Genomic DNA, 53,500 nt, shown 5'->3' with positions numbered 1-53,500 from the left:
GATCCAGGCTTACACGGCGGCCCACGCCGGCTCTCGACACCTACGCTGCCAGATTTCCATCAGATAAGGCTCGTAGGCGCCATCCATGGCGCCTGCGGTCCTGCAAGCCCACACCGCCCCGCCTCTGACAGATTCCCGCGGCTGTTGGTAACGGCGCCTGGTGTTCCGTGCGGCTGTTGGTAGGTGTCGACCTTGGTCGACACATCTGTCGGATATCGAATGGATTCATTCAGTTGGCCGGCGGCCAGTAGATCCACGCCATGCGTGGACTGTCAGACATCGAAATCAATCTGGGGTCGGAGCCCGTTGCGCAGCAACGGGATCCGACCCCTGCCTTCCCGGCAGATCGCGGAAATCTGTCGAAGGCGGGGTGGGTCCGGTTGAGGGGGCGTGAGCCGCATGGATGCGGCGACCGAGCTTACATGGACGTACTTGCAGCGTCCCCCTCAACCGGGCCCACCCCGCCATCCCACGGAATGCCAGCCTTTGACGTTGACGTTGACGTGGCTCCCAGCAGGTGCAGGGCTGCAGGCCCTGCAAAAGAAACCCCCCTCATTTGCTGCGGCGCAGAATGCATGGGCGGGCGCTCCCTGTTCTACTTCAATCGATCTAAATCCGCCGGGGTGCGGATTTGTACCGATGGAAACGGGGAGTTCGGCCGCAGCGGCCGGCACCCGCTGCCGCCCTGCCGCCAAGGAGTCCTGTCCGTGACCAGGTTGTCCCGCCGTCGTTCCCCCCTGCGCCTGCCGGCGCTCTCCCCGCGGCCGCTGGCCCGCGCCGCCTGCCTGCTGGCCCTGGCCATCACGCCCTGGCTGCAGGCCGCACCTGCCGCACTCGAACGCGAGGTCAACACCTTCATCGGCAGCAAGGATGACGGCAACACCTTCCCCGGCGCGTCGGCACCGTTCGGCCTGATCCAGGTCAGCCCGATCGGCAGCCACTATTCCGGCTGGCGCTACGACGACGAAAAGATCCGCGGCTTCGGCCATTCCTTCCTGTCCGGCGCCGGCTGCTGGGAACAGGGCGGCCAGGTCTCCATCCTGCCGGTGACCGGTAGCATCGGCCCGGGCGGCGATTTCGATACCGCCAACCCCAAGCAGTTCGACCACAAGGCCTACGCCGCCAACTACACCCACGACGGTGAAGTTGGCCAGGCCGGCTATTACAAGGTGCGCCTGACCAGCTACGGCGGCATCGACGCCGAAGCCACCGCGCGCACCCGCGCCGCGGCCGAGCGCTATACCTTCAGCCAGCGCAGCGGCGATGGCCATGTGCTGGTGAACGTGGGCCAGGCCAACGAGCGCCATTCGGTGATCGGCAGCGTGGTCGACGTGGTGGGCGACCGGGTGGTGGAAGGCAAGCTGGTCACCAAGAGCTTCTGCGGCGGCCACCAGTACACCACCTGGTTCCGCGTTGAATTCGATCGCCCGTTCAAAGCGCACGGCACCTGGGGCGAGGCCGGTGGCCTGCCCAATGCACGGCACAGCATGGAAGGCGAGCAGAAGCCGAACGGCGCCTGGTTGACCTTCGATCTGGCCAAGGGCCAGTCGGTTACCGCGGTCAGTGCGATCTCGCACGTGGATGCCGAGGGCGCACGTACCAACCTGCGCGCCGAGGGCATGCAGGGCGGTGCACTGATCGGCTTCGACCGCATGCGCGCGCTTTCGCAGCAGGACTGGCGCGAGCAGCTGGCGCGGGTGCGCGTGCAGGGCGGCACGGGCGATGACCGCACCGTGTTCTACAGCGCGCTGTACCACGCACTGCTGCAGCCGCTCACCGGCAGCGATGCCGATGGCCGCTACCGTGGCTACGACGATGGCATCCACCGCGCCGATGGCTGGACCTACTACGAGTATTTCTCGCTGTGGGATACCTACCGCGCGCAGAACCAGTGGCTGGCCCTGACCCGTCCGGACGTGGCGCGTGACATCGGCCGCACCCTGCTGGCCATCGACGAGCAGGGCGGCTGGCTGCCGCGCTGGGGCTATGCCAACTTCGAAACCAACATCATGACCGGCGATCCGGTCACCCCGTTCATGGTCGACCTGTGGCGCTTCGGTGCGCTGAAGGGGCGTGAATCGCAGGCCTGGGATGCGCTGCGCCGCAATGCCTTCGGTACGCCGCCGCTGAACTCGCGGATGGCCGGCCGCTCCGGCAACCCGACCTACCTGGACAAGGGCTACGTGGTCTATGACCGCGCGTTCCCGTCCAAGGGCATGGACGTGGACCCGCACCATGGTGGCTCGGCCACGCTGGAATACGCACTGGCCGACTGCGCGCTTTCGCAGATGGCCGACGGCCTGGGCCATGCGCAGGATTCGGCGACGCTGCGCGAGCGCGGCCGCAACTGGCGCAAGGTGTGGGACCCGCAGGTGCGTGACGCCGAAACCGGCTTCACCGGCTTCCCGCGCCCGCGCACCGAAGACGGCCAGTGGTATACCCCGGCCGACGGCCATTACAGCCCGCGTTCGCACCATGGCTTCCATGAAGGCACCGCGTGGCAGTACCAGTGGCTGGCGCAGCAGGACGTGCCGGGCCTGGTGGAAGCAATGGATGGCCGCGAGCAGGCCGGCCGCCGCCTGGATGCCTTCTTCGCGATGGATGCGCTGCAGGCCGATCCGCTGACGGCCGCGCGCAAGGAATGGGTGGTGGGGCCGTACAGCTACTACAACCAGTTCCGTTACAACCCCAACAACGAACCGGACCTGCACGCGCCGTGGCTGTACACGCTGATCGGCCAGCCGTGGAAGACCGCCAACGTGCTGCGCGCGGCGCAGCAGCTGTTCACCAACGCACCCAACGGCGTCACCGGCAATGACGACCTGGGCACGATGTCTGCCTGGTACCTGTTCAGTGCCATCGGCGTGTATCCCGCGGTGCCGGGCAGCGGCCAGTTCCTGCTGCACACGCCGCGCTTTGCCAAGGTGGAAGTGGACATGGGCAATGGCCGCACGCTGCGCATCGACGCGCCGGGCGCCGATGGCCGCCGCCTGCAGTACGTGCAGGGCGTGCAGCTGGATGGCCGCGCGCATGCCCCGGTGTGGCTGGACTGGAACCAGCTGCAGCAGGGCCCGCGCCTGCAGTTCGCACTGGATGCACAGGCCCCGACCGAAGGCTGGGGTACCGCAGTGAAGGACCTGCCGGTCTCATGGTGCGCTGCACCAGGCAGCGTGCTGCGCTGAGCCATCGTCGTGCCGTTCGCGGCCAACCAGCGAACGGCACGGCACGAATGGCCTCCGATCCATTAGGCTTGACCCTCCCGAGGAGCCCGGTACAGCGATGAACGACAACGACGGCACTTCCAGCAAGCGTTCCGGCAAGGCGGTGACGGTGACCGACATCGCCCGTGCGATCGGCGTGTCGCGTGCCACCGTGTCGCTGGTGCTGCGTGGCAGTCCGCTGGTCAATGTCGATACCCGGGCCAAGGTGGAAGCCGAGCTGCGCCGCCAGCGCTACGTCTACAACCGTGCGGCGGCCAACCTGCGCCGGCGCACCTCCACCAGCATCGCGCTGGTCATCAACGATCTGTCCAACCCGTTCTTCGCTGAATTTGCCTCGGGCGTGGACGAGGCATTGGGCGGGCGAGGGTATGTCACCCTGCTGGGCAGCACCGGCGAATCGCCGCAGCGCCAGCAGGCGGTGCTGTCCACGCTGATGGAACACACCCCGGCGGGACTGATCCTGTCGCCGGCCGAAGGCAGCGATGCCGCACTGCTGCGGCAGGCGCTGGGTGCCAACGCCAACGTGCTGCTGTTCAACCGCGAACTGGAAGGGGCCGACTGGGACTTCCTGACCCTGGACAACCAGCACGGCGCCTATCTGGCCACCCGCCACCTAATCGAGCGCGGCCACCAACAGATCGCCTTCTTCGGCGGCCATGCCGATTCCAGTTCCTGCCACCAGCGCCGCGCCGGCTTCCAGCAGGCCCTGGCCGAGGCGGGCCTGGCGCTGCCGCCGGGCTGGATGATCGAATCGGCGCCCAATCGCCTGGAAGCGGCCGCGCGTACCGATGAACTGTTCGCCGACGGCCATCGTCCCAGTGCCGCGGTCTGCTACAACGACACGGTCGCGCTGGGCCTGATGCTGGGCCTGAACTCCCGCGGCATCCGCCCCGGCGGTGATTTCGCAGTGACCGGTTTCGATGATATTTCCGAGGCCTCGGTGGCGGTGCCGCCGTTGACCACCCTGACCGCCGACCCGCGCGAGCGTGGCCGTCAGGCCGCCGCGCTGCTGCTGCAACGCCTGGATGATCCCGATGCACCGCCGCGGCGCACCGTCGCCCCGGTGCAGCTGCGCGTGCGCGAGAGCAGTGCCGCGCGGCCGAACTGATTTTCCACGACCTTTTCCCTTCCACGTACCAACGACCTACACGCGCATCGAGGCGCGAACCGCATGCCGATTTCCGCAACGCCCCGTCCATCGGGATCCAACAGCAGCCAGGCGCCGGTGATGAATGCCCGTGCGGCCCTGTGGGTGGCCACCACCATCTTCTTCATGTGGGGCTTCCTGACCAGCCTCAACGATGTGCTGATCCCGCACCTGAAGGCCGTGTTCGAGCTGAACTACACCCGCGCCATGCTGGTGCAGTTCACCTTCTTCGGCGCGTACTTCCTGATGTCGGTGCCGGCCGGTCGGCTGGTGGCACGGTTGGGCTACAAGAAGGGCATCATCGCCGGCCTGCTGATTGCCGGTGTGGGCGCGCTGGGCTTCTGGCCGTCGGCCGCGCTGCGCACCTATGACGCCTTCCTGGCCTCGCTGTTCGTGCTGGCCACCGGCATTACCGTGCTGCAGGTGGCGGCCAACCCGTACGTGGCGCTGCTGGGCCCGGAAAAAACCGCCTCCAGCCGCCTGACCCTGGCGCAGGCGCTGAACTCGCTGGGCACCACGCTGGCGCCGCTGTTCGGCGGCTTCCTGATCCTGAGCACTGCGGTGAAGAGCGGTGACGAAATCAAGGCGATGCCGGTGGCCGAGCAGCTGGCCTACCGGACTGCCGAAGCGCAGTCGGTGCAGGGCCCGTACGTGGGCCTGGCCATCGCGCTGGTGCTGCTGGCCGTGTTCGTCTACCTGTTCCGCCTGCCCAGCCTGACCGAAACCACCGAGCAGGCCGACAGCAGCCACCACACCCTGCTGGATGCGTTGAAGCAGCCGCACGTGCTGTTTGGCGTGCTGGCCATCTTCTTCTACGTGGGCGCCGAAGTGTCCATCGGCAGCCTGATGGTGAACTACCTGGCGCTGCCCGAAATCGGCGGCATGAGCGAACAGCAGGCCACCCATTACGTGTCTGCCTACTGGGGCTGCGCCATGGTCGGCCGCTTCGCCGGCGCCTGGCTGCTGGCCAAGTTCTCGCCGCGCCGCCTGCTGGCCGGCTTCGCGCTGGCCAACGTGGTGCTGCTGGCGGTCACCCTGGGCTCGGGCGGCAAGGTGGCGCTGTACGGCATCGTGGCTACCGGCCTGTTCAATTCCATCATGTTCCCGACCATCTTCTCGCTGGCCATCGAACGCCTGGGCCCGCTGACCAACAAGGCCTCCAGCCTGCTGATCATGGCCATCGTCGGTGGCGCGATCATTCCGCTGCTGCAGGGCATGCTGGCCGATCGCATCGGCCTGCACCTGAGCTTCGTGCTGCCGGTGGTCTGCTACGTCTACATCATCTTCTACGGTCTGGTGGGCTCGCGCCCGCCGGCCGTCGGCCCGCAGGGAGGCTGAGTCGGAAATGGGTGCCATTGTCTGCTTCGGCGAAATTTTGATCGATCTACTAGCGCAGCCGCCGGCCTCGGCCGACACCCCGCGCGCCTTCCTGCAGTACGCCGGCGGTGCGCCGGCCAACGTGGCCGTGGCCGCTGCCCGGCTGGGCGCGCAGACCCAGTTCGTGGGCATGCTGGGCCGGGACATGTTTGGTGACTTCCTGGCCGACAGCCTGGCCGAGCACCGCGTGGGCACCGACTACATCGTGCGCACCGATGCGGCCAAGACCGCGCTGGCGTTCGTGGCGCTGGACGCCCACGGCGAGCGCAGCTTCAGCTTCTACCGGCCGCCGGCGGCCGACCTGCTGTTCCGTGACAGCGATTTCCAGGGCGCCTGCTTCGACAGCGCCGCCTGTTTCCATGTGTGTTCCAACAGCCTGACCGAAGCGGACATTGCCGCGGCAACCTTCGCCGGCATGGAGCGTGCGCGCGCCGCCGGTGCAGTAGTCAGCCTTGACCTGAACCTGCGCCCGGCGCTGTGGCCGGCCGACACCGATCCCACGCCACGCCTGTGGCAGGCGCTGGAGCGTGCCGACCTGGTGAAGCTCTCGCGCGAAGAGCTGGACTACCTGGCCGCGCCGCACGGCGCCGACGGTGACCAGGTCGTGCTGCAGCGCCTGCTGGCCGCACAGGCACGCTGGGTGATCGTGACCGACGGTGCCGCCACGCTGCGCTGGTACACCCGCGAGCAGCAGGGCCAGGTCACCAGTTTCCGCGTGGCCACGGTGGATACCACCGCCGCCGGCGATGCCTTCGTGGGCGGTGTGCTGGTGGGCCTGCTGGAGCGCGGCGGTGCCGGCGCCGGCTTCGCCGCGTTCTGCCAGGACGCGCAGGCGATCACCGAAACGCTGCGCTTCGGCGCGGCTGTCGGTGCGCTGGCGGTCACCCGCAAGGGCGCCTTCGCGGCCATGCCCTCGCTCGATGAAGTGCAGCAGCTGCTGCAGACCCAGGAACTTTCCGCATGACCCAGACCGCCTCCCGCTTCGTTCCGCAGTTCCGCTCGGCCGAGTTCCTGCGCGCGCACATCGCCGACACGATGGCGTTCTACCACCCGCGCTGCATCGACCCCAACGGCGGCTTCTTCCACTACTTCCAGGACGATGGCACGGTCTATGACGCCGGCCACCGTCACCTGGTCAGCAGCACCCGCTTCGTCTTCAACTACGCCATGGCCTACCGCGAATTCGGTAATGCCGAGTACCGCGAGGCCGTTGAACATGGCGTGCGCTACCTGCGCGAGGTGCACCGCAACCCGTCCACCGGCGGCTACGCCTGGACGCTGCGCGATGGCCAGGTCGAAGACGATATGAACCACTGCTATGGCGTGGCATTCGTGCTGCTGGCCTACAGCTGCGCGCTGAAGGCCGGCATCGAACAGGCCCGCGCGTGGATGGACGAAACCTGGCAGCTGCTGGAAGCACGCTTCTGGGAAGCCGAGCACGGCCTGTACAAGGATGAAGCCGATGGCCAGTGGAACTTCACCGGCTACCGCGGGCAGAACGCCAACATGCACATGTGCGAGGCAATGCTGGCCGCGTTCGAGGCCAGTGGCGAGCAGCGCTATGTGCAGCGCGCACTGCAGCTGGCCGACAACATGACCCGGCGCCAGGCCGCCAAGGCCGGTGGGCTGGTGTGGGAACACTACGACACGAACTGGGAGATCGACTGGAACTACAACCTGGACGATCCCAAGCACCTGTTCCGCCCGTGGGGGTTCCAGCCCGGCCACCAGACCGAATGGGCCAAGCTGCTGCTGATCCTGGACCGCCACGTGCAGGCCGATTGGCTGGTGCCCACAGCCCAGCACCTGTTCGATGTGGCGGTCGAGCGCAGCTGGGATGAAGCGCGTGGCGGCCTGTACTACGGTTTCGCGCCGGAATCGCGGCGCCAGCCGGGCATGGACGGTGCCCCGATCGGCGGCGACAGCTTCGTCTGCGACGACGACAAGTACTTCTGGGTGCAGGCCGAAACCCTGGCTACGGCCGCACTGATGGCCCAGCGCACCGGCGATGACCGCTACTGGCAGTGGTACGACCGGCTGTGGGCGTATTCGTGGGAGCACTTCGTCGACCACCAGTACGGCGCGTGGTTCCGCATCCTGGATGCCGACAATCGCAAGTACAGCAATGAAAAGAGCCCGGCCGGCAAGGTGGATTACCACACCATGGGCGCGTGCTACGAAGTGCTGAACGTCGTTCGTTGAACATCGCCCGAATGCAGTAGTGCCAGGCCCTGCCTGGCAGAAAAACAGGAGCAGCACGTGCACCGTCTTCCTCTCGCTGTCCGTCTGCTCCTGCTGCTGTTCACGCTTGGCAGCTTCCCCGCGCTGGCCGCGCCTCTGCCGGCGCAATGGGAATTCCGCATGCTGCCCGGTGATGCGCAGGGCGCCGCGCACCCCGGCCTGCAGCAGTGGCGCACGGCGCGCGTACCCGGCAGCGTGCACACCGACCTGCTGGCCCATGGCCTGATCCGCGACCCCTACGTGGGCGCGCCGGAGGCCGAGCTGCAATGGATCGGCTTGGCCGCCTGGGAATACCGCGCGCGCTTCGATGTAGACGCGGCGACCCTGGCCAAGGCGCATGCCGAACTGCGTTTCGACGGCCTGGACGCCTATGCCGAGGTGCGCTTGAACGGCAAGCCGCTGCTGCGTGCCGACAATGCGCACCGCAGATGGCGCGCGCGCGTGGAAGGGCGGCTGCGGCCCAGCGGCAATGAACTGCAGATCGTATTCCGTTCGCCCATCCGCACCCTGCTGCCGGGCGTGCAGGCGATGCCGCACAAGATTGCCGGCAACTATCCTTCGCCCTACGGTGATGAGCCCAAGGACGCGATGGTCGGCAACTTCGCACGCAAGCCGGCCTACCATTTCGGCTGGGACTGGGGCCCGCGTTACGTGACCGCCGGTGTCTGGCGTGGTGTCGACCTGCAGGCCTGGGACACGCACCGCCTGACCGATCTGGCCGTGCGTACCGATGCCTTGGACGCGCAGCAGGCGCGGCTGGCCGTGCTGCTGCAGGTAGAGCAGGGTAGTGCCGCCGGCTCGGCCAGGGTGGACGTGGAAGTGCGTGATCCCGACGGCCGCGTTGTGGCCACGGTGCAGCGCCCGGTGCTGTTGCAGCCCGGCCAGAACAGCGTGGAGATTCCGGTTGAGCTGGCTGATCCGCGGCGCTGGTGGCCGGTGGGGCAGGGTGCGCAGGACCGCTACACGGTGCGCGCGCAGCTGGGCGCTGGCGGCGACCCTACACTCCAGCGCGAGCAGCGCATCGGCCTGCGCACGGTGGAACTGCGCCGCGAGAAGGACGAGAAGGGCGGGCAGGGTTTCGCCTTCGTCATCAATGGCGTGGAGACTTTCGCCAAGGGCGCCAACGTCATTCCGTTCGATGCGTTCCCGGCGCGGGTGGATGTGGCGCGCCTGCGCCAGGTGCTGACCGCCGCGCGCGATGCCAACATGAACATGCTGCGCAACTGGGGCGGTGGGTACTACGAGGACGACGCGTTCTTTGACATCGCCGACGAGCTGGGTCTGCTGGTCTGGCAGGACTTCATGTTCGGCGGTGGCATGCAGCCCGGTTACGATCCGGCGTTCCGCGCCAGCGTGGTGGCCGAAGCGCGCGACAACGTGCGGCGCCTGCGCCACCACCCCAGCATCGTGCTGTGGTGTGGCAACAACGAAGAAGAGACCGCGTGGAAGGACTGGGGCCATGGCCGCGACCTGAAGGCTGCCGACCCGGCGTTTGCCGCGCGGGTCTGGCAGGGCTATGTCGATCTGTTCGGCAACGACCTGCGCCAGGTGGTGGGCGAGGAAGGGCTGGGTGTGCCGTACTGGTCCAGTTCGCCCAGCAATGATCTGGACGAAAAAGCCAACGATTCCACCCGCGGCGACAAGCACTACTGGCAGGTCTGGGGCAATCCGGCGCTGCCGGTGCAGGCGTACCTGCAGGAGACGCCGCGCTTCATGTCCGAGTACGGCCTGCAGGCCTGGCCGTCGCTGGCAACGGTGGACCAGATCGCCACGCGCGCCGAACAGCGCATCGACAGCCCGGTGATCCGCGCCCACCAGAAGTTCATGGCCGGCGAGGGCAACAGCCGCCTGCTGCAGTACATCGAGCGGGGCTACGGCACGCCGAAGGACTTCGCGGACTTCGTCTACCTGAGCCAGGTGATGCAGGCCGATGGCATTGCATTGGCGGCGCTGCATCATCGCGCTTCACGGCCGTACACCATGGGCTCGCTGTACTGGCAGCTCAACGATGTCTGGCCGGGTGCATCGTGGTCCAGCGTGGATTACTTCGGGCGCTGGAAGGCACTGCATTTCGCTGCGCGTCGCTTCTTCGCGCCGGTCACCCTGGCGGCCCTGCGTGACGAAGGCAGCACCCGCGTGCGCCTGATCAACGATGGCGCTGCAGTGGACGCGCGTTGGCGGCTGCGGGTGATGGATGTGGACGGGAAAGTGCTGCGCCGTCGCGAGGCGGCGGTGACTCTGGCTGCCGCCGGGGTCACCTCGGTGGGCGACTTCGGTGATGCCGAACTACTGGCCGGCGCCGCCCCGTCGCGCACCGTGGCGGTGTTCGAACTGCTGCAGGATGGCAAGGTCGGTGCGCGGCAGGTGGTGGGCTTCGTTGAAGCCAAGGACCAGGCACTGCCGCCGCAGGCGTTGCGGGCCACGCTGGAGATCGAGGGCGATCACTATCGACTGCGACTGCAGAGCAAGGCGTATGTGCGCGCCGCCTGGATCGACTTCGGTGCGCTGGATGTGCAGGTGGAAGACAACCTGCTGGATCTGTTGCCGGGCGAGACGCGCGACATCGCCGTGCGCGGCCCGGTGGATCTGCCTGCGTTGCGTGGCGCCTTGCAGGTGAAAACCCTCAACGACCGTTGAGAGCGGAACACCCCCGCACTGGTAGGTGCCAACCTTACACCCCGCTTTGGTAGGTGCCAACCTTGGTTGGCACATCAAGAGCATGCCAACCAAGGTTGGCATCTACCGATCACCGTTGGGCAGACGAATCTCGCTTTGGTAGGTGCCAACCTTGGTTGGCACATCAAGAGCATGCCAACCAAGGTTGGCATCTACCGATCACCGTTGGGCAGACGAATCCCGCTCTGGTAGGTGCCAACCTTGGTTGGCACATCAAGAGCATGCCAACCAAGGTTGGCATCTACCCTCTGCAGTTACAGCTGGATCTGCTGGAAATTCTCGACCCGCTCGTGGCCGTTGGCGGCCTGGCCGGTACGCGGCAGCGGGTAATCGTCCAGGCGATCGATCAGGCGGGTCTGCAGCCCGGCCTCGCGCGCGGCGTCCAGCTCTTCCACCACATCGGACAGGAACAGGATCTCGCCGGCCGGCACGCCAATGGACTGCACGATGCGGCGGTAGCTGTCGGCCTCACGCTTGCCGCCCACTTCGGTATCGAACCAGCCCGACACCAGCGGGCTGAGGTCGCCAGCATCGCTGAAGCCGAAGAACAGCTTCTGCGCTGGCACCGAGCCGGACGAATACACGTACAGCGGCAGGCCGGAGGCGTGCCAGCCCTTCAGCACCGGCGCCACTTCGGGGTAGAAGTGCGCGGTGTAATCGCCGCGGCGGTAGCCGGTATCCCAGATCACGCCCTGCAGCGCCTTCAGGGCGGTGTGCTTGCGGTCCTGGTCGATCCAGCCCTGCAGCGTTTCCACCACCAGGCTGTCCTGGCAGGCGCCGCCGATCTCGGTGGCCACCGCATCCAGCCAGCGGCGGATCTCCGGTTGCTGGCCGTGCTCGGCCACGAACGCCGGCAGGGCCTGGCGGGCGTAGGGGAACAGCACGTTCTTGACGAACGAAATGCTGCTGGTGGTGCCTTCGATGTCGGTCAGGATGACGCGGGGCTGCATGGATCAGGACGCCTGGGTAGGAATGTAACGCGGGAACTTCTGCGCGATGTCGGTGCCGGTGAAATGACCGACCCAGCCATCCGGCTCGGTGAAGAAACGGATCGCCACGAAGCTGGGCTCGTCGCCCATGTCGAACCAGTGCGTGGTGCCATCGGGCACCGCGATCAGGTCGTCCTTCACGCATTCGATCTCGTACACCTTGTCGCCCACGTGCAGGGTGAACAGGCCGGAGCCGGCGACGAAGAAGCGCACCTCGTCTTCCTTGTGGAAGTGCTCGTCGAGGAATTTCTTGCGCAGTTCGGTGCGGTTCGGGTTGTCCGGGGCGATCGAGGCCACGTCCACGCTCTTGAAGCCGCGCTCGGCCACCAGGCGGTCGATGTCGGCGCGGTAGGCGGCGAACACCTCATCCTGGCTGGCGCCGGGGGCAACCGGCGCGGCGGCCTGCCAGCGCTCGAAGGTAACGCCGATCTTCTGCAGTTCGGCAGCGATGACCGCGCCGTCCTGGGTATCCAGCAGCGGCGAGTCGGGGCGGGTGTCGTCGTAGATGCGCAGTCGGCTCATGGCGGCAGCTTGAACATTCCGGGGGAAAGACAGGGTAGCAGGGTGCAGGCGATGGCCAGATGGCCAATGGGCATGTGCCTGTGCGCGATGGTTCAGCCGCGCAGCTTGCGCAGTTCCAGTTCGCAGTGCAGCAGGAACTCGAAGGCTTCCATGTGGCGGCGGGCTTCGGCCATGTCGCGGCCCCAGGCGTACAGGCCGTGGCCGTCGATCAGGTAGCCCCACAGCGGCTGGCGGTCCAGCAGGTCATCGACCTGGGCCGAGAGCACGTTCATGTCCTGGGTGTTGGCGAACACCGGGATGTCGATGGCCATTTCGTGGGTGCTGTTGCCGGCGAAGGCCTTCAGCAGTTCGTAGCCTTCCACCCGGATATGGCCCTGCGGGGCGTACAGGCGCGAGGCGATGGTCTGCACCGGGGAGTGGGTGTGCAGCACGCAGCCCACCTCGGGAAAGCGGCGGTACAGCTGGGTGTGCAGCAGGGTTTCGGCGGACGGGCGCAGCGGGCGGCCGACGGCCTGGCCGTCGAAATCCACCACCATGATGTCGTCCTCGATCAGGCGGCCCTTGTCCTTGCCCGAGACGGTGATCGCGGCGTGGCGGTCGTCCAGGCGGTGGGAGAAGTTGCTGCTGGTGGCCGGGGTCCAGCCGGCCTGGGCCAGTTCGCGGACGTTGTCGATCAGCAGCTGGGCCAGTTCGCTCAGGCGCGCGGTGTCGTAGGGGAAGGTGGGGGCGTTCATGCGGGTGATTTTACTGGATTCGGCCAACGGCTGAGCCCCTCGTGGCTGGGGCGCCGTTCTGATTCCCTGGGTTGGCCGGGCGGGGTGGGCTGGCGGGACACGCCGTAAATCCATCCATGGAGGCTCGTAGGCGCCATCCATGGCGCCTGCGGTCCCGCCAGCCCACCCCACCCGGCCACGGACAGGTTCCGTGCGCGCCAGCCACGGAGTGAAGAAGGAAGAGCGGAAAGCGGGTCGCGGCGCTGCGCTTGCTCGCAGCCGAGCATGGCTCGGCTCTACAGGGGCGTCGTTTGCCGGACAGAGTTCATCCACGCATGGCGTGGATCTACCACCGACCGGCAGCGTAGAGTCGAGCTCGCTCGACTGCAGATATGCGAGGTCGGGCTGGCGGGACACGCCGTAAATCCATCCCTGGCGCCTGCGGTCCCGCCAGCCCACCCCACCCGGCCACGGACAGGTTCCGTGCGCGCCAGCCACGGAGTGAAGAAGGAAGAGCGGAAAGCGGGTCGCGGCGCTGCGCTTGCTCGCAGCCGAGCATGGCTCGGCTCTACAGGGGCATCGTTTGCCGGACAGAGTCCATCCACGCGTGGCGTGGATCGACCACCGAAGCATCTCCCAGACGGCGTTCATCCACGCATGCCGTGAATCATCCGGACGCACCGGGAGACTGTCAGGGGCGGGGCGGGTTGGGTTCGCGGGGGTATCCGCGCCATGGATGGCGCGGCTAAGCCTCTAGGGACGGATTCACGGCGTCCCCCGCGAACCCAACCCGCCCCGCCAAGCCATTACACCCGCTCTTGCCGTTGCTCTGGCTTCAAGCGCGGGTGCAGGGCCGCAGGCCCTGCAAGCAAAACAAAACCTCACTTACCCCGCAGGCGGCTGTGCTTGAAGCCGTAGCCGAAATAGATCACGAAGCCGACGACGGTCCACACGCCCATCAGCATCCAGTTGTGCAGCGTCATCGCCGACAGCAGTGCCAGGCAGCTGATCACGCCCAGGCTGCAGACCAGCCAGGCCGCCGGAATGCGGAACGGGCGCGGCAGGTCCGGCTGGGTGCGGCGCAGGATCAGCACGCCGGCACACACCGCGGCGAAGGCGATCAGCGTACCCATCGAGGTCAGCTCGCCCAGGATATCCAGCGGGAACAGCGCCGCCAGCAGGGCGATGCCGATGCCGGTGATGACCGTATTGATGTGCGGGGTGCGGTACTTCGGGTGGATCTTGGTGAACACCGGCGGCAGCAGGCCGTCGCGGCCCATGATCATGAAGATGCGCGGCTGGCCGATCACCATCACCAGCACCACCGAGGCCAGGCCGATCAGGGCGCCCACTTCCACCACCCAGCGCAGCCAGCCCAGCTGCGGATGCGCAGCCACGGCGGTCACCACCGGTTCGTCGGTGCCCAGCAGCTGGAACGGCACCAAGCCGGTCATGACCGCGGCCATGGTGATGTACAGCACGGTGCAGATCACCAGCGACAGCATCATGCCGATCGGCATGTCGCGCTGCGGGCGGTGCGATTCCTGCGCGGCCACCGACACGGCCTCGAAGCCGATGTAGGCGAAGAACACCATGGCCGCGCCGCGCAGCACGCCTTCCATGCCGTACTTGCCCGGGCCTTCGTTGGCCGGAATGAACGGGGTCCAGTTGCTGGTGTCCACGTACTTCCAGCCGACCACGATCACCAGCACGATCAGGCCGGTCTTGAGGATGACCATGGCCATGTTCATCGCCGAGGACTTGCTGATGCCCACGTAGCACAGCCAGGTGAGCAGCAGCACCAGGATGGCGGCGGGAATGTTGGCGATCGCACCGGTCGGGCGCAGCTGCGCATCCAGTGGGGCGCTGACCAGCGCGGCCGGTAGATGGATGTCGAACTGGCTGAGGAAGCTGAGGAAGTAGCCGGTCCAGCTGACCGCCACCGCCGAGGCCGACACGCCGTATTCCAGCACCAGCATCCAGCCGATGAACCAGGCCGACAGTTCGCCGAAGGTGGCGTAGGTGTAGGTGTAGGCGCTGCCGGACACCGGCACCATCGCGGCAAACTCGGCATAGGCCAGGGCGCAGAACGCGCAGCAGATCGCGGCCAGCACGAACGACAGCATGATGGCCGGGCCGGCGTGGTTGGCCGCGGCCTGACCGGTGATGACGAAGATGCCGCCGCCGATCACCGCGCCGATGCCCAGCGCGGTCAGGCCCCAGGGACCCAGGTGGCGGCGCAGGCTCAGCCCGTTGGCGTCTTCATGGGCGGCATGCGGATGCTTGGTGGCCCACAGTTGCTTGAACATGTGTGTCGGTCTTGTCGAAGCGCCGTTCGAGGCGGCGCGGGGGAAAACGGACGGGCCGGCGCAGGGCCGGCCCGTAGGGGGATCAGGGCGACTTGGCCAGCTTGCTGTTGCGCATGCCGTAACCCAGGTAGATCAGCATGCCCAGCACGGTCCAACCCACGAACAGGTGCCAATGCACCACGAACGCCTGCCAGAACAGGAACAGGCAGGTGGCCGCACCCAGCGGGCAGATGATCCACACCGCCGGCACGCGGAACGGGCGATGCAGTTCCGGGCGGCTGTAGCGCAGCACCAGCACGCCGATGCAGACGGTGGCGAAGGCCAGCAGGGTGCCCATCGACACCAGTTCGCCCAGCACGTTCAGCGGCACCAGGCCGGCCAGCGCGGCGGCGATGACGCCGACCACGATCGTGGCCCAGTAGGGCGTGCGGAAGCGGGCATGCACCTTGCCGAAGAACTTCGGCAGCAGGCCGTCGCGCGAGATCGTGTAGGCGATGCGGGTCTGGCCCATCATCATCACCAGCACCACCGAGGACAGGCCGGCGATGGCGCCGATCTCGACGAAGGTCTTCAGCCAGGCCAGGGTCGGGTAGGGCTCCAGCGCGGTAGCCACCGGCTTGTCGGTGCCCAGCAGGTGGTAGGGCATCATGCCGGTCAGCACCGCACAGACGATGATGTAGACCACGGTGCACACGGCCAGCGAACCGAGCAGGCCGATCGGCATGTTGCGCTGCGGGTCCTTGGTTTCGCCGGCGGCGGTGGAGACCGCATCGAAGCCGATGTAGGCGAAGAACACGATGGTGGCCGCGCGGAAGATGCCACTCCAGCCGAACTCACCCGGCACGCCGGTGTTTTCCGGAATGAACGGCTGCCAGTTGGCCGGGTCGACATGGGCCGCGCCGATGCCGATGAACAGGCAGATGACAGTGACCTTGATCGCCACGATGATCGCGTTGACGAACGCGGACTGGGTCACGCCCACGTACAGCAGGCCCGACACGGCCGCCACGATCAGCACCGCCGGCAGGTTGAACAGCTTGCCCGACGATACGAATTCGCTGCCGGTCCAGGCGATGGGCGCGGCGCTGAGCAGGTCCGGGAACGGCATGTGCAGGGTGGTGGTGATGAAGCTGATCAGGTAGGCCGACCAGCCCACCGCCACCGACGCCGAGGCGAACAGGTATTCCAGCACCAGGCACCAGCCGATGAACCAGGCCATGCCTTCGCCCAGGGTGGCGTAGGAGTAGGAATAGGCGCTGCCGGACACCGGCATCATCGCGGCGAATTCGGCGTAGCACAGGCCCGCCAGGGCACAGGCGAAGCCGGCCAGCACGAACGACAGCATCACCGCCGGGCCGGTGTGGTTGGCCGCGGCCTGGCCGGTGAGCACGAAGATACCTGCGCCGATCACCGCACCTACGCCCAGCAGGATGAGGTGTTTAGCCGTGAGGGTCCGTTTCAACGTGGCTTCGCCGTCCAGGCTGCCTTCGATGGGTTCGCCAGCATCGACGTGCCCGGCCGGTTGTACCGGCTTGACCCTCAACAGAGCTTTCAGCATGCAGAACTTTCCTGATGATCGGATTGGGAGGGCTGCCGATACGTTGCCGGCGGCCTGGAATGGTGAAGGCCGTGCGAACGGCCCGCTGTACCTTAGCCAAAGCTGAAGCCACCGCACAAGCGCAATCGCAACAATGAACGGCGATAATGGCCGATGTTTTCCAGATCGCCCCGCATTCATGAACGAATCCGTCGAATCCCTTGCCGTGCTTGATGATCGGCTGCGCAGCCTGCTGCAGGACTATGCCGGCCGGGAGCCGTCCCACGGCGAGCTGGCTGCCGAATTCGGCACATTGCTGGACGATCCGGAAGATCCGTTCCGTCGCGAGCGCCTGGCTGGGCATTTCACCGCCAGCTGCTGGCTGGTCAGCGCCGATGGCCAGCGCGTGCTGCTGACCCACCACCGCAAGCTGCAGCGCTGGCTGCAGCTGGGCGGGCATGCCGATGGCGACCGCGACCTCGCCCACGTGGCGCTGAAGGAAGGTGAGGAGGAGTCGGGCCTGACCGGCCTGGTGCTGGAAGACCCGGCCATCTTCGACCTGGACAAGCACTGGATTCCCGAACGCAAGGACGTGCCGGGGCATTGGCATTACGACGTGCGTTTCGTGATCCGCGCGCTCGGTGGTGAAGCGTTCGTGCTGAGCGAGGAATCCCTGGCGCTGGCGTGGCGGCCGGTTGCCGAGGTCGCGGCAGATCCGCAGTCGGACGATTCAATGCAGCGCATGGCGCGCCGGTGGTTGGCGCGTTGATGCATTCCGCCGGGCATGGCCCGGCGCTACCGGTATATCCACGCCACGCGTGGATGGCGCGGTGCCAGGGTCAATACAAAATGCGCGTCCGCAACGTGCCCGCAATCGCGGCCAGCTCGTCGCGCACGGCGCTGGCCTGCTCTTCGCTGGCGGTGATGTCGATCACCACGTAACCCACCTTCGGGTCGGTACGCAGGAACTGGCCGTCGATGTTCACGTTGTGGCGCGAGAAGATCTCGTTCACCTTGGACAGCACGCCGGGCACGTTCTGGTGGATGTGCAGCAGGCGCAGGCTGTCGGCATGCTCGGGCAGGGTCACTTCCGGGAAGTTGACCGCCGACAGGGTGCTGCCGTTGTCGCTGTAGCGCACCAGCTTGGCCGCCACTTCCACGCCGATGTTGTCCTGCGCTTCCAGCGTGCTGCCGCCCACGTGCGGGGTCAGGATCACGTTGTCGTGGCGGGTGAGCGGCGATTCGAAGATATCGCCGTTGCCCTTTGGCTCGACCGGGAACACGTCCAGCGCTGCGCCACCAATGTGGCCGCTGGCCAGGGCGGCATCCAGCGCATCGATATCGACCACGGTGCCGCGTGCGGCGTTGATCACGTGTGCGCCCTTGCGCATCTTGGCCAGCTCGGTGCTGCCGATCATCCACTGCGTGGACGCGGTTTCCGGCACGTGCAGGGTGATGATGTCGGCGCGCGCCAGCAGGTCGTCCAGGCTGGCTGCGGCGCGGGCATTGCCCAGCGCCAGCTTGGTTTCCACGTCGTGGAAGATCACCTGCATGCCCAGCGATTCGGCCAGCACGCCCACCTGGGTGCCGATATGGCCGTAGCCGATGATGCCCAGGGTCTTGCCGCGCACCTCGTGGCTGCCGCTGGCCGACTTCGACCAGCCGCCGCGATGGCATTCGGCGTTCTTCTGCGGAATACCACGGGTCAGCATGATCGCCTCGGCAATCACCAGTTCGGCCACGCTGCGGGTATTGGAATAGGGGGCGTTGAACACCGGAATGCCGGCCAGCTCGGCCGCATCCAGGTCAACCTGGTTGGTGCCGATGCAGAAGCAGCCCACCGCGATCAGGCGCTTGGCCTCGGCCAGCACCTCGGCACTGAGCTGGCTGCGCGAACGGATGCCGACGATGTGCGCCTCGGCGATGCGCGCCTTCAGTTCGTCTTCGGGCAGGGCCTTGCTGTGGGCCTCGATCTGGCTGTAGCCGGCGGCGGTGAACACCTCCACGGCGGTCTGGCTGACCCCCTCCAGCAACAGCACGCGGATATCCTGCTTGGGGAACGAGGTCTTCTTCGGCGACATGGGACGGCACGGCCAGTGGGACAGGGGCCGCTCACTATGCCAGATCACCGCCGCCATGGTGCAGTGCGGAATTGGTTGCATTCGAACCTATTGCCGCGTGCCGACGGGACTGGACGCCCGCCCGCGCCGCTGGCACGCTTGCCCGTTCTTCACGCACCGCGCTGGACCGTCATGACCGATTCCCGCATCGCCTCGCTGCAGCAGGCCTGTCCCGGCCTGAAGCTGAAGACCGAGCCCGCCGACCTGGAACACTACGGCCGCGACTGGACCCGGCGCTGGACCCCGGCACCGCTGGTCATCGCGCTGCCGGCCACGGTGGAAGAGGTGCAGGCGGTGATGCGCTGGTGCGCGGCCGAAGGCGTGGCCGTGGTGCCCTCCGGTGGCCGCACGGGGCTGTCTGGCGGCGCGGTGGCGGCCAACGGCGAGCTGGTGCTCAGCCTGGAGCGCATGAACAAGGCGCTGGCCTACGATGCCGTGGACCGTACCCTGGTGGTGCAGGCCGGCATGCCGCTGGAAGCGCTGCACAACGCCGCGCTGGAACACGGCCTGATCTACCCGGTGGATTTTGCCGCGCGCGGTTCCTGCTCGATCGGCGGCAACATCGCCACCAATGCCGGTGGCATCCGCGTGATCCGTTATGGCAACACCCGCGAGTGGATCGCTGGCCTGAAGGTGGTGACCGCCAGCGGCGAGCTGCTGGAGCTCAACAAGGGGCTTATCAAGAACTCCAGCGGTTACGACTTCCGCCAGCTGCTGATCGGTTCGGAAGGCACGCTGGGCGTGATCGTGGAGGCCACCGTGAAGCTGACCGACCCGCCGCCGGCCAGCAACGTGATGCTGCTGGCGGTGCCCAGCTTCGACGTGTTGATGCAGGTGTTCGCCGCGTTCCGCGCGCGCCTGCAGCTGCAGGCCTTCGAATTCTTCACCGACCGGGCGTTGGAACACGTGCTGGCGCATGGGGCGCAGGCACCGTTCGACGAAGTACACCCGTACTACGTGGTGACCGAGTTCGCGGCCAACGACGAGGCGCAGGAAGCCGCGGCGATGGCGGCCTTCGAAGACTGCATGGGCAATGGCTGGGTCAGCGACGGCGTGATCAGTGCCAGCGATGCCCAGGCGGCCCAGCTGTGGCGCCTGCGCGAGGGCATCACCGAAGCGCTGGCCCGCTACAAGCCGTACAAGAACGATGTGTCGGTGCGCATTTCGGCCATGCCGGCGTTCCTGGCCGAAACCCAGGGGCTGATCGGCCAGGCCTACCCGCATTTTGACGTGGTCTGGTTCGGCCATATCGGCGATGGCAACCTGCATATCAACGTGCTCAAGCCCGATGACACCAGCGATGCCGATTTCGTAACGCAGTGCGAGCACGTGACCAAGCTGCTGGCGCAGGTGCTGGCGCGCTTCGATGGCAGCATTTCCGCCGAGCACGGCATTGGCCTGGTCAAGAAGGGTTACCTGGACAGCACCCGTGGCCCGGCCGAGATCGCGTTGATGAAGGCGGTCAAGCGCGCCTTCGATCCGGAAGCACGGCTGAATCCCGGCAAGCTGTTCGACGTCTGAGTCGCACATCTTCTTCACGATGCCGTTACGCTTCACCCATTCCCACTGCGAACCGCACACCATGATCCGATCCGCGCTGATGCTTGCCCTGCTGTCCCTGCCGCTGGTCGGCTTCGCTTCCAGCTTCGCCGGCACCTCGGCCGGTTCGGCCACCGGCGCCTCGTCCGGTTCGTCCGGCAGCAGCTCCGGTGATGACAAGGTGGTGCTGGCCGCGCGCGATGATGCGGCGGCCTTCGTGGCCACCGATGGTCAGATCCGTGGTGCGCGCCTGCAGGCGGCGCTGGCGCACCTGCGCGAACAGGATGCCGGCGCGCAGCAGCAGAGCGATCTGGAACTGGCGCGGGCACTGCTGGCCCGTTGATGCGGGCGCAATGAGCTCGGCCAGCAGCGTCGCCGGGCATGGCCCGGCGCTACCGTGGCGCGCTGCGGTGGCGGTCGGGATTGCCATGATGGCGTGGTTGGTGGCGCCGGCCGCACATGCCGCCGACCGCCTGCAACTTGACCCGGCCGGACTGACCGCCGCGCAACAGCACACCGCGCAGCAGACCCTGGACGATGTGCAGGCCTTGCTGCCTGCCGGCCTGCTGCAGGCACTGCCAGAGCAGGTGCGGGTGGGCTGGCGTACCGATCTGCCGTCGAACGTGCATGGCCGTGCATTTGCCGGCGGCATCGCGCTGCGTCGCGCGCTGCTGGATGACGGTGCGCCGGGCGCACGCCGTGCGCGGCGCAGCGCGCTGGTGCACGAATTGGTGCACGTGGCCGATCGCGCAGACGGGCAATGGTCACGCAGCGCACGTTGGCGTGACCTGGCCGGCTGGCAGCGGCGGCCCTGGCACCTGGGGCGGGGTGACAACGCGTTCACTGATCGCAGCCCGGATGCCTACGAGCGCCGCAGCGCGGCCGAGTACCTGGCGGTGAACGCCGAATACTTCGTGCTGGATGCAGATTTCGGCTGCCGCCGCCCGGCGCTGGCGCAGTGGTATCGCGCCCACTTTGGTGCGCCGCCGTCGCTGCCCGAGCCGCAGTGCCCGGTGCAGCTGCCACTGCTGCAGGCCGACGATGAAGAGGGTGCAGCCTCGCTGCTGCGCCTGGACCCGGCGCGGGTGTACGCGGTGGACTATCTGTTTGCCGAGGGCAGTGCGCAGCCGATGAGCCGCTGGGGCCACAGCATGCTGCGCCTGGTGATCTGTCGCCCGGGCCGCGCGCCTGGCCCCGATTGCCGTCTGGATCTGGCCTACCACCGCGTGCTGTCGTTCCGCGCGTTCGTGGGGGATGTGCAGATTTCCAACTGGCGCGGCCTGACCGGCGGCTACCCCTCGCGCCTGTTCGTGCTGCCGCTGCAGCAGGTGGTGGACGAGTACACCAAGGTGGAGCTGCGCGGCCTGCAGTCACTGCCGCTGCAGCTGGACCGCGGCGAGATCGCCAGTCTGCTGGAACGGACCGCGCAGGTGCACTGGAGCTACGACGGCCGCTATTTCTTCGTCAGCAACAACTGCGCGGTGGAAACGGCCAAGCTGCTGCAGGCCGGCGTGCCACGCCTGGGCCAGGCGGGCCTGGCACAGCTGACGCCGCGCGGCCTGCGCAAGCGCCTGGTGCGCTTGCAGGCGCTGGATGAAGCGGTACTGGCCGACCGCGCATCGGCACAGGCGCAGGGCTACTACTTCGCATCGGCGCGCGACCATTACCAGCAGCTGTTCGCCGTGGCGGCCACGCAGCTCGATCTGCCGGCGGACACGGTGTCGGGCTGGTTGAAGCTTGCACCGGAACAGCGTGGGCCCTGGCTGCAGCGTGGCGATATGCGCGCCACCGCCGCCCTGCTGTTGCTGGAACAGGCGGCGCAGCGCCGGGCCGAGCTGCGCGCGCGCGACGTGCTGAAGCGGCGGTTGCTGGCGGAACCTGACAGCGCGGCCACTGCGGATCTGCGCAGCCTGCTGCAGCAGAGCGGGCAGTGGCTGCGTCCAGGTGCGCTGCTACCGGGGCAGGGCTACGGGCTGCCGCTGGACGACGAACAGGCCGCACTGGCCAGCGAGGTCGCGCAGGCCAGTGCGCAGTCGGTGCCGGCCTGGCAGGCGCTGCGCCTGCAGTTGCGCGCGCAGCTGCCGCCGAAGCAACGCCAGCAGATGGATGCGATCGATGCCAACCTGGCCGTGTTGTCTACCCGCCTGCGCGAGCAGGCCGCAGCGGCGGGTGACCCTGCCTGAACCGTGTGTCAGTGCATGGGGGCGGGTTTCAGTGCCCGTTTACCGCGCGATGGTAGGGTCAGTGCTCCTGTAGTTGCGACAAGGAGCCACGCCATGCGTGCAGTTTCCGCCTTGATGGCCGTCTCCCTCTCCGCCGTGCTGGCCGCCTGCCAGCCGGCGCGGCCCACCTCCAGTGCATCCCCGGAAGCGCCCGCATCGGGCACGACGGCAGGCAGCGAGCCTGTTTTCCGCGCGACCGGCAATGAGCCGGGCTGGCTGGCCGTTGTCGGCGGACCGGCGCCGGGTCTGCAGGTTGAAGTGGATTACGGCCAGCGCCGTTTCCACGTGCCGGCGCCTACCGAAGGTGCCGATGGCTGGGTGGGCAAGGCTGCCGATGGCACCGATATCAAGCTCAGTTTCCAGCGCACACCCTGCCAGGACGACATGAGTGGGCAGGATTTCGACGCCACCGCCATGCTGACCGTGGGCACCCGCCAGTATCACGGCTGCGGCCGCTTCGCCGCGCCCGCCCCGTAGCGTCGAGCTTGCTCGACGGCTTTCTCCGCTTCGTAGAGTCGAGCTTGCTCGACTGCTTCTGCCGCAAGAGCAGTCGAGCAAGCTCGACTCTACAAAAAGCTGTCCCGCACGGGCATGCCCGCGCCCATTCCTGGTAGGTGCCAACCTTGGTTGGCACGCTTGGAGCAGTCGAGCAAGCTCGACTCTACGAACAGCGGTAGCGCCGGGCCATGCCCGGCGCAGGGCGCTCAGTCGGCGCGGCCGGCGAATTCGCCGGTGGTGGTGTTCACCAGCACGCGCTCGCCGTTGCTGATGTATTCCGGCACCATGATTTCCAGGCCGGTATTCAACTTGGCCGGCTTCGGGCGCTTGGTGGCGGTGCCGCCCTTCAGTTCCGGCGGGGTTTCCACCACTTCCAGGGTCACGTTCTGCGGCAGCTGGATCGCCACCGGCAGTTCGTCGATCACCTGCACGTAGATGCCGTTCAGGCCGTCGGTGATGTAGCCGGCGTCGTCGCCGATCACATCGGCGTCCAGGGTGTACGGGGTGTAATCCTCGTCATCCAGGAACACGAAGGCATCGCCATCCTTGTACGAATAGGTGGACTGGCGACGCAGCAGTTCCACTTCGACCAGGTTGTCATCGGCATCGAAGCTGGCATCGAGCTTGTTGCCGCCCGGCACGCTGTACATGATGAAACGGAAGCGCACGTTGCCGCCGCGGCCCTGCGGCGAGCTGCGTTCGATGTCGCGGATCTGGTACACGCCGTTGTTGTACTCGACGACGTTGCCCTTCTTGATGTCGTTGGCTTTCATGGTGTTCTAGGTCGGTTGGGGGAGGGCGCCATCCCGGCGCCCGGGGGAATCACTTCGGAGCGAGGCGGGTAGCGCCGTCCAGGCGGATGGTCTCGCCATTGAGGTAGGTGTTGCCGATGATGTGGCCGACCAGACTGGCGAAGTCTTCCGGCTTGCCCAGGCGCGAGGGGAACGGGATCGAGGCGGCCAGCGACTGCTGCACGGCCTCGGGCATGCCGTCCACCATGGGCGTCCAGAACACGCCGGGGGCGATGGTGTTCACCCGGATACCGAAGCGCGACAGTTCGCGGGCCATCGGCAGGGTCATGGCGACCACGCCGCCCTTGCTGGCCGAGTAGGCGGCCTGGCCGATCTGGCCTTCGTAGGCGGCCACGCTGGCAGTGTTGATGATCAGGCCGCGTTCGCCGTCATCGCCGGCCGGGTTGTGCTGCATGCGGTTGGCGGCGGCCTTGGCCACGTTGAAGCTGCCCACCAGGTTGACCATGACCGTGCCTTGGAAGTTGGCCAGCGGCATCGGTGCCTCCTTGCCCAGCACGCGGCCGGCACCGAGGATGCCGGCGCAGTTCATGGCCAGGTTCAGCCCGCCCAGGAAGTCGTGTGCCTGGTCGATGGCGGTGGCCACGGCCGCTTCATCGCTGACATTGACGTTGAAGTAGCGGGCCTTGTCGGCGCCCAGCGCGGCGACCGCGGTGGCACCCTTGTCGTCGTTCAGATCGAACAGGGCGACCTTGCCACCGTGGGCGACCAGGTGTTCGGCCACGGCCAAGCCCAAGCCGGAAACGCCGCCAGTGATCACGGCACGTACGGAAGACAGCTGCATTGCACGGTCCTGCAGGTTCAAGAACCGCCGATTCTAACGGAAGGTGCGGCGCACGCTGTTGTGCGGTGCTGCAAAGGCGGGTGGGATAGGTGGTTTACGTAGAGTCGAGCTTGCTCGACTGTTCCAGTAGTGCCAACCAAGGTTGGCACCTACCAGGCGGGAAATCGTGCCAACCAAGGTTGGCACCTACCAGGCGGGGAATCGTGCCAACCAAGGTTGGCACCTACCGGGCGGGGAATCGTGCCAACCAAAGTTGGCACCTACCGGGCCAGGTGGCGCTCGAACTCGCCTGGCTCCAGGCCGTGGGCGAACAGGAAGCCCTGGCCCACGGTCACGCCCAGGTCGAGCAGGCACTGCCGCTGGGCCTCGTTTTCCACGCCTTCGGCCACCACGCCCAGGCCCAGGCTGCGGGCGATCGCGCAGACCGCCTCGCACACCGCCACGTCCGAGCGGTTGCGTGGAATGCCTTCCACGAACAGCTGGCTGAGCTTGAGACCATGGATCGGCAGCCGGCGCAGGTAGTTCAGTGCGCTGTAGCCTTCGCCGAAATCGTCGATGGTCAGCATCACCCCCATCTCGCGCAGGCGGGCGAAGGTGCGCAGGGTATCGGGCGCGTCCTCGATCAGCACCCGCTCGGTGAACTCCAGCTCCAGCGCGGTACCGGGCAGTTCGTATTCGTCCAGCAGGCTGCGCACGTTGCGCGCCAGGTCGTCACCGGTGAACTGGCGGTAGGACACGTTCACCGCCACCCGCAACACGCCCAGACCGTCGTCGCGCCACTGCCGCACCTGGCGGCAGGCCTCGCGCAGGGCCCAGTGGCCGATGCGCACGATGTCGCCGGTGTGTTCGGCATGGCGGATGAACAGGTCCGGGCGCATTTCCCCCAGCTGGCTGTTCTGCCAGCGCATCAGCGCCTCGCAGCCGATGGTGGCGCCGGTGCGCAGGTTCACCTGGGGCTGGTAGACCAGGCGGAACTCATCGCCGTCCAGCGCCTTGTGCAGGCGGCTTTCGATCTGCAGACGGTCGTTCTGGCGCTCGGCCAGTTCCTGCGAAAACACCTGCCAGCCGTTGCGGGTGCGGCGCTTGCACTCGTACATGGCGGTGTCGGCATTCTGGATGAGCTGCTGCGGCCGGTCGCCATCCTGCGGGGCGCAGGCAATGCCGATGCTGGCCGTCACCGGGAACTCGTCGCTGCCCAGCTGGAAGGGCGGCACGAAGGCGGTGATGATGCGCTCGGCCAGCTGTTCGGCCTGGTCGGGCTGGTCGCGCAGATCGCAGATGACCAGGAATTCGTCGCCACCAAACCGGGCCAGCAGTCCCTCGGTGCCGATCGCACGGGCGATGCGCTGGGTGGCTTCGATCAGCAGCTCGTCGCCGGCGTTGTGGCCCAGCAGGTCGTTGACCACCTTGAAGCGGTCCAGGTCGATGTACAGCACCGCCACCCGGTCGTGGCCGGGGCTGGCCATGCGCACCTCCAGGTCGCTCAGCACCGCATCGCGGTTCATGATGCCGGTCAGCGGATCGGTGCGTGCCTGCACGCGCAGGGTTTCCTCGGCCTGCTTGCGCTCGGTGATGTCCTGCAGGGTGCCGGCGATGCGCGCGGCATCGACATCGCCGGTAGAGACTTCGCCGATCATGCGGATCCAGAACGAATGGCCATCGCGGCGCTGCCCCTGCAGCTCCAGGCCGAAGCTGCTGCGGTGCTCGATGGTGTCGGCCAGCGCCTGCTGCAGGGCCGCACGGTCATCGCTGCGCAGGCAGTCCAGCAGGTCGGGCATGTCCTGCACGTCGTTGGGCTGGCCGACGATGTGGCGGGCCTCGTCGGTCAGGTACAGGCGCTGCAGGCCGCGGTCCCATTCCCAGCCGCCGATATGGGCCAGCGACTGCGCGCGCGAGAACAGCAGGCTGTTGCGCTTCAGTTCGGTAATGTCGCTGAACATCGCATACACATGCCCGGCCTCGTCGCAGCCACTGCTGAACACCGGCACGTTGGTACACGACAGCCACAGCATGCGCCCGCGCGGGCGGTGGTACAGGCCGATCACGGTGCTGCGGATCACCCGCCCGGCCTGGAAGCAGCGGTTGGTCGGCCACATGGCGGTCGGCAGCGGCTGGCCGTGTTCGTCAACCACGATCCACGCTTCGGGGTCCAGCAGCGAATGCAGGCCGGTGCCGTCGCCGGCCAGGCCCAGGATGCGGTGCGCGGCCGGGTTGGCCGACAGGGCGTTGAGGTTGCGATCAAACAGGATCACGCCCTTGTCGATCGATTCCATCAGCAGCCGGTAGCGCGATTCGGCGCGCCAGCGGCCACTGAGGTCGCGCGCCACCGCCACGATGCAGCGCTCGCCGCGGTCGCTGAAGCCGGCCGAGTGCACTTCCACCGGGAAGCGGCTGCCGTCGCCGCGCATGTTGGTCACTTCGATGACGTAGGTGTCGCCGCGGTTCAATGCTTCCCAGACCGGCTCCAGGTGGTCGCTGGGCAGGTCCGGGTTCAGCAGTTCGATGGGCTGGCCGACGATGGCGTCGCGCGGGCGGTCATAGGCCTGGATGCCGGCCCGGTTCACATCCAGCACCACGCCCTCGGCACTGAGGATGCTGACCGGGTCGGGCACCGCGTCGAACAGGGCGGTATAGCGCGATTGATGGTCCTGGGCGCGCTGGCGCTCGTCCAGCAGGGCCTGGCGGGCCTGTTTCAGCAGTGCGGCCTGCGCGGGCGGCGGGGTGGCGGCCAGCGCGCTGTCCAGTGCGGCCAGGGCGACGTCGGTTGCGGCGGAAGGTTCGCCGAGGGCCGGACGGTCGCGCGGGCCGCGGGCGGTCATGTGGCCGCCAATGCCTGGCCGGTGCGGCTGGCGGTGGTGCGGCCCAACAGCCCGGCCAGCCAGCGGCCGGTGGCGGCCAGGGCATCCAGATCCACCCCGCTTTCCAGGCCCAGGCCGCGCAGCAGGTAGACCACGTCTTCGCTGGCCACGTTGCCGCTGGCACCCTTGGCATAGGGGCAGCCGCCGGCGCCGGACACCGCGCTGTCGACCACGCGCACGCCTTCTTCCAGGCAGGTGGCGATGTTGGCGATGGCCTGGCCATAGGTGTCGTGGAAGTGCACGGCCAGCGCGGACATGGGAATTTCGGCGGCTACCGCCTGCAGCATGGCGCGGGCCTTGTGCGGGGTGCCGACGCCGATGGTGTCGCCCAGCGAGATTTCGTAACAGCCCATGCGATGCAGTGCGCGGGCCACCCACACCACGTCGGCCAGCGGCACTTCGCCCTGGTAGGGGCAGCCGAGCACGGTGGACACGTAGCCGCGCACGCGCACGCCGTCGACCAGGGCGCGGCGCAGGATCGGCTGGAAGCGGGCCAGCGATTCGTCGATGCCGGCATTGGTGTTCTTGCGGTTGAAGGTTTCCGATGCGGCGGTGAACACCGCCACTTCCTGTGCGCCCGCCGCCACGGCGCGGTCATAGCCCTGCTCGTTGGGCACCAGTACCGGATAGGCCACGCCGGGGCGGCGGCTGATGCCGGTGAAGACCTCGGTCGCATCGGCCAGCTGTGGTACCCAGCGAGGGCTGACGAAGCTGGTGGCCTCGATGCTGCGCAGGCCGGTGGCCGACAGGCGATCGATCAGGGCGATCTTGTCGGCGGTGGACACGGTCTGCTGTTCGTTCTGCAGCCCGTCGCGCGGGCCGACTTCGACGATGCGTACGAAATCGTTCATGCGCGTGCCCCGGCAGCGCCCAGCGCAGGGCAGGTGTCATCGGCAGCAGCGGGGCAGGGCAGCGGGAATCGGATCACGTCGGGTCCTGGGGAAACGGGGCGGCCGGTTGTTCCGGCTGCCAGAGGGGATACGCAGGCCGCCCATATGACCGGCCACGCGGTGTGGGTAGCGTGCAGGAAACAGCTCAGGCTTCGGTGACCCAGTGTGGCGCACGTTTGTCCAGGAAGGCGCCCAAGCCCTCCTGGCCTTCGGCCGACACCCGCAGGCGGGCGATCAGGCTGGCATTGTCATGGTCCAGGCGGTCGCGGTCGCGGCTCTCGCAGACCTGGCGGACCAGCTGCTTGGCCGACGCGGCGGCGATCGGGCCGGCCTTGTCCAGCAGGGCCAACTGGCGCTGCAGGGCGTCGTCCAGGCGGTCCGGTTCCACCAGTTGGTGGACCAGGCCGATGCGCAGGGCGGTGTCGGCGTCGAAGTGCTCGCCGGTGGCGAACCAGCGCCGCGCCTGGCGGGCGCCGATGGCCTGGATCACGTAGGGCGAAATGACCGCCGGCAGCAGCCCCAGCCGGCTTTCGGTCAGGCCGAAGCGGGCGCTGGTGCTGGCCAGAGCGATATCGCAGCAGGCCACCAGGCCCACGCCGCCACCGAAGGCGGCGCCATGCACCCGCGCCAAGGTCGGCTTGGGCAGCTCGTCCAAGGTGCGCATCAGCCGTGCCAGGGCCAGCGCGTCGTCGCGGTTTTCCGCTTCGCTGGCCGCGGCCATGCCGCGCATCCACTGCAGGTCGGCGCCGGCCGAGAACGAGGCGCCATGGCCGGCCAGCACCACCACCCGTACCCCGTCATCGCGGCCCGCTTCCTCCAGCGCCGTGGTCAGCTGGGCGATCAGCCCGGCGTCGAAGGCGTTGTGCAGGGTCGGCCGGTTCAGCCAGAGGGTCAGGGTGGCGCCGGTGCGCTCGATCTGCAAAGCATCGTTCATGGGAATCCAGGGTCACTTCATACCTGTATGGATCATAGCGGGCCATTGGTCATGGGCCATGACGCGACGCGGGAATGTTAGAATCGAGAACCATTTACATCCAGCAGAGAACGCGCTAGATGACGCTGTCCGAACTGCCCCTGCACACCCCGGCCGTGGTCGATTCCGTGCAGGACCTGCACGCCAACGATGCCATTGCCCGCCGCCTGCGCGAGCTGGGCTTCGTCAAGGGCGAAGAGGTGCGTCTGGTGGCCAAGGGCCCGGTGGGGGGCGAGCCGCTGCTGGTGCAGGTCGGCTTCACCCGTTTCGCCCTGCGTATCTCTGAAGCCAAGCGCGTCGTGATCGATGCCGCCCGCCAGGAAAGCCGTGCATGACCAGCAACGCCTCCGCCACCCCGCTGCGCATCGCGCTGGTCGGTAATCCCAACAGCGGCAAGACCGCGCTGTTCAACCAGCTGACCGGCAGCCGGCAGAAGGTGGCCAACTACACCGGCGTCACCGTCGAGAGGAAGGAAGGTCGCCTGCGCGCGCCGTCGGGGCGCGAGTTTGCCGTGCTCGACCTGCCCGGTGCGTACAGCCTGCAGCCGGCCAGTCTGGATGAAGCGATCACCCGCGACCTGTGCCGGGGTTTCTACCCGGGCGAGGCCGCGCCGGACGTGCTGCTGTGCGTGATCGACGCCACCAACCTGCGCCTGCACCTGCGCTTCGCGCTGGAACTGCGCGAGCTGGGCAAGCCGATGGTGATCGCGCTGAACATGGTCGATGCCGCGCAGCGCCGTGGCATCCAGATCGATGTGGCCGCGCTGGAGCGCGAGATCGGCGTGCCGGTGGTGGAAACCGTAGCCGTGCGCAAGCAGGGCGCGCGTGCGCTGGTCGAGCGGCTGGATGCGATGGTGCCGCACCTGGATGCGCCGCTGGTTGGCGTTGAGGGCGGCATCGATTACCACGGCAAGGTGCGCGACATCCTGTCGGCGGCCGTGCGCATGCCCGCACGCACCGCGAAGATCGATGACACCCTGGACCGCTGGCTGCTGCACCCGGTGTTCGGCCTGGCCACCCTGGTGGTGGTGATGTTCCTGATCTTCCAGGCAGTGTTCGCCTGGGCGACCCCGCTGATGGACGGCATCGAAGCCGGCTTCGCCTGGCTGGGCGAGCTGGCTGCCGGCGCGCTGCCGGCCGGGCCGCTGACCAGCCTGCTGACCGACGGCATCATTGCCGGTGTGGGCGGGGTGGTGGTGTTCCTGCCGCAGATCCTGATCCTGTTCGCCTTCATCCTGGCCCTGGAAGAGTCCGGCTACCTGCCGCGCGCAGCGTTCCTGCTGGACCGCATGATGGCCGCCGCCGGCCTGTCGGGGCGCTCGTTCATCCCGCTGCTGTCCAGCTTCGCCTGCGCCGTGCCCGGCATCATGGCCACCCGCAGCATCCAGGACCCGCGTGATCGCCTGGCCACCATCCTGGTGGCGCCGCTGATGACCTGCTCGGCGCGTCTGCCGGTGTACGCGCTGCTGATCGGCGCCTTCATCCCCGAGGGCAAGGTCGGCATCTTCAACCAGCAGGGCCTGGTGCTGTTCGGCCTGTACGTGGCCGGCATCCTCAGCGCGCTGGTGATGTCGTGGGTGATGAAGAAGTGGCGCCGCGACAAGAGCGAGCACCCGTTGCTGCTGGAACTGCCGTCCTACCGCATTCCGCACCCGCGCGACCTGGCCGTGGGCCTGTACGAACGCGGCATGATCTTCCTCAAGCGCGTGGGCGGCATCATCCTGGCGCTGACCGTGCTGCTGTGGTTCCTGCTGTCCTTCCCCGGCGCGCCGGAAGGGGCGACGATGCCGGCCATCGACTACAGCTTCGCCGGGCAGATCGGCCATGCGATGACGGCGATCTTCTCGCCGCTGGGCTTCAACTGGCAGATCTGCATCGCGCTGATCCCGGGCATGGCCGCGCGCGAAGTGGCGGTGTCTTCGCTGGCCACCGTGTATGCGCTGTCGGCCGCCGATGACGATGCCGCGGCGCAGGCACTGACCCCGCTGCTGAGCGATGGGTGGTCGCTGGCCACCGGTCTGTCGCTGCTGGTGTGGTTCATCTATGCGCCCATGTGCATTTCCACCCTGGCCACCATCAAGCGCGAAACCAATTCGTGGAAGCAGATGGGCTTTGCCACCGTGTACCTGTTCGCTGCGGCCTACGTGGCGGCGCTGATCACCTATCAGGTGACCGTGGCGCTGGGGGGCGGCTGATGACCGCCGGGCTGCTGATCCAGTACCTCATCATCGCCCTGGCCGTGCTGGTCAGTGCGTGGGTGGTGCTGAAGAAGCAGTTCCCGGGCGCGGCGCGCAGGCTGCGCGGCAGTGTGGCGCTGGCGCTGCTGAAGCCGGGCCGGCCGGGCTGGATGCAGGCGCTGGGGCGGAAGATCGCGCCGCCGGCCAGCGGCGGCGGTGGTGCCTGCGGCGGCTGCGACAGCTGCGGGCCGACCAAGCGGTAGAGTCGAGCTTGCTCGACTGCTGTAGACCGGCGGGTGCGAACCGCCCGGCCTGGTGGGTGCGAACCTTGGTTCGCAAGCATTTCGAAATGCATCCACGCATGGCGTGGATCTACTGGACGGGTCGGGGCGCTGCCGCTAGCCTTCCTGCATGAACCAGACCCCCTTGCGATTGCTCATCCATGGCGCTTCCGGGCGCATGGGCCAGGCCTTGTTGCGCCTGGCTGCCGAACACCCCGACACCCTGCAGATCGTTGCCGCCGTGACCGGCCGGGCGCCGGCCCAGCGGGTGGTGGACGGCGTGCCGTTCTTCGCCGCCAGTGAGCTTGCCGGCGCGCCAGCCTTCGATGTCGCCATCGATTTCAGCCTTCCAGAAGGCTTCGACGCCATGCTGGCGCTGTGTGTGCAGCGCGGCGCTGGGCTGGTGTCGGGCACCACCGGCGTTTCCAGCGCGCAGCGGCAGGCGCTTGACGCTGCGGCCACGCAGATTCCGCTGGTCTGGGCCTCCAACTTCAGCCTGGGTGTAGCGGTGCTGGACGAGCTGGTGGAGCGGGCCGGGCAGGCGCTGGCCGGCTGGGACTGCGACATCGTCGAATCCCACCACACGCAGAAGAAGGACGCGCCCTCGGGCACGGCGCTGACCCTGGGCGCGGCCGCGCAGCGGGGCGGGGCGCAGCCGCATTACGCCAGCCTGCGTGCCGGTGACATCGTCGGCGAGCACCTGGTGCAGTTCACCGGCTTGGGTGAGCGCATCGAACTGGTGCACCGGGCCACCAACCGCGACATCTTCGCCCGCGGCGCGCTGTTCGCCGCCCGCCAGCTGCAGGGCCGCGCGCCGGGCAGCTACCGCGTGCGCGACCTGCTGGACGCCCCGCGGGCCTGAACCGCGCGGGGTCGGATCCCTTTCCAGTGGAAAGGGCTCTGACCCCGTCTCCGGCCCACATACGCCGCCGGATTGAAATGAATACGCAATCGCCTGTTCATAAAGCGATATAAGCGCTGGCGCCAGCGGCCCGGCGGCGCTACAATTCGCACTCGCCGAATCACGAAAGCCGGACCGGTCCCAGACCGTACGTCCGCGCTTTTTTGCAACCGGATTTCCGTGAAGCGCAGGCGTGACTTCGGCCCCCCTTCGGTAGCCAAAGTGAGAATTCCGTGACCCAAGCCGCAATCCTCGTCCTCGAAGACGGCACCGTATTCGAGGGCGAATCCGTAGGCGCGCCCGGCCTGTCCGTCGGTGAGGTGGTGTTCAACACCGCCATGACCGGCTATCAGGAAGTGCTGACCGATCCGTCCTACGCCCGGCAGATGGTCACGTTGACCTATCCGCATATCGGTAACACCGGCATGACCGACCAGGACAATGAAGCGTCCAAGGTGTGGTCGGCCGGCCTGATCGTGCGCGACGTGCCGCGCCGTCCCAGCAACTGGCGCAGCCAGGTGTCGCTGCAGGACTGGCTGATCCAGCGCGGCGTGGTCGCCATCGCCGGCATCGACACCCGCAAGCTGACCCGCATCCTGCGCGAGAAGGGCGCACAGAACGGTGCGCTGATGGCCGGTGACATCGACGTGGAAAAGGCACTGGAAGCCGCCCGCAAGTTCCCGGGCCTGAAGGGCATGGACCTGGCCAAGGTGGTCACCACCGAAAAGACCTACACCTGGACCGAAGGCCAGCTGGACCTGGACGCCAACGCGTTCGTCAGCGTGCCGGCCCGGTTCAAGGTCGTGGCCTACGACTTCGGCGTGAAGACCAACATCCTGCGCATGCTGGCCGAGCGCGGCTGCGAAGTGACCGTGGTGCCGGCGCAGACCCCGGCGGCCGACGTGCTGGCGCTGAAGCCGGACGGCGTGTTCCTGTCCAACGGCCCGGGTGACCCGGAACCGTGCGACTACGCCATCGAAGCGATCAAGACCTTCATCGACGTGAAGATCCCGACCTTCGGCATCTGCCTGGGCCACCAGCTGCTGGGTCTGGCCTCGGGTGCCAAGACCATGAAGATGGGCCACGGCCACCACGGCGCCAACCACCCGGTGCAGGACCTGGACAACGGCCGGGTGATGATCACCTCGCAGAACCACGGTTTCGCCATCGATGAAGCGACCCTGCCGGCCACCCTGCGGGTGACCCATCGTTCGCTGTTCGACGGCACCAACCAGGGCGTGGCCCGCACCGACGTGCCGGCGTTCTCGTTCCAGGGCCATCCGGAAGCCTCGCCGGGCCCGACCGACGTGGGCCCGCTGTTCGACCGTTTCGTGGCCCTGATGGAAGAGGCCAAGGCCTGATGCGCAACGCCGCACTGCTGCCGCTGCTGTGCGTTGCCGGTATCGCTTCGGCGGCGCCGGCGACTGACGCCGCCGTGGCGGATGTGCTGCGGACGTTGGGCAAGGAATCGATGTGGGTTTCCGCGGTGGAGGCGATGGTGGCGGAAGTGCCATCGCTGAATGGTTTGCCGCAGAGCGATCGCCAGTGCGCGCACAGCGCCATGCAGGCGGTCGTGCTCGGCAACGCCAGGCAATCGGTGATCAACCATCTTGGCGATGATGGCGACAGTGTCGTAGCCGAATGGGCGCGTTTCCTGGAAACGCCGTCTGGAAAAGGCTATCTGGCCCTTGAAGGCGTGTTGACCGAGACAGACGTTGAACCCGTCGACGTGAACAGCGAAACGTACCAGACCGATTTCGAGGCCTTCATGGCCAGTGCGGCGTACAGACGCCTGCTGGCCAGTTTTGGCCGAATGGCCATGCCCGGTGACCTGCCGGAGCAACTGGCCCGAGGACTGCAGGACCAGTGCCGGATTGCGCTGAACCCCGAAGAAATTTCCTGATCGACAGCGTGCGATCACTCCCCCTTGTCACGCTGTACTGACTTAGAGAAGAAAATGCCCAAGCGCACTGACCTCAAGACCATTCTCATCATCGGTGCTGGCCCGATCGTCATCGGCCAGGCCTGTGAGTTCGACTATTCCGGCGCCCAGGCCTGCAAAGCCCTGCGTGACGAGGGTTACCGCGTGGTGCTGGTCAACAGCAACCCGGCCACCATCATGACCGACCCGGAGATGGCCGACGCCGTCTACATCGAGCCGATCAACTGGCAGACGGTCGAGAAGATCATCGCCAAGGAAAAGCCCGATGCGCTGCTGCCGACCATGGGTGGCCAGACCGCGCTGAACTGCGCGCTGGACCTGGCCGACAACGGCGTGCTGGAGAAGTACAACGTCGAACTGATCGGTGCCAAGCGCGAAGCGATCCGCATGGCCGAAGACCGCGAGCTGTTCCGCGTGGCCATGGGTGAGATCGGCCTGGAGTGCCCGACCGCAGCCGTCGCCCACACCCTGGACGAAGCGCTGGAGATCCAGACCCGCGTCGGCTACCCGACCATCATCCGCCCCAGCTTCACCCTGGGCGGCAGCGGCGGCGGCATCGCCTACAACCGCGAAGAACTGGTCGATATCGTCAGCCGTGGCCTGGAACTGTCGCCGACCACCGAAGTGCTGGTGGAAGAATCGGTGCTGGGCTGGAAGGAATTCGAAATGGAAGTGGTCCGCGATACCGCGGACAACTGCATCATCGTCTGCTCGATCGAAAACCTGGACCCGATGGGCGTGCACACCGGTGACTCGATCACCGTGGCCCCGGCACAGACCCTGACCGACAAGGAATACCAGCGCCTGCGCGATGCCTCCATCGCCGTGCTGCGCAAGATCGGCGTGGACACCGGTGGCTCGAACGTGCAGTTCGGCATCAACCCGAAGACCGGCCGCGTGGTCGTGATCGAAATGAACCCGCGCGTGTCGCGTTCCTCGGCGCTGGCCTCGAAGGCAACCGGCTTCCCGATCGCCAAGGTCGCCGCCAAGCTGGCCGTGGGTTACACCCTGGACGAACTGAAGAACGAAATCACCGGCGGCCTGACCCCGGCCTCGTTCGAGCCGTCCATCGACTACGTGGTCACCAAGATTCCGCGCTTCGCTTTCGAGAAGTTCCCGGCGGCCGATGCGCGCCTGACCACCCAGATGAAGTCGGTCGGTGAAGTGATGGCCATGGGCCGCACCTTCCAGGAATCGGTGCAGAAGGCCCTGCGTGGGCTGGAAACCGGCAAGGTCGGCTTCGACCCGACCGGGCTGGACCTGACCAGCGAAGATGACCTGCAGACCCTGCGCCGCGAGCTGAAGGCGCCGGGCCCGGAGCGTCTGTTCTACGTGGCCGATGCGTTCCGCGCCGGCATGAGCGTGGAAGACATCTACGCGCTGTCCTTCATCGACCATTGGTTCCTGGACCAGATCGAAGAGATCATCGCCGCCGAAGGCGAAGTGGCTGCCGGTGGCATCGACGCGCTGGACGCCGCGCGCCTGCGCAAGCTCAAGCGTGCCGGTTTCTCCGATGCGCGCCTGGCCCAGCTGACCGGTACCAACGAAGCGGCCATCCGCGCGCTGCGTCGCGCGCACAAGGTGCGCCCGGTCTACAAGCGCGTGGACTCCTGTGCCGGTGAATTCTCCACCGGCACCGCCTACCTGTACTCGACCTACGAGGACGAGTGCGAGGCCGCGCCGACCAACCGCGACAAGATCATGATCCTGGGCGGTGGCCCGAACCGCATCGGCCAGGGCATCGAGTTCGACTACTGCTGCGTGCACGCGGCACTGGCGCTGCGCGAGGATGGCTATGAAACCATCATGGTCAACTGCAACCCGGAAACCGTGTCGACCGACTACGACACCTCCGACCGCCTGTACTTCGAACCGCTGACCTTGGAAGACGTGCTGGAAATCGTCGAGCTGGAACAGCCCAAGGGCGTGATCGTGCAGTACGGCGGCCAGACCCCGCTGAAGCTGGCGCGCGCGCTGGAAGCCAACGGCGTGCCGGTGATCGGCACCAGCCCGGACTCGATCGACCTGGCCGAAGACCGCGAGCGCTTCCAGCAGCTGGTGGACAAGCTGGGCCTGAAGCAGCCGCCGAACCGCATCGCCCGCAACGACCAGGAAGCCCTGCTGCTGGCCCGCGAGATCGGCTACCCGCTGGTGGTGCGCCCGAGCTACGTGCTGGGCGGCCGCGCGATGGAAATCGTCTACGGCGAATCCGACCTGGCCCGCTACGTGCGCGACGCGGTGAAGGTGTCCAACGATTCGCCGGTGCTGCTGGACCGCTTCCTGGACAACGCCGTGGAATGCGACGTGGACATCATTGCCGACAAGGATGGCAACGTCCTGATCGGCGGCGTGATGGAGCACATCGAAGAAGCCGGCGTGCACTCCGGTGACTCGTCCTGCTCGCTGCCGCCGTACTCGCTGTCGGCCAAGACCCAGGCCGAGCTGCGCCGCCAGGTGGTGGAGCTGGCCAAGGCCCTGAACGTGGTCGGCCTGATGAACACCCAGTTCGCGATCCAGACCAGCGAAGACGGTGATGACACCATCTACCTGCTGGAAGTGAACCCGCGCGCCTCGCGTACCGTGCCGTTCGTGTCCAAGGCCACCGGCATGGCGCTGGCCAAGATCGCCGCGCGCTGCATGGCCGGCAAGACCCTGCAGGAGCAGGGCGCCACCAAGGAGATCGTGCCGGACTACTACTCGGTGAAGGAAGCGATCTTCCCGTTCGCCAAGTTCCAAGGCGTCGATCCCATCCTGGGGCCGGAAATGCGCTCCACCGGTGAAGTGATGGGCGTGGGCCGCACCTTCAACGCCGCCTTCGCGCGTGCGCAGGAGGCGGGCAGCATCAAGGCCCCGCCGATCGGCAAGGCCTTCGTTTCGGTGCGTGACCCGGACAAGAAGCGCGTGCTGCCGGTGGCCAAGGCCCTGCTGGCGCGTGGCTACAGCCTGGTGGCCACCCGTGGCACCGCCGCGTGGCTGCAGCAGCACGGCATGGACTGCGAAATCATCAACAAGGTGGTGGAAGGTCGTCCGCACATCGTCGATTCGATCAAAAACGGCGAGATCGTCTACATCGTCAACACGACCGAAGGCCGTGCGGCGATCAACGACTCGTTCTCGATCCGTCGCGAGGCGCTGCAGCACCGCGTCACCTACTCGACCACCATTGCCGGCGCCAAGGCGCTGGTGGATTCACTGGAATTCCGTGGCACCGGCCCCGTCTGGTCGCTGCAGGAACTGCACAAGGAGTTGAATGCATGAGAGCCCCCATCACCATGAAGGGCGCGCAGAAGCTGCGCGACGAACTGGACCACCTGAAGTCGGTCAAGCGCCCGAAGGTCATCGCTGCGATTGCCGAGGCGCGTGAGCACGGCGACCTGAAGGAAAACGCCGAGTACCACGCCGCGCGCGAGGAACAGGGCTTCATCGAAGGCCGCATCAAGCAGCTGGAAGGTGAGCTGTCGCACGCCGAGATCATCGACGTGAGCAAGCTCAACGCCGGTTCGAAGGTGGTGTTCGGCGCCAGCGTGACCCTGGCCGACGTGGAAACCGACGAAGAGAAGAAGTACCAGATCGTTGGTGACCTGGAGGCGGACATCAAGCTGGGCCTGATCGCCATTTCCTCGCCGGTGGCCCGCGCGATGATCGGCAAGCTGGAAGGCGATTCGATCGTGATCGACGCCCCGGCCGGCCAGCGCGAGTACGAAATCGTCAGCGTCAGCTATCTGGACTGACCGGGTGGCAACGGCGACCCTGTTGTTGCCGGCGCGCAGCCGCTTTGCGGCGGCTGCATTGCCTGACGAGGTGGCGCGCGCCCTGGGCCGCGCCACCACTGTGCAGCTGGATGCGGGCGAACGCGCCCAGCTGCAACGCCATTTCAGCGTGGCCGCGCCGCACTGGCCGGTGGCCGCACTGACCCGCCAGCGCGATGTCGGCGATGCCGCCGGTGCGTGCTGGCTGCGCGCCGATCCGGCCTGCATGGTGCCGGACATGCACGGCGCACGCATGATGGGGCACGGCGAAACACTGCGGCCCACGCTGGCCGACAGCCTGGCCTTGCTGCCAGTACTGCAGCCGCTGTTTGCCGATGCCGGTTTCGTGCTGGATGCGCCGGACCCGGCGCGCTGGTACCTGCGTCTGCCCATCGACATTGAACTGCCCGACTTCGACAGTCCCGACGATGTGCTGGGCGACGATCTGTTCTCGCACCTGCCCGAAGGGCCGGCCGGTCGCCGCTGGCGCGCCCTGATGACCGAGGCGCAGGTGCTGCTGCACAACCATTCCTGGAACCAGCAGCGTGCCGCGCAGGGTCAGCAGCCGATCAATTCGCTGTGGTTCTGGGGCGGTGGGGTCATGCCGGTATCGGTGACCACCCAGCACGTACAGGTACGCAGTCGCGACGCCCTGCTGCAGGGGCTGGCCCAGGCCGCCGGTGCGGCGGTGGACGGCGAGCAGGCCGTGGATGCCTTGGTGGACCTGCGGCAACTGCGTTCGCTGCAGCAGCTGGGCAACGAAGCGATTGTTCCCTTGCTGGCGGCGCTGCGTCGCGGTGAACTGCAGCAGCTGGTGCTGGATTTCGAAGACGGCCTGCAGTTCCGCCTGGATCGCGGCCAGCGCTGGCAGTTCTGGAAGAAGCCCCGCCAACTGCACGACTGAGCGGGGTCGGATCCCGTTGCTGCGCAACGGGCTCTGACCCCTGATGCGGTAGGTGCCAACCTTGGTTGGCACGCCACGCCCCGGTAGGTGCCAACCTTGGTTGGCACGCCACGTCCCGGTAGGTGCCAACCTTGGTTGGCACGCCACGCCCCGGTAGGTTCCAACCTTGGTTGGCACGCCACGTCCCGGTAGGTGCCAACCTTGGTTGGCACGTTGGGATCAGTCGAGCATGGCTCGACTCTACAGAGGGCGGGCAGGGCGCCGCCCTGCCGGCCTCACTTCACCGTGCTGACGATCGTCGGCAGCGTCCAATGGCCACCGGCTACACCACGGCACTGGCCGGTGGTGAACGCGCTGGTCTTGACGAACCGCTGGCCATCCCACACCCAATCGTGGCCCGAGAAGCAATCGCCGATGCCGCGCCCACGGAAGCGCCCGCGCAGGGTCATGTCGTCGGTGTCGAAATCCTCCGCATCGGAGGTGACAAAGCGCGCCTGGTACGGTGCCTTGTCCTGCACCACCCAGTAGCCGCTGCTGAAGTTGTAGGCGCCCATGAAGCAGCTGGTACTGGCCAGTACATGCGAACCGTCCAGCCGCACGATATCGATCTCGTCCTGCTCGCCTTCGCTCAGGCGGCGGCATTCATCGGCGTTCGGCAGACTGGCCTGCAGTGCCTTGCGCAGCGCCGGGGCGTTGGCCAGGGCCGCATCGCCACTGCGCGCCGGCGCCAGCTTGCCGTGCACCACCACCGGCATCGGCAGCGCGGCCGGCACGCTGGCCTCGGCCTTGTCACCGCGACGCACCAGCGCGCCGGGCGTGCCCAGCCGGCCCTGCGCCTCGTCCATCTTCAGCAGTACCGCGGTGGCGCCGCTGTCGGAAATCGGCCAGGCCTTGCCCTTGCCATCGACGATCTCGATGCGCGCCTGGCGGGGCAGGGCGGCGACCAGCGCATCGGTCTGGGCCTGCTGCATCAGGATCTTCTCTCCATCACCGGTGTCGCGCACCGGGCCCAGGTCCTTGCCATTCAGGCGCAGGCGCAGCGCGCCGGTCGGCATGGGGCTTTCGCCGTCCTCGCCATTGCGCAGGCGCGCCACTACCGGCGCACCGGGGCCGCCCGCACGTTCCAGCATCAGGCTGAGCAGGTTGCCGGGCTCTTCCGGGCTGTAGCCGGCGGCGCGGCAGGTACGGGTGTTGTCACAGGCCAGCGACCAGTCGTTGTGGTCGAACGACACGCCGGCCTTTGGCTCGGGCGTGGCGGCGTGGGCGGCCGGGGCGAGGGCGAGGGCCAGGAACAAAGTGTGGCGCATGCAGAGAAATCCATTTCGGGGGTGGCAAGCATGAAATAAATGGCCGTCGATTCCAAATGCTTCCGACGGGGTCAGAGCCCTCTGCAGGCAGAGGGATCTGACCCCGTCTCCGGCCCCGCGTTATCATGGTGGCGTCTTCCGCAACCCGGCGATGCCGATGTCCCTTGCCGCCGATGCTGCGCTGCCCGTGTCCGATACCCCGCTGATCCGCCGCCGCGAGCCGGTGCAGCCCGGTGCGTGGCCCGACGATACGCTGCCGCTGCTGGCCCGCCTGTATGCCAGCCGTGGCGCGACCACGCCGGAACTGGCGCTGCCGCGACTGGGCAACCTGCATGCGCCCGAGCTGCTGACCGGCATCGATGCGGCCGTGGCCCTGCTGGTCGACGCCATTGCCAACGACAAGCGCATCCTGGTCGTCGGCGATTTCGACTGCGATGGCGCCACCGCCTGCGCCGTGGGTGTGCGCGGCCTGCGCATGCTGGGCGCGCAGCATGTCTTCCACGCGGTGCCCAACCGCATGGTGCATGGTTACGGCCTGTCGCCGTCGCTGGTGGACGAACTGGCGGCGCTGCAGCCGGACCTGCTGGTGACCGTCGACCACGGCATTGCCTGCCATGCCGGTGTCAACGCCGCCAAGGCGCGCGGCTGGCAGGTGCTGGTTACCGACCACCATCTGCCCGGCCCGCAGCTGCCGCCGGCCGATGTCATCGTCGATCCGAACCTGCAGGGCGATGATTTCCCCAGCAAATCGCTGGCCGGTGTCGGCGTCATCTTCTATGTGCTGATGGCCCTGCGCCGCTGCATGCGCGAGGCCGGCGTGTTCGCCGATGGCAAGGGCCCGGACCTGACCACGCTGCTGGACCTGGTGGCCGTGGGCACCGTGGCCGATCTGGTCGCACTGGATGCCAACAACCGTGCGCTGGTCAGCGCCGGTCTGCGCCGGCTCCGCGCCGGGCAGGGCTGCGTGGGCCTGAAGGCGCTGATCGAAGCCAGCGGGCGCGACGCCGCACGCCTGACCTCCACCGATATCGGCTTCGCGTTGGGCCCGCGCCTCAATGCGGCCGGTCGCCTGGAAGACATGGCGTTGGGTATCGAACTGCTGCTCACCGAAGATCCGCGGCAGGCGCGCGACATTGCCCAGACCCTGGAACAGATCAATGCCGAGCGGCGCGCGGTGCAGCAGTCGATGACCGATGACGCCGAGCAGGCGCTGTCGCGCGTGGTGCTGCACGAGCAGGGCCAGCGCCCGGTTGCGGCGTGCCTGTTCGACGCCGAGTGGCACCCTGGCGTGGTCGGCCTAGTGGCATCGAAAATGAAAGACCGCCTGCATCGGCCGGTGATTGCATTTGCACCGGCTGAACCCGGCGCCGATACCCTGCGCGGTTCGGCGCGCTCCATCCCCGGCCTGCATATCCGTGACGCGCTGGCGCTGGTCGATGCACGCCACCCCGAACTGGTGGAGCGCTTCGGTGGCCACGCCATGGCCGCTGGCCTGAGCATGCGCCTGCAGCACCTGCCCGCGTTCGAGGCAGCCTTCGTGGCCATCGTGCAGGAACTGCTGGATCCGGCCGCGCTGCAGCAGCAGGTGCTCAGCGATGGCGAGTTGTCCGCAGACGAACTCGATCACCGCCATGCCGATGCGCTGCGCCTGGCCGGGCCCTGGGGGCAGGGCTTCCCCGAGCCCTTGTTCGACGGCCACTTCGAAGTGGCCAACTGGCGCGTGCTGAAAGAGCGGCATCTGAAGCTGGAGCTGCGCCTGCCCGGGCTGCCCGGCACGATCAACGCCATCCATTTCGGCGGCTGGCATGGCAACGCGCCGGGTCGCCATGTGCACCTGGCCTACCGCCTGGCCTGCGATGACTACCGCGGCGGCACCGCGATCCAGCTGATCGTGGAGCATTGCCTGCCCGCCTGATGGCGGCGCGCCACGATTCGCGCTCGCAGGGCCATGCCCGGCGGGACGCATCTCAGCGGATTTCGCTGACCAGTCTAGGCAGTTCCCAAGTGTCCCCAGGTACGCCGCGGCATAGGCCTACTGCCATTTCCGACGTCGCGACAAAGTCGCTGCCGTTCCACGTCCATGTTGCAGACGATATGCAGTCGCCGACGCTGCGCCCCAGCTTCGAAGCAGTGATCTGGCCGTTGTCGTAGCCTGTTGCTTCGTCGGTTACCCACTGCGGCCGAAAGGGCGCCCTTGAGCGGGCAATCCAGTAGCCGTCGCCGAAGTTGTAGGCGGCACGCCAGCAGGGAACACTGACCAGCACATGCTGTGCGTCCAAGCGGCGGACCTCCAGCGGAGAATTGCTCAGTGGCGCATCGGCATCTGCCTCCATCAAGCCTTCGCAGCCATCGGCGTTGGGCGTGGTGCGCAGGGCTGAGCGCAGAGCCGGTGAGATGGCCAGTCGTGCCAATGCAGGATCGCGCAGGTTTGAGTTCGGAGTAGTGGCCTTGCGCACCACCGGCATCGGCGGTGCCGCAGGAACGCGGGTTTCAGGCAGACTGCCCTTGCGCATTACCGCCCCGGGAGTGCCGAGGCGGCCCTGGTGTTCATCGATTTTCAGCAGCACCGCTGCGGCACCCTTGTCCGACAGCGGCCAGCGGTGGCCGGCAGCATCAGTCACACTGATCCCACCGTCGCGCACCAGTGCGGACAAAAGCGCGCTGGTCTGCATAGTATTCAGGATGTGCGTACCTTTGCCCTTCGTGGGCGCCAGAATCCCAACATCCTGCTGCTGGATATGCAGACGTAGCGCGCCTTTGGGTTGCGTCTGGCTTTCTGCCGGCCGAAGTGACAGTCGACCCTGAATGGCTTGGCCAGGGCCGCCTTTGCGAGTGAGCAGTACGCTCAGGGTGCCTTCCCCGTCGGCCGGGTAGCCAACGGCGCGGCAGGTTCGCGTGTTGTCACAGGCCACGAACCAGTCGAGATGGTGAAACTCCAGCTGTTTGGGTGAGGGCGTGGCTTCGGATGCCAGCGGCCAGACCAAGACCAGCAGGGATATGCGCTGAGCAAATCGCATCGGCAATTTTGAATGTTTCGGGACAGCAGGCATCGTGATTGCAGGTGAAGGCGATGAAAAGCTGCGCACGGCTTGATGGTGATGCCAGAGTCGGCGCAGCCGGCGCGTCGTCTGACCATGACGATGGGCTCTATCCCGCTGCTGATTGTTCCGGCCGCTGAGCAGGCGGTCCAGTTGCGACAATCGCGCATTGCAAGCGCGGTGTAGATCGGTGCTTCCCAGGCGCGCATCGCCTCTGAATTGCAGAAGTCCAAAGACCGTGTGCTGGAGTGAGAACCGCGGTGTCCGCTGGAGGATGACCAGTGTGATGCAGTCGCCCAGGCTGCGGCCCTTCTGCAAGGGCGTGACCTCGCCGTCGTCGTAGGCAACCTTGCGTTGTGATGGAATGCCGCTCTTGTTGTGCCGAGAGGTCATCGCCAGCGCCGAACGGCATCACCCCCAAGCAACGCAGTCACAGGGAAGTTCCGCAATGATTTTCGTTCGTAGCCGCGAGGCTCTCAGCGTTCACTGCACATCGGTGACCTGCATGGGCAACTGCCAGGTACCGTCCAGCGCATGTCGGCAGAAGACACTTTTCGTGGCTGAGGTCGCAACGAAGCGCGTGCCATCCCAGGTCCACGATCGTTCGGACCTGCAGCTGGGCTCGGACCGATCAGATTGGGATGCGATGATCTCGCCATTCCCGTAGGAGGAGGCATCACTGGTCACCCAAGTTGCCCGATAAGGCGCTTGCTCACGGATGACCCAGTAACCATCGCCGCTGTTATACGCCGCGTCCCAGCACCGCACGCTGGCGAGCAGGTGCCTCCCATCGAGGCGTTGGATTCTCAGTCGCGAATTCTTGAGGGGTGTGTCGCGATCAGCATTGAGCAGGCCTTCGCAGCTCGGTGCCTTCAAAGTCGCGCGCAGTGCGGCACGCAATGCAGGCGAGGTTGCGAGCTTGGCGAACGCCTGGTCATCAGGTAGAGAGGCCTGCGTCGACGCCTTGCGCATCGCCGGCTTTGGCAGTGCTGCCGGCACGCGGCTCTCGGCCGCTGTGCCTTTGCGCATCAGCGCGCCCACCGTGCCAATGCGGCCTTGAAAATCATCGGCTTTCAGCAGCACCGCTGCAGCACCCTTGTCCGACAGCGGCCATGCATGGCCGGCAGTATCGACTACCGTAATGCCGCCATCGCGCACAAGCGCCGACAACAGCGCGGCGGTCTGTGCCGGGCTCAACGTGTACAGGCCTTCCTCCTTGGCTGGCGTAAGGATTCCCATATCACGCTGCTTGATACGAAGGTGCAGGGCGCCCCTGGGCGACTGCTGGCCGTCGATCGGCCGCAGCGACATCCGGCCACGGACCGGTTGATGGGAGCCGCCATCGCGCGCCAGCAACACGCTCAGAGTGCTGTCTTCGCCACTGGCATAACCCGCGGCACGGCAGGTGCGGGTGTTGTCACAAGCCATGACCCAATCATGATGCTGGAAGTAAGCTCCCTCGGGCATCGATTTAGTGGCTGCAACCAACTGAGATGCCAAGGCCGGCAAGGCGGACAGGATAAGGACGAGCATGCGCATTCTCGGGCTGGAAGGAGAGGTCATACAGGCTCGGCGTTGGTAGCGTCGAGATCCAGCGTCAAGTCGAGTCAACCCCATCCGTCCACCTTGTGCGTTCAGACAATCACGATCCCACTGGAGTCCGGTCATGGTCTTCGCCCGTTGCTGCACCTTGTTCCTGCTTGGCCTGATGGCCATGCCCGCGTCGGCTGGGTCGGTGCGGCGTCTGCCCGTGCCGAGTGGTTCTACCCCGCTGCTGATTGCCCCGGCCGCAGAGCAGCCGGTTCAATTGCGACAGGCCCGCATCGAAGCCGAGGTCCAGGCCGGCATCGCGCAGACCCGCATCACCCTGGAATTCCACAACCCGAACCGTCGCGTGCTGGAAGGCGAGCTGCAGTTCCCCTTGGCCGATGGCCAGCAGATCAGCGGCTTTGCGCTGGACATCGATGGCGAACTGCGCGAGGCGGTGCCGGTGCCCAAGGATCGGGGGCGCCAGGTGTTCGAAGAGATCGCCCGGCGCGGTGTCGACCCCGGCCTGCTGGAACAGACCGCCGGCAACCAGTTCCGCCTGCGCATCTATCCGCTGCCAGCCGGCGGCAGCCGCCGCGTGCAGCTGGTCGTGCGCGAGCCGCTGGCTTACGCCGGCAACGGCTGGCAATGGGCGCTGCCACTGCAGTTCGCCGCGGGTGCGGCATCGGTTGAGCTGAAACTGCAGGCGCCGGGCCAAGCGACGGTGGGCACGGCACCGTTCCTTATCGATGCGGGTCAGCTGCATTGGCAGGGGCGCGGCGCGCAGTTGCCGGCGCAGCTGCAGTGGACGCTGCCTGCGGCGCGCCGTGCGCAGGTGCAGGTGGCCAACTGGCAGGACGGCCATTACCTGCTGGCACAGCTGCCGGTGGCTACAAGCACCACGCCGCGCACGCTGCCGCGCGAGATCGGCCTGCTCTGGGATGGCTCGGGTTCGGCGGGCCAGCGTGACCGCACGCGTGAGTTCGCGCTGCTGGACCGCTACTTCGCCGCCATGGGCGACGGCACGGTGGTGCTGACGGTGCTGCGCGACCGCCCCGAGCCCGAACGCCGCTTCCGTATCCGCAAGGGCGATTGGAGTGCGCTGCGCCAGGCGTTGCAGGCGGTGCGGCCCGACGGCGCCAGTGCGTTGGCCCAGTGGCGGCCGCAGCCGGGCGTGCAGGAATACCTGCTGGTCAGTGACGGCCTGCTGACCTATGGGCCCGAGGCCCTGCCGGCACTGGCCGAGGGGCAGCGATTGTTCGCCATCAGCAGTGCGGGCGCACGCACCGACAGCACCCGCCTGCGTGGCTGGAGCCAGGCGCATGGCGGACGTTTCGTGGCAGTGGGCACCGACGTGGACGCCGCAGCGCGCGAACTGCTGTCTGCGCCGCTGGATGTGCAGATCGATGCCGGGCGCGGCGTGCAGGACGTGGTGATCGATCGCCGCAGCGAAGCGCAGGGCTGGTTGTGGCTGCATGCACGTCTGGCCGCCGACGGTGTACCGATGCGGGTGCGCATTGCCGGCAGCGATTGGCATGCTCTGCCGGCCAGCACGCGCAGTGATGACGGCGCGCTGCTCGCGGGACTGTGGGCACAGGCGCAGCTGCAGCAGCTGGCGCTGGACCGGCGCAGCAACCGCGAAGCGATGCAGCGCCTGTCGCAGCAGTTTGGCATGGTCGGGCCGGACACCTCGCTGATCGTGCTGGAGACGCTGGACGACTACCTGCGCTATGCCATCCGTCCGTCGGGCGCGCTGCGCGCCGGGTATGACGCCCGTTTCGCAAAGCAGGTGGTAGATCGTCAGGCCGAGGACCGCCGCCGTCTGGATATGGTGGCCGCGCAGTGGAAGGAGCGCCAGCAGTGGTGGAACCGCCGTTGGCCGAAGACCGCGCCGCCCGCTGCGGGTAACGCCAAGGAAATCGCGCAGAACGAGGCCGTGGCCAGTGCGCCGATGGCCCTGCTGGCTGCACCGGCACCGGCACCGGCAGCGCCTCCGCCGCCTCCGGCGCCGATGGCACCGGTCCGCGCCCGCAGGCAGGCACCGGCAGCCGAGGCAATGACGTTGGACGCGATGGTCGTGGCGGCCGCTGATGCCGGGGATGCCGCCGCGCCGGCCAACGATGGCCAGCTCGGTATCCGGTTGTCGGCCTGGCAGCCTGATTCAGAGGTCGCTCGCCGCCTGCGCCAGGGCCCGCCCACGCAGCTGTACGACCGCTACCTGGCCGAACGCGATGCCCACGCCGACAGCAGTGCGTTCTTCCTGGACGTGGCCGACCTGCTGCTGGAGCAGGGCCAGCGTGAACTGGCGCTGCGTGTGCTGTCCAACCTGGCCGAGATGGAGCTGGACAATCGGCATCTGCTGCGCGTGCTCGGTTATCGCTTGATGCAGGCCGATGCCCCTGCGCTCGCCGTACCGGTGTTCGAACAGGTGCTGGCGATGGGCCAGGAAGAGCCGCAGAGCTTCCGCGATCTGGGCCTGGCCTTGGCAGCGGCCGGCAAGCCGCAGCAGGCACTGGATCCGCTGTACCAGGTGGTGGTGCGCCGCTGGGACAGCCGTTTCAATGGTGTTGCCCTGATCGCACTGGACGAACTGACCAACCTGGTGGCACGCAGCCGCCCGGCGCTGGATACCCGTGCCATCGATCCGCGCCTGTTGCAGGCCATGCCGCTGGACCTGCGCGTGGTGCTGGCCTGGGATGCCGACAACAGCGACATGGACCTGTGGGTGACCGACCCCAACGGCGAGCGCGCCTACTACGGCAACCGCCTGACCTGGCAGGGCGGGCAGATGTCGCAGGACTTCACCGGCGGATACGGCCCCGAGCAATTCTCGCTGCGCAACGCCAAGCCCGGGAAATACAAGGTGGAAGCCAACTACTTCGGCAGTCGCCAGCAGCTGGTGACCGGTGCCACCACGCTGATGCTGCGCCTGACCACCCATTGGGGCACGCCGCAGCAGAAGGACCAGAGGGTCACGCTGCGCCTGAAGGACCGCTCGGAAACCATCCTGGTAGGCGAATTCGAAGTCCAGTAGAGCCACGCCATGCGTGGCTGCACGACCCATCCACGCACGGCGTGGATCTACCGCTGGCGCGGAATCCACCGCGCCAGCGCCACGCCACCGCCGAGGATCAACAGCGTGCCAACGGTATGCCAGAACACTTCGGTAATCGGCGCGTCGGGCAACGGAAGGCGGTACGCCAGCCATTCAATCAACGGTCGCGCCAACAGGTAGATCACCACCACACCCAGGACCCGCAGCACGCGCTGCACGATGCCTTGCGGATCCACCGGCCAGCCGCGCCACTGCAGCCACGCCACCAGCAGAGCGAGTGCCAGCAGGCGTGCGGCTTCGCCCAGCGGCACCAGATGCGTCCACAACGAAGCCCCTGCCAGCGCCACGCCCACGCCCAGCAGTAAGGGCAGCTGCCAGCGTCGGGCCCCGCGCAGCCCTGGCATCAGCTGCCAGGCCAGCACGGCCACACCGATCCCGATCAGCCACCCGGCCACCACGTCGGCCAGGAAGTGCCGACCCAGGTACATGCGCGAAATCGCCCTCAGCAACGGCCAACCCAGCACCAGCACCCAGCGCAGCCAGCGCCGGCGGATGCCGAATGCCAGCAGCAGGCTGACGCAGGCGGCGGTGGTGATGCCCACGTGGCCGCTGTTGAAGCCATAGTCGGCGTGCGGCTGCGCGCGCAGCATCGCCGTGGCCCGCGCATCGGGCAGCGACCAGAACGTGCGGCCACCGCCATCGACCACGAACGGATGCGAAGGCTCACCCTTGTCCAGTACCGTCGCATCCACGTCGGAGGGGCGGGGCAGGGCGGCGCTCTGTTTGATCGCATGCGTGGCGCAGGCCATCAGCAGCACCGCCAGCATCACGCACAGGCCCGCGCGCAGTCGCGCGCCGAACGCGCACACCAGGATCAGCGCGGTATAGCCCAGCTCGTAGCCGAGCAGGCTGATGAACTGCATTACTGCCAACATCCAGCTGGCGTCGAAGGTCTGCTGCAACCACAGGTGCCACTGCGTCTGGAACATCCGTTGTCCTCAATGCGCCCGTACGACGCGTGCAGTGGCCGACGATAGCGGATGGGCGCGCAGTCCGAACAGGGGGCGCAGCCAACGCACGCGGCGGATCAACAGTTCGTGGATCAACAGGCAGCCACCCACGGTGCCGGCCACCAGCAGCGCCGGTTCCAGCCACGGGCCCAGCTGCAGCGGTCGCAGCGCATACAGCAGCACGATCAACACGGTCTGGTGCAGGATGTACCAGCTGAACACCGCCTCGCGGCAATAGGCCTGGCCCGGCCACGGGCGCGCCAGCAGCACCCGGGCCCAGCCGAACAGCGCCAGCAGCATGCACCAGGTGTAGAGCGCGCGACCGACACGCTCGGTCTGCGTCCATGGCAGCGCCAGAATCCACGGGTCAACGTTGCCCACGTCCGGCAGTCGGGCCAGCGCGCGGATCCCCAACTCCAAGCACAGCCCGAGCACGGCCAGGCCAAGGGTCAGCCGCCGGCCGCGCACCAGCAGGTCCCAGCCGCGCTGCCAGCGCGCGGCCAGGAAGCCGCCCAGGAACAGCGGCAGCGACTCGGCGTGCACGTAGACGTCGTCCAGCAACGCATGCGTAGGCGGCCAACGCGGCATCAGCACCAACAGCGCCCAGGCCAGCCAGACTACCGGCAGCACCAGCAGCGCGGCCCCCAACAGACGGTCGCCCACTTTCAGGGTCGGCACCGCTTTGGCCACCGGCCGCAGCAGGCTGGCCAGCACCACGGCCAGCACGGTGTAGGGCAGCAGGTAGGCCAGATACCACAGGTGGTTCCAGGTGAAGCCGTACTGGGAACCGGTGAAGTGCGCGCCCGGCCATGGCCGGAACTGCCAGTAGCGCCACAGGAACCGTCCCAGCCCCGGCGCCACGTCGCCCTTGTCCAGCGCCTCGAAGTACGCCTGCAGCGAGACCACCGCCACGATGCCGAACAGCAGCGGCAGCAGCAGGCGCCAGCAGCGGCGCAGGGTATGCGGCAGGCGACCCCGGTCGGGCAGGGACAGGCCCAGGGCGATGCCGCTGATGGCAAACAGCAGCGGCATCCGCCAGCGATTGAGGGCGATCATCGGCCATTGCAGCCACTGCGCGGTGTAGGCGCTCTTCAGGTGGAAATCCCAGCCGGCCACGTAGGCCATGGCGGCGTGGTAGAGGATCAGCAGGGCGAAGGCGGCGATGCGCAGGGTGTCCAGATCGTGGCGTCGGTGCATGGCGATGGGCATCAGGGGGATGCTGCACCTTGGCCCGCTGACCATCACCGCACCAGCTGAAAGGGCGCAGTGGCGGACGTTCTGGGCCCAATGGCGGGGCTGCAGGGACCAATGGCCGATGCGCGCGGGAGCGGATGGGCAACAATGGCGGCATGGAAAATGGAGATCCGGCGGCACGTGCCGCTGCAACCGCCCAGGTGGCGTATAGACCCGGCAAGGACGTGATGTTCTGGTCGCTGCTGTTCCTGTGTACCGCCGCGGGCAACGTTCTGGCGCAGTGGATGCGGGCGGTGCGTGACGCCCAGCCTTTTGCCGGGCTGGGAACCTCCATCGAGGAGTTCAGCAGCGCGCTGGCAACCCTGGGGCTGCTGATGCTGCTGCAGGCGGCGGCCCGCCGGTGGCCGCTGCATGCCGATACCTGGCGGCGCCGGATCGGCTTCTATGTGCTGGGCGGCATCGCCTGGTGGCTGCTGCATGTCAGCGCCATGGTGCTGCTGCGCAAGGTGGCCTTCGCCCTGGCAGGCCAGCACTACGTCTATGGTGACTGGCCGGCGCAGTGGTTTTACGAGTTCTTCAAGGACGTGCAGACCTACAGCCTGCTGGTGATCGCCGTGCATGCCGTGGCCTGGTTCGGTCGCCAGCGGCAGGGCGAGGCACACCTGCTGGCGCCGCCCGACGAAGGCCCGCCGGTGGAGCCGGTCGAGCGCCCGCAGCACTTCCTGGTGCGCAAGCTGGGCAAGGAATTCCTGGTGGCCACGGCCGATGTGGAATACGCCCAGGCGGCCGGCAACTATGTGAACCTGCGCGTGCGCGGGCATGACTACCCGCTGAGGATCACCATGGCGGCGCTGGAGCAGCGGCTGGACCCGGCCGTGTTCCTGCGGCCGCACCGAAGCTGGCTGATCCACCGCGACCAGCTGCGCTCGATCGAGCCGCTGGAGGGTGGCGAGGCCCTGCTGCACATGGCCGACGGGGCCGGGGTGCCGTGCAGCCGGCGGCAGTTGCCGCTGCTGCGGCAGGCGCTGGGCGCTTCGCACGGAGGGTAGCGCCGACTGTCAGTCGACTATCGCGCGCAGCGCGGGCTCCTTCACAACCTGAACGGAGAGCAGTCGACTGACAGTCGACTCTACCAAGACCCGGGTCGGCGTCGCCGTCGGCGCGAGCGGGCGGGGGAGCGGGCCTCATGCTGGGAACCGCGGGCTGCGGTATCATATGCAGTCATCTATTTAGTGCATAACCGCCGACATGATCGAACTGAATCCTGTCCGCCAGCGCATCGCCGATCTGACCGATCGTGTGGTGTCGCTCAGGGGGTATCTTTGACTACGACGCCAAGAAAGAGCGTCTTGAAGAAGTAACGCGGGAGCTGGAAAGCCCCGACGTCTGGAACAACGCCGAGTACGCGCAGAATCTGGGCCGCGAGCGCTCCAGTCTGGAAAAGACCGTGGGCGGCATCGCCTCGGTGCTGGACGGCCTGACCGACGCGACCGAGCTGCTGGAACTGGCTGAGTCCGAACAGGACGAAGACACCGCCCTGGCCGTGGTCGCCGATCTGGACAAGCACCAGGCGCACGTGGAGAAGCTGGAATTCCAGCGCATGTTCTCCGGCGAGATGGACAATGCGGCGGCCTTCGTCGACATCCAGGCCGGTGCCGGTGGCACCGAAGCCCAGGACTGGGCCGAAATCCTGCTGCGCATGTACCTGCGCTGGTGTGAATCGCGCGGTTGGAAGACCGAGCTGATGGAAGTGTCCGGCGGCGACGTCGCGGGCATCAAGTCGGCCACCCTGCGCGTGGAAGGCGATTACGCCTATGGCTGGCTGAAGACCGAGACCGGCGTGCACCGCCTGGTGCGCAAGTCGCCGTTCGATTCGGACAACCGCCGCCACACCAGCTTCACCTCGGTGTTCGTGTCGCCGGAAATCGATGACAACATCGATATCACCATCAACCCGGCCGATCTGCGTACCGACGTGTACCGTTCGTCCGGTGCCGGTGGTCAGCACGTGAACAAGACCGAGTCGGCGGTGCGTATCACCCACATCCCGACCAACATCGTTGTGGCCTGCCAGACCGGCCGCAGCCAGCACCAGAACCGCGACAACGCGATGAAGATGCTGGCCGCCAAGCTGTATGAGCTGGAGATCCAGAAGCGCAACGCCGAAAAGGATGCGGTGGAAGCCACCAAGTCCGACATCGGTTGGGGCAGTCAGATCCGCAACTACGTGCTCGACCAGAGCCGTATCAAGGACCTGCGCACCGGTATTGAACGTTCGGACACGCAGAAGGTGCTGGACGGCGACCTGGACGAGTTCGTCGAGGCCAGCCTGAAAGCCGGCCTGGCCGTGGGTTCCAAGCGCATCGATGCCTGATCGGCGCGCTTGCGCGGATATCATCGTCTCCTGCAACGGGGGACGATGATGCGCAGCGAAGGTGAACGCAAGGAACTGGGCGGCTTCCTGAAAGCCTGCCGCGCCCGTGTCGACCCCGCCACGCTCGGCCTGCCGGCCGGGCGCCGGCGCACCCCGGGCCTGAAGCGCGAGGAGGTGGCGCTGGCCATCGGGGTCAGCGTGAGCTGTACACCTGGATTGAGCAGGGCCGCGAAGTGCGTGCCTCGCCGGAAGTGCTGGAGCGCCTGGCCAAGGTGCTGCGCCTGAGCGATGACGAGCGTGCCTACGCGTTTGCGCTGTCCGGTTATGGTGTGCCACTGGAATCGCCGGACGAAAGCGTGACTGACGGCCTGCGCCAGCTGGTGGAGGCGATGCAGCCGATTCCGGCCTATGTGCGCAATACCCGCTTCGACATACTGGCCTGGAACCCGGCCATCGCCGAGCTGTTCGTGGATTACAGCCAGTTTCCGCCACACGAGCGCAACACGCTGCGGCTGATGTTCCTGTACGCGCCGTACCGCACGTTGATTCTCAACTGGGAAGAAATGACCCGTGGCCTGCTGGCCGGGTTCCGCGCGGCGATGGCGCAGGCGCCGGAC

40 protein-coding genes and 1 pseudogene (1 of these 41 running past the window's edge) are annotated in these 53,500 nt (G+C 67.2%); 25 read left to right on the top strand and 16 right to left on the bottom strand.

Annotated features, from left to right (window positions below; translation table 11 throughout):
- Positions 1 to 737 precede the first annotated feature (737 nt).
- The 6 genes from G4G00_RS18085 to G4G00_RS18060 all read left to right on the top strand — a co-directional run bounded on the left by G4G00_RS18085 (position 738) and on the right by G4G00_RS18060 (position 10,623).
- The gene (locus tag G4G00_RS18085) at positions 738 to 3,182 is read left to right on the top strand and encodes a GH92 family glycosyl hydrolase (RefSeq protein WP_164275517.1); all 2,445 of its coding nucleotides are present in this window, start codon (positions 738 to 740) and stop codon (positions 3,180 to 3,182) included.
- Positions 3,183 to 3,279: 97 nt separating this feature from the next.
- The gene (locus G4G00_RS18080; RefSeq protein ID WP_108752955.1) at positions 3,280 to 4,329 is read left to right on the top strand and encodes a LacI family DNA-binding transcriptional regulator; all 1,050 of its coding nucleotides are present in this window, start codon (positions 3,280 to 3,282) and stop codon (positions 4,327 to 4,329) included.
- Positions 4,330 to 4,392: 63 nt separating this feature from the next.
- Positions 4,393 to 5,706, top strand: coding sequence for an L-fucose:H+ symporter permease (gene fucP, locus G4G00_RS18075; protein ID WP_108752956.1), 1,314 nt, complete (start codon positions 4,393 to 4,395; stop codon positions 5,704 to 5,706).
- Between the two features lie 7 nt (positions 5,707 to 5,713).
- Entirely contained in the window at positions 5,714 to 6,709 is a 996-nt protein-coding gene (locus G4G00_RS18070; protein WP_108752957.1) for a carbohydrate kinase, read from the top strand.
- A complete protein-coding gene (locus G4G00_RS18065) occupies positions 6,706 to 7,947 on the top strand; it encodes an AGE family epimerase/isomerase (protein WP_108752958.1) in 1,242 nt (413 codons plus the stop codon). The genes G4G00_RS18070 and G4G00_RS18065 overlap by 4 nt, the downstream gene beginning before the upstream one ends.
- 57 nt (positions 7,948 to 8,004) lie before the next feature.
- Entirely contained in the window at positions 8,005 to 10,623 is a 2,619-nt protein-coding gene (locus G4G00_RS18060) for a glycoside hydrolase family 2 protein (RefSeq protein WP_164275508.1), read from the top strand.
- Positions 10,624 to 10,916: 293 nt separating this feature from the next.
- On the opposite strand, the gene mtnC is transcribed toward G4G00_RS18060, so the two are convergent.
- The 5 genes from mtnC to G4G00_RS18035 all read right to left on the bottom strand — a co-directional run bounded on the left by mtnC (position 10,917) and on the right by G4G00_RS18035 (position 16,753).
- The gene (gene mtnC, locus G4G00_RS18055; protein ID WP_108752960.1) at positions 10,917 to 11,612 is read right to left on the bottom strand and encodes an acireductone synthase; all 696 of its coding nucleotides are present in this window, start codon (positions 11,610 to 11,612) and stop codon (positions 10,917 to 10,919) included.
- Between the two features lie 3 nt (positions 11,613 to 11,615).
- Positions 11,616 to 12,173 (bottom strand): acireductone dioxygenase, encoded by a 558-nt coding sequence (locus G4G00_RS18050; RefSeq protein ID WP_164275505.1) that lies wholly within the window; start codon positions 12,171 to 12,173, stop codon positions 11,616 to 11,618.
- Between the two features lie 92 nt (positions 12,174 to 12,265).
- Entirely contained in the window at positions 12,266 to 12,907 is a 642-nt protein-coding gene (locus tag G4G00_RS18045) for a methylthioribulose 1-phosphate dehydratase (protein ID WP_108752962.1), read from the bottom strand.
- Between the two features lie 860 nt (positions 12,908 to 13,767).
- The gene (locus G4G00_RS18040) at positions 13,768 to 15,195 is read right to left on the bottom strand and encodes an amino acid permease (protein WP_164275502.1); all 1,428 of its coding nucleotides are present in this window, start codon (positions 15,193 to 15,195) and stop codon (positions 13,768 to 13,770) included.
- An 82-nt stretch (positions 15,196 to 15,277) separates the two neighbouring features.
- Complete coding sequence (locus tag G4G00_RS18035; RefSeq protein WP_164275499.1) at positions 15,278 to 16,753, bottom strand: amino acid permease; 1,476 nt, start codon at positions 16,751 to 16,753, stop codon at positions 15,278 to 15,280.
- Between the two features lie 133 nt (positions 16,754 to 16,886).
- On the opposite strand from G4G00_RS18035, the gene G4G00_RS18030 reads away from it, so the two are divergent.
- Positions 16,887 to 17,501 (top strand): NUDIX hydrolase, encoded by a 615-nt coding sequence (locus G4G00_RS18030; RefSeq protein ID WP_164275497.1) that lies wholly within the window; start codon positions 16,887 to 16,889, stop codon positions 17,499 to 17,501.
- 70 nt (positions 17,502 to 17,571) lie between these two features.
- On the opposite strand, the gene serA is transcribed toward G4G00_RS18030, so the two are convergent.
- A complete protein-coding gene (gene serA / locus G4G00_RS18025; protein WP_108752966.1) occupies positions 17,572 to 18,813 on the bottom strand; it encodes a phosphoglycerate dehydrogenase in 1,242 nt (413 codons plus the stop codon).
- Between the two features lie 171 nt (positions 18,814 to 18,984).
- On the opposite strand from serA, the gene G4G00_RS18020 reads away from it, so the two are divergent.
- The 4 genes from G4G00_RS18020 to G4G00_RS18005 all read left to right on the top strand — a co-directional run bounded on the left by G4G00_RS18020 (position 18,985) and on the right by G4G00_RS18005 (position 23,090).
- On the top strand, positions 18,985 to 20,373 hold the full coding sequence (locus G4G00_RS18020) for an FAD-binding oxidoreductase (RefSeq protein WP_164275494.1): 1,389 nt from the start codon (positions 18,985 to 18,987) through the stop codon (positions 20,371 to 20,373).
- Between the two features lie 61 nt (positions 20,374 to 20,434).
- Positions 20,435 to 20,734 carry a DUF2388 domain-containing protein gene (locus G4G00_RS18015; RefSeq protein ID WP_108752968.1) on the top strand — a complete coding sequence of 100 codons (300 nt, stop codon included), beginning with the start codon at positions 20,435 to 20,437 and terminating at the stop codon, positions 20,732 to 20,734.
- A 10-nt stretch (positions 20,735 to 20,744) separates the two neighbouring features.
- Positions 20,745 to 22,574, top strand: a complete 1,830-nt coding sequence (locus tag G4G00_RS18010) for a DUF4105 domain-containing protein (protein WP_164275491.1) — start codon at positions 20,745 to 20,747, stop codon at positions 22,572 to 22,574.
- 93 nt (positions 22,575 to 22,667) lie between these two features.
- Positions 22,668 to 23,090, top strand: a complete 423-nt coding sequence (locus G4G00_RS18005) for a hypothetical protein (protein WP_164275489.1) — start codon at positions 22,668 to 22,670, stop codon at positions 23,088 to 23,090.
- 227 nt (positions 23,091 to 23,317) lie between these two features.
- On the opposite strand, the gene yeiP is transcribed toward G4G00_RS18005, so the two are convergent.
- From yeiP to G4G00_RS17980, 5 genes are all read right to left on the bottom strand, one after another.
- Complete coding sequence (gene yeiP, locus G4G00_RS18000) at positions 23,318 to 23,884, bottom strand: elongation factor P-like protein YeiP (RefSeq protein WP_108749488.1); 567 nt, start codon at positions 23,882 to 23,884, stop codon at positions 23,318 to 23,320.
- Between the two features lie 49 nt (positions 23,885 to 23,933).
- On the bottom strand, positions 23,934 to 24,704 hold the full coding sequence (locus G4G00_RS17995; RefSeq protein ID WP_164275486.1) for an SDR family NAD(P)-dependent oxidoreductase: 771 nt from the start codon (positions 24,702 to 24,704) through the stop codon (positions 23,934 to 23,936).
- 260 nt (positions 24,705 to 24,964) lie between these two features.
- Positions 24,965 to 27,523 (bottom strand): EAL domain-containing protein, encoded by a 2,559-nt coding sequence (locus tag G4G00_RS17990; protein ID WP_164275483.1) that lies wholly within the window; start codon positions 27,521 to 27,523, stop codon positions 24,965 to 24,967.
- Positions 27,520 to 28,413, bottom strand: a complete 894-nt coding sequence (locus G4G00_RS17985; protein ID WP_108752973.1) for a hydroxymethylglutaryl-CoA lyase — start codon at positions 28,411 to 28,413, stop codon at positions 27,520 to 27,522. The genes G4G00_RS17990 and G4G00_RS17985 overlap by 4 nt, the downstream gene beginning before the upstream one ends.
- Positions 28,414 to 28,597: 184 nt before the next feature.
- Positions 28,598 to 29,386 carry an enoyl-CoA hydratase/isomerase family protein gene (locus G4G00_RS17980; protein ID WP_108756077.1) on the bottom strand — a complete coding sequence of 263 codons (789 nt, stop codon included), beginning with the start codon at positions 29,384 to 29,386 and terminating at the stop codon, positions 28,598 to 28,600.
- A 119-nt stretch (positions 29,387 to 29,505) separates the two neighbouring features.
- On the opposite strand from G4G00_RS17980, the gene G4G00_RS17975 reads away from it, so the two are divergent.
- From G4G00_RS17975 to G4G00_RS17935, 9 genes are all read left to right on the top strand, one after another.
- Positions 29,506 to 29,760 (top strand): FeoA family protein, encoded by a 255-nt coding sequence (locus tag G4G00_RS17975; protein WP_108749493.1) that lies wholly within the window; start codon positions 29,506 to 29,508, stop codon positions 29,758 to 29,760.
- The gene (gene feoB, locus G4G00_RS17970) at positions 29,757 to 31,619 is read left to right on the top strand and encodes a ferrous iron transport protein B (protein ID WP_164275480.1); all 1,863 of its coding nucleotides are present in this window, start codon (positions 29,757 to 29,759) and stop codon (positions 31,617 to 31,619) included. The genes G4G00_RS17975 and feoB overlap by 4 nt, the downstream gene beginning before the upstream one ends.
- Positions 31,619 to 31,864 (top strand): DUF6587 family protein, encoded by a 246-nt coding sequence (locus G4G00_RS17965; RefSeq protein WP_164275477.1) that lies wholly within the window; start codon positions 31,619 to 31,621, stop codon positions 31,862 to 31,864. Before feoB ends, G4G00_RS17965 begins: the two co-directional genes overlap by 1 nt.
- A 148-nt stretch (positions 31,865 to 32,012) precedes the next feature.
- A complete protein-coding gene (gene dapB / locus G4G00_RS17960; RefSeq protein ID WP_164275475.1) occupies positions 32,013 to 32,744 on the top strand; it encodes a 4-hydroxy-tetrahydrodipicolinate reductase in 732 nt (243 codons plus the stop codon).
- 272 nt (positions 32,745 to 33,016) lie between these two features.
- The gene (gene carA / locus G4G00_RS17955) at positions 33,017 to 34,144 is read left to right on the top strand and encodes a glutamine-hydrolyzing carbamoyl-phosphate synthase small subunit (protein ID WP_108752978.1); all 1,128 of its coding nucleotides are present in this window, start codon (positions 33,017 to 33,019) and stop codon (positions 34,142 to 34,144) included.
- The gene (locus tag G4G00_RS17950; protein WP_108752979.1) at positions 34,144 to 34,686 is read left to right on the top strand and encodes a hypothetical protein; all 543 of its coding nucleotides are present in this window, start codon (positions 34,144 to 34,146) and stop codon (positions 34,684 to 34,686) included. The genes carA and G4G00_RS17950 overlap by 1 nt, the downstream gene beginning before the upstream one ends.
- 54 nt (positions 34,687 to 34,740) lie before the next feature.
- Positions 34,741 to 37,983, top strand: a complete 3,243-nt coding sequence (gene carB / locus G4G00_RS17945) for a carbamoyl-phosphate synthase large subunit (protein WP_108752980.1) — start codon at positions 34,741 to 34,743, stop codon at positions 37,981 to 37,983.
- 8 nt (positions 37,984 to 37,991) lie between these two features.
- Positions 37,992 to 38,456: a transcription elongation factor GreA gene (greA, locus tag G4G00_RS17940; protein ID WP_188489793.1), complete on the top strand. Its 465-nt coding sequence runs from the start codon at positions 37,992 to 37,994 to the stop codon at positions 38,454 to 38,456.
- A 4-nt stretch (positions 38,457 to 38,460) separates the two neighbouring features.
- Entirely contained in the window at positions 38,461 to 39,378 is a 918-nt protein-coding gene (locus G4G00_RS17935; RefSeq protein ID WP_164275472.1) for a phosphoglycerate mutase, read from the top strand.
- A 275-nt stretch (positions 39,379 to 39,653) separates the two neighbouring features.
- On the opposite strand, the gene G4G00_RS17930 is transcribed toward G4G00_RS17935, so the two are convergent.
- Positions 39,654 to 40,685, bottom strand: coding sequence for a DUF1176 domain-containing protein (locus G4G00_RS17930; RefSeq protein WP_164275470.1), 1,032 nt, complete (start codon positions 40,683 to 40,685; stop codon positions 39,654 to 39,656).
- Positions 40,686 to 40,842: 157 nt separating this feature from the next.
- Between G4G00_RS17930 and recJ the strand changes: the two genes are divergently transcribed.
- Positions 40,843 to 42,600, top strand: coding sequence for a single-stranded-DNA-specific exonuclease RecJ (gene recJ, locus G4G00_RS17925; protein WP_164275467.1), 1,758 nt, complete (start codon positions 40,843 to 40,845; stop codon positions 42,598 to 42,600).
- Positions 42,601 to 42,652: 52 nt separating this feature from the next.
- Here the strand turns inward: recJ and G4G00_RS17920 are convergent, their stop codons facing one another.
- Entirely contained in the window at positions 42,653 to 44,116 is a 1,464-nt protein-coding gene (locus tag G4G00_RS17920; protein ID WP_240336185.1) for a DUF1176 domain-containing protein, read from the bottom strand.
- A 90-nt stretch (positions 44,117 to 44,206) separates the two neighbouring features.
- Entirely contained in the window at positions 44,207 to 45,256 is a 1,050-nt protein-coding gene (locus G4G00_RS17915) for a DUF1176 domain-containing protein (protein WP_164275464.1), read from the bottom strand.
- Positions 45,257 to 45,389: 133 nt separating this feature from the next.
- Here G4G00_RS17915 and G4G00_RS17910 point away from each other — a divergent pair, with 133 nt between their 5' ends.
- Positions 45,390 to 48,284, top strand: coding sequence for a VIT domain-containing protein (locus G4G00_RS17910; protein ID WP_164275461.1), 2,895 nt, complete (start codon positions 45,390 to 45,392; stop codon positions 48,282 to 48,284).
- 47 nt (positions 48,285 to 48,331) lie between these two features.
- Here the strand turns inward: G4G00_RS17910 and G4G00_RS17905 are convergent, their stop codons facing one another.
- Together G4G00_RS17905 and G4G00_RS17900 are read right to left on the bottom strand one after the other, a co-directional pair.
- Positions 48,332 to 49,294 carry a phosphatase PAP2 family protein gene (locus G4G00_RS17905; protein ID WP_164275458.1) on the bottom strand — a complete coding sequence of 321 codons (963 nt, stop codon included), beginning with the start codon at positions 49,292 to 49,294 and terminating at the stop codon, positions 48,332 to 48,334.
- Between the two features lie 9 nt (positions 49,295 to 49,303).
- The gene (locus G4G00_RS17900; RefSeq protein ID WP_164275511.1) at positions 49,304 to 50,512 is read right to left on the bottom strand and encodes an acyltransferase family protein; all 1,209 of its coding nucleotides are present in this window, start codon (positions 50,510 to 50,512) and stop codon (positions 49,304 to 49,306) included.
- Positions 50,513 to 50,646: 134 nt separating this feature from the next.
- Between G4G00_RS17900 and G4G00_RS17895 the strand changes: the two genes are divergently transcribed.
- The 3 genes and pseudogenes from G4G00_RS17895 to G4G00_RS17885 all read left to right on the top strand — a co-directional run.
- Positions 50,647 to 51,558: a LytTR family DNA-binding domain-containing protein gene (locus tag G4G00_RS17895; protein WP_164275455.1), complete on the top strand. Its 912-nt coding sequence runs from the start codon at positions 50,647 to 50,649 to the stop codon at positions 51,556 to 51,558.
- Positions 51,559 to 51,757: 199 nt separating this feature from the next.
- A protein-coding gene (prfB, locus tag G4G00_RS17890) for a peptide chain release factor 2 (protein WP_108749502.1) occupies positions 51,758 to 52,883 on the top strand; the annotation gives its coding sequence in 2 pieces (ribosomal slippage) (positions 51,758 to 51,832 and positions 51,834 to 52,883; 1,125 coding nt in all).
- Positions 52,884 to 52,928: 45 nt separating this feature from the next.
- Positions 52,929 to 53,500, top strand: a pseudogene (locus G4G00_RS17885) (helix-turn-helix transcriptional regulator) (it continues 210 nt past the right edge of the window).

This window comes from Stenotrophomonas sp. B1-1, assembly GCF_010894375.1.
GTDB lineage: Bacteria > Pseudomonadota > Gammaproteobacteria > Xanthomonadales > Xanthomonadaceae > Stenotrophomonas.
Note: the sequence above shows the minus strand (reverse complement) of the source record. Positions and strands in the feature narration are given on the sequence as shown.

Coding starts and splice junctions, on each gene's coding strand:
- G4G00_RS18080 (WP_108752955.1), top strand. CDS start 3,280: ATGAACGACAACGACGGCACTTCCAGCAAGCGTTCCGGCAAGGCGGTG.
- fucP (WP_108752956.1), top strand. CDS start 4,393: ATGCCGATTTCCGCAACGCCCCGTCCATCGGGATCCAACAGCAGCCAG.
- G4G00_RS18070 (WP_108752957.1), top strand. CDS start 5,714: ATGGGTGCCATTGTCTGCTTCGGCGAAATTTTGATCGATCTACTAGCG.
- G4G00_RS18065 (WP_108752958.1), top strand. CDS start 6,706: ATGACCCAGACCGCCTCCCGCTTCGTTCCGCAGTTCCGCTCGGCCGAG.
- mtnC (WP_108752960.1), bottom strand. CDS start 11,612: ATGCAGCCCCGCGTCATCCTGACCGACATCGAAGGCACCACCAGCAGC.
- G4G00_RS18050 (WP_164275505.1), bottom strand. CDS start 12,173: ATGAGCCGACTGCGCATCTACGACGACACCCGCCCCGACTCGCCGCTG.
- G4G00_RS18045 (WP_108752962.1), bottom strand. CDS start 12,907: ATGAACGCCCCCACCTTCCCCTACGACACCGCGCGCCTGAGCGAACTG.
- G4G00_RS18040 (WP_164275502.1), bottom strand. CDS start 15,195: ATGTTCAAGCAACTGTGGGCCACCAAGCATCCGCATGCCGCCCATGAA.
- G4G00_RS18035 (WP_164275499.1), bottom strand. CDS start 16,753: ATGCTGAAAGCTCTGTTGAGGGTCAAGCCGGTACAACCGGCCGGGCAC.
- G4G00_RS18030 (WP_164275497.1), top strand. CDS start 16,887: ATGAACGGCGATAATGGCCGATGTTTTCCAGATCGCCCCGCATTCATG.
- serA (WP_108752966.1), bottom strand. CDS start 18,813: ATGTCGCCGAAGAAGACCTCGTTCCCCAAGCAGGATATCCGCGTGCTG.
- G4G00_RS18020 (WP_164275494.1), top strand. CDS start 18,985: ATGACCGATTCCCGCATCGCCTCGCTGCAGCAGGCCTGTCCCGGCCTG.
- G4G00_RS18015 (WP_108752968.1), top strand. CDS start 20,435: ATGATCCGATCCGCGCTGATGCTTGCCCTGCTGTCCCTGCCGCTGGTC.
- G4G00_RS18010 (WP_164275491.1), top strand. CDS start 20,745: ATGAGCTCGGCCAGCAGCGTCGCCGGGCATGGCCCGGCGCTACCGTGG.
- G4G00_RS18005 (WP_164275489.1), top strand. CDS start 22,668: ATGCGTGCAGTTTCCGCCTTGATGGCCGTCTCCCTCTCCGCCGTGCTG.
- yeiP (WP_108749488.1), bottom strand. CDS start 23,884: ATGAAAGCCAACGACATCAAGAAGGGCAACGTCGTCGAGTACAACAAC.
- G4G00_RS17995 (WP_164275486.1), bottom strand. CDS start 24,704: ATGCAGCTGTCTTCCGTACGTGCCGTGATCACTGGCGGCGTTTCCGGC.
- G4G00_RS17990 (WP_164275483.1), bottom strand. CDS start 27,523: ATGACCGCCCGCGGCCCGCGCGACCGTCCGGCCCTCGGCGAACCTTCC.
- G4G00_RS17985 (WP_108752973.1), bottom strand. CDS start 28,413: ATGAACGATTTCGTACGCATCGTCGAAGTCGGCCCGCGCGACGGGCTG.
- G4G00_RS17980 (WP_108756077.1), bottom strand. CDS start 29,386: ATGAACGATGCTTTGCAGATCGAGCGCACCGGCGCCACCCTGACCCTC.
- G4G00_RS17975 (WP_108749493.1), top strand. CDS start 29,506: ATGACGCTGTCCGAACTGCCCCTGCACACCCCGGCCGTGGTCGATTCC.
- feoB (WP_164275480.1), top strand. CDS start 29,757: ATGACCAGCAACGCCTCCGCCACCCCGCTGCGCATCGCGCTGGTCGGT.
- G4G00_RS17965 (WP_164275477.1), top strand. CDS start 31,619: ATGACCGCCGGGCTGCTGATCCAGTACCTCATCATCGCCCTGGCCGTG.
- dapB (WP_164275475.1), top strand. CDS start 32,013: ATGAACCAGACCCCCTTGCGATTGCTCATCCATGGCGCTTCCGGGCGC.
- G4G00_RS17950 (WP_108752979.1), top strand. CDS start 34,144: ATGCGCAACGCCGCACTGCTGCCGCTGCTGTGCGTTGCCGGTATCGCT.
- carB (WP_108752980.1), top strand. CDS start 34,741: ATGCCCAAGCGCACTGACCTCAAGACCATTCTCATCATCGGTGCTGGC.
- G4G00_RS17930 (WP_164275470.1), bottom strand. CDS start 40,685: ATGCGCCACACTTTGTTCCTGGCCCTCGCCCTCGCCCCGGCCGCCCAC.
- recJ (WP_164275467.1), top strand. CDS start 40,843: ATGTCCCTTGCCGCCGATGCTGCGCTGCCCGTGTCCGATACCCCGCTG.
- G4G00_RS17920 (WP_240336185.1), bottom strand. CDS start 44,116: ATGACCTCTCGGCACAACAAGAGCGGCATTCCATCACAACGCAAGGTT.
- G4G00_RS17915 (WP_164275464.1), bottom strand. CDS start 45,256: ATGCTCGTCCTTATCCTGTCCGCCTTGCCGGCCTTGGCATCTCAGTTG.
- G4G00_RS17910 (WP_164275461.1), top strand. CDS start 45,390: ATGGTCTTCGCCCGTTGCTGCACCTTGTTCCTGCTTGGCCTGATGGCC.
- G4G00_RS17905 (WP_164275458.1), bottom strand. CDS start 49,294: ATGTTCCAGACGCAGTGGCACCTGTGGTTGCAGCAGACCTTCGACGCC.
- G4G00_RS17900 (WP_164275511.1), bottom strand. CDS start 50,512: ATGCACCGACGCCACGATCTGGACACCCTGCGCATCGCCGCCTTCGCC.
- G4G00_RS17895 (WP_164275455.1), top strand. CDS start 50,647: ATGGGCAACAATGGCGGCATGGAAAATGGAGATCCGGCGGCACGTGCC.